We start from the raw sequence: 55,380 nt of genomic DNA on the forward strand, positions 1-55,380 counted from the left end.
CGCCTGCTCCATCGGCGCGCGTTGCTGCGCAGCAAGCACGACACCCCACGCCGCTGCGATCCCGATGGCCGGTGCGCCGCGTACGGCCAGATCCTTGATGGCCTGGATGACGGCCGAATAATCGCGGCAATCCAGCCACGTTTCTTCGGCGGGCAGCAGGCGCTGATCAAGCAAACGCAGATTGTCGCCACGCCACTGCACGGCGCGGATGGTGTCATGGGCGGAGGCAAGATTCGTCATTGTCTTAGTTTACCAGCAATGGCCACTCGCCCCTTTGGGCGAGTTGTCGCCAAAGGACCGTTTACGAGGCCTATGGCGTAACTCATGAGGCAAGGTGCTGCCATGCCTTCACGTCCACTCATCGATGAGTCGGGCACAAAAATTAAGCGCCGCGCTCGCGCAGCCACTGATGAATCGCCGGCGCCACTTCGCGCTGCGCACGCCCGGAAACGTAAATACCGATATGACCGCCCTTGAAGGCGACTTCCGTGTAATCGGTGGTGCCAACATGCTGCTGCAATGCACGCGATGCGTCGGGTGGCACCAGATGATCCTGCGTGGCAAAGATGTTGAGCACGGGCTGCGTGATCATCCCTAAATCCACGGGCTGTTTACCGATTTGCAAATCACCTTTGATCAAGCTGTTCTGTTGGAAAAACAGCTTGATGAATTCGCGGAACGCTTCGCCGGCCTGATCAGGCGAATCAAAAATCCAGCGCTCCATGCGCAGGAAATTTTTCAGCTCCTGCGGGTTGTCGAGAATGTCGACCAGGCTGACGTACTTCTGCTGATTCAGTCGCAAGGGCTTGAGCATCAAGTACACCCAGTTCATCAACGCTGCCGGCACATTGCCCAGCGTGTCGACGAACAGGTCGATGTCCATGTTCTGCACCCAGTGCGAGAGCATGTTGTCGCTCGTGCGGAAATCCACCGGTGTCACCATCGTGACGAGGTTCTTTACCTTTTCCGGATGCATGGCGGTGTAGCACAGCGAAAACGTGCCTCCCTGGCAAATGCCAAGCAGGTTGATCGCATCCAGACCATGGCGATGGCGGACCGCATCGACGGCGCGATCGAGGTAACCGTTGAGGTAGTCATCCAGCGTAAGCCAGCGATCAGCGCCGTCCGGATAACCCCAATCGATGAGGTACACATCCTCGCCCTGGTCGAGCAGGTTGCGCACCAATGAACGATCGTCCTGCAGATCGGTCATCCACACGGTATTGACCAGTGCGTAGACGATAAGCGTGGGCACCTTGGCGGTGGGCTTGTGGTGGCCCTTCATGTGCCAAACGGTGAGTTTGTCCTCGCTATGAATCGCTTCGCGAGGTGTGTTGGCATAGTCCTGCTCGCCCAGGCCGCGCAGATTCTGCAAACCTGCAGCGAGCTTGCGCTGGAACGTAGCGATCTCGTTGAAGGCCTGCTGCGGTTCGATGTGCAATGGATTTTGCATGTTGATTCCTTACTTCCGCTTGCCGGCAGCAGAACGTGTCGCTTTTGTGCGCCGGGATGGCGTGCCTGGCTTTCCGTTTCCATTTCCGCTACCGGAAGCCTGTTCGATCGGGCGCACCTTCGTTTCGCCCTTGCTCGCCGCCAGCTCACGTTTCAACGCGGCAATTTCGACCTGCAAGGTATGCACCAGGGATGCCTCTGGAGTGGACTGCGCTTGCTCGCGCGTTTTCAATTCGCGCCGCACTTGCTGCAGGCGCTTGCCAAGGCTGTCCACTTCGCTGCGAGTGGGAATGCCCAGTTCGCGACACACTTGCTCGGTCTGCTGCTGCTGCAGTTTGCGGACGTCCATCTGCGCATTGACCATCGCGCCGAACACGTCGCGGAATTCCTGCGAAAGCGCCATTTCGGCGTAGGCTTCTTCCATGGCGTCAACCCACAGATCGTACAGCCCCTTGAGGGATTCAACCTGCTTACCGGGCTCGCCATGCTGTGCCAGCGTTTCTTGCAGCTTGGTAATGCCTTGTGCATTCACTTTCTGCAGCAGGCCCTGATAGCGTGCGTTGATCTGGGCATATTTTTGCATAGCCGCAGCCAGCGCCTGTTGATCGAGCTGTACCTCGCGCGTGATACCGAAAGCGGCCATCTGAGGTGAGAGGCCCGGCATACCGGCCATGCCCGGCACACCCATCGTGCCCGCTTGCTGCATGGCCTGCAGCCACGCCTGCCACTGATGATCCAGGCCGAAGGCCGAAGCGCTGTCGATACCGGCAATGGTTTGTGCAAAGGGTTGGTTGAAGGCCGACAGAAACGCTTGCATGGCCGCGGGTTGCTGCCACGGGTTCGTCGGTTGCTGGCCGAGTCCTGCGCTTGCGGCCTGCTGCAGCCAGTTGCCGTAAGCCTTCAGGCTGGCCATGCTGCGGGCGAGGAAATCGCCTTGCTGCGGCATTGCTGTGGCCCCCACGCCAAATGGGTTTGATGGGCCGGATTGCTGCTGCAGATAACGCATCCAGGCGTCCCAGGATTGTTGTGCAAAGGCCTGGTAGTCCTTCAGAAACTCGTTCGCCTGGTCGGCCATGCCTGCATCCTCGAGGTGGGGCGCGGATCGTATCAAATACGGGCTTGCGAAAACGAAAACGCCCGGCTGGGAAGCGCGGGCGTTTTCATGGCTCAGCTTGTCAGAAAAGCGCTCACACGTTTGCGCCTTCGTCTTCGGTAACTGCCTTCATGGACAGGCGAATACGGCCCTGCTTGTCCACTTCCAGCACTTTCACCTTGACGATATCGCCTTCCTTGAGCTTGTCGGAGACTTTCTCCACGCGCTCGTTGGAAATCTGCGACACGTGCACCAGGCCGTCTTTGCCGGGCAGGATCGTCACGAACGCACCGAAATCCATCAGCTTGGCAACCTTGCCTTCGTAGATGCGGCCCGGTTCCACGTCCGACACGATCTGCTCGATACGCTTGCGCGCTTCTTCCGCGGCCAGGCGGTTGACCGAAGCGATCACCACGGTGCCGTCGTCGCTGATGTCGATGGTGGTACCGGTTTCTTCGGTAATGGAACGGATGGTGGCGCCGCCCTTGCCGATGACTTCGCGGATCTTGTCCGGATGGATCTTGATGGTGAGCAGACGCGGCGCGTATTCGCTCATCTCCGCACGCGGCGTGTTGATCACCTTGGCCATTTCGCCCAGGATGTGCAGACGGCCACGCTTGGCCTGCTCCAGCGCCACCTTCATGATTTCTTCGGTGATGCCGTCGATCTTGATGTCCATTTGCAGCGCGGACACGCCATCGGCGCTACCGGCCACTTTGAAATCCATGTCGCCGAGGTGGTCTTCATCGCCGAGGATGTCGGACAGCACAACGAAATCGCTGCCCTCCTTCACCAGACCCATGGCAATACCCGCTACCGGCGCTTTCAGCGGCACGCCGGCATCCATCAGTGCGAGCGAGGAGCCGCACACCGAAGCCATCGACGAGGAGCCGTTCGATTCGGTGATTTCCGACACGACGCGCAGCACGTACGGAAACTCTTCCAGCGACGGCTTCACCGCCTGAACGCCACGCTTGGCGAGGCGGCCATGGCCGATTTCGCGGCGCTTGGGCGCACCGAAGCGACCGGCTTCGCCCACCGAGAACGGCGGGAAGTTGTAGTGGAACAGGAATGGATCCTTCGACTCGCCTTCCGGTGCATCGATGATCTGCGCATCACGCGCGGTACCTAGCGTGGCCACGACCAGCGCCTGCGTTTCGCCGCGGGTGAACAGCGCCGAGCCGTGAGTGCGCGGCAATACGCCGACGCGCACGGAGATCGGACGGATATCGTCCAGCTTGCGGCCGTCGATGCGCACCTTGGTCTTCAGCACGCCGTCGCGCATGGTGCGGTATTCGATCTCGGCGAACGCATTGCTGACGTCCAGGTCGGTCCAGCCGTGCGAAGCGGCGGTTTCAGCGATACCGGCCTTGATGTCACTCTTCAGCGCGGCGATGGCATCGCGACGCTCCAGCTTGTCGCGGATCGCAAAGGCCTTTTCCAGGCGGTCACCCAGGATGCTGCCGATGTCATTGAACAGCGCATCGTTGCGTGCCGGTGCTTCCCACTGGAACGGCTTACGGCCCGCTTCATTCGCGAGCGCGCTGATGGCGTTGACCACCACCTGCAATTGCTTATGGCCGAACACCACGGCACCCAGCATCACTTCTTCGCTGAGTAGCTTGGCTTCCGATTCCACCATCAGCACGGCGTTGGCGGTACCCGCCACGACCAGCTCAAGATCGGAGGTCTTCAGTTCGGTGGCGGTGGGATTCAGCAGGTACTGACCGTTGGCATAGCCCACGCGCGCAGCGCCGATCGGGCCCTTGAACGGGATGCCAGCCAGGGTCAGCGCGGCGGACGCGCCGATCATCGCCGGGATATCACCGTCGACTTCCGGATTGAGCGAGATCACCTGGGCGATGATCTGCACTTCGTTCTTGAACTCTTCCGGGAACAGCGGACGCACCGGGCGGTCGATCAGGCGCGAGGTGAGCGTTTCCTTTTCGGTCGGACGGCCTTCGCGCTTGAAGAAGCCACCGGGAATGCGGCCGGCGGAGTAGAACTTCTCGACGTAGTCGACGGTAAGCGGGAAGAAATCCTGCCCGTCTTTCGCCTTGGATGCGGCCACCGCGGTGACCAGCACAACGGTGCCGCCCATGCTGACCATGACTGCACCCGAAGCCTGGCGGGCGATTTCGCCCGTCTCCAGTGTGACTTCGTGATTACCGTACTGGAATGACTTGGTTACTTTCGCCACTTTGGATGTCCTAGTCTGATCAGCGACGGAGGCCAAGGCGCTCGATGAGGCTCTGATAGCGAGCCAGATCGCGGTCCTTGAGATAGCCGAGCAGACGCTTGCGCTGGTTGACCAGCTTCAGCAGACCACGACGCGAGTGATGATCTTGCTTATGCGTCTTGAAATGATCGGTAAGGTGCTCGATGCGAGCGGAAAGCAGGGCGACCTGAACTTCCGTGGAGCCGGTGTCGTTCGGCGCGCGGCCAAAGTCAGCAATGATCTTGCTGGACTGTTCTACAGAGAGGGACATGGTGTCTTCCTTAAAAAAACAGGTGCGGAACTTGCGCAACGTCACCGCCTGATGACGTTGCGCAAGCTCCGGCAGGTTGAGTGAAAGTACTGAATCAAGCGGGCTATTGTACCGAGGGCTGGTGTATTGCAACAAGACCTTAAAAACACGAGCTTTTTTGCATCTGCCAGTTCAGCCATGGACGTCATCACGAGCTCGGCCGTTTACTCCGGGCTTTTCTCAGGCAGTGGAGGAAGATTGAACCCGCGCAAAATGCGGACCCGGCCCTGCGCATCGCAATCGACCAAGGCCAGCAGGCGCCCATCGTTGGCGAAAGCCGCCGAGCACTCGCGCGCCTGAGAGCTAGGCCAGTCAATCTGACGCCCCTGTGAGACGGCTTGGCTGGCGGCGGTATCCAGGTGCAGCGAAGGGAGGTCCGTCAGGCCGGCCCAGAGGGGCAATACCAGCTTGTCGACGGTCTCCTCCCCCTGCTCGGCCGCAGCGCGCAGCGCTTCCAGGGTGACCATGATCGGCTCGCGGAACGGCTCGACCCATAGCCGGCGCAAGGCAGTGAGATGAGCCCCACAGCCCAGTTTTTCGCCCAGATCGACCGCCAGGCTACGGATATAGGTGCCCGAACCGCACTCCACACACAACGTGAGCGTGTCGTGGGTACGAGACATCAACTCCAATCGATGTACTTCCACCTCGCGCGGCGGGGCTTGCACGGCCTCCCCACGGCGAGCCTTGAGGTAAAGCGGCTCACCATCTTGCTTGAGGGCCGAATAGATCGGCGGCACCTGGACGATACGCCCCCTGAGCGGCGCCAATGCGGCCTCGATCGCGTCCTCACCCAGGGTAGGAACGGGGCGCTGGTGGACGACTTCCCCTTCCAGATCCGCCGTGGTCGTGGTGGCCCCCAGACGGCATTCGGCAAGGTAGGCCTTGCGTGAGCCGAGCAAACTGCCGGCGATCTTGGTGGCTTCACCGAAGCAAACCGGCAGAAGCCCGGTCGCCAAAGGATCGAGCGCACCCGTATGCCCTCCCTTGGCCGCGCGCAGGATGGCCATGGCCATCTGCAAGGCCTTGTTCGAGCTCATGCCCAGCGGTTTGTCGAGGAGCAGGATGCCGTTCAGCTCTCGGGCATCAGGACGGTGGCGACGGCGGCTCATGCGGAAAGACCGGAGTTGGCTATCGATCCGTAGCGATTCAGTTTTCGCTATCGTCCGAATCCTGCGGTGGCGACTGTCGCAACAACTCCTCGATCCGCTCGCCCTTATCGACCGAATCGTCGTATTTGAAGCGCAGCTCAGGCACGCGACGCAGGCGCATCGTGCGCGACAGGGAGCGACGGAACTCCACGGCCAGTTCGTTGAGGCCTTTCACCACATCCTTGGATTGCTGCGGCAACAACGCCGTGACCCAAACGGTGGCCCAATCCAGATCGCGCGTGACTTCCACGTCCGACACGCTGCACGAGGGCAGACCGTGATCGCGCACGGCGGCGTGCACGAGTATGGCCAGCTCACGGCGGAGCTCAGCGCCTACACGGTCGGTGCGTTTGAAGTCGCGGGATGGCATGGATTAATAAATGAAGGAGAGGGAGAAATGGTTGCGCAAAGCGCGTTGCTTGTTCGTCATTCCGACGCTGACCGGAATGACGGTGAGGGGTAGCTAGCTTGAGGCTAGATGTGCCCTCACCCATGCCCTCTCCCCGCAGGGCAGAGGGCATGTATGGCTTACAGCGTGCGGGCGACTTCGATACGCTCGAAGCATTCGATCTGATCACCCACTTTAACGTCGTTGTACTGCTTCACAGCGATGCCGCATTCCATGCCGCCGCGCACTTCATCGACCAGATCCTTGAAGCGGCGCAGCGATTCCAGCTCGCCCTGGAAGATCACAGTGTTGTTGCGCAGCACGCGGATCGGCTTGCTGCGCTTGACCATGCCTTCCGTCACCATGCAACCGGCCACCGCGCCGAACTTGGAGCTGCGGAACACATCGCGTACCTGGGCAATGCCGATGATTTCCTCGCGCACTTCCACGCCGAGCAAACCGGAGGCCGCCTGCTTCACCTGGTCGATCACGTCATAGATGATCGAGAAGTATCGAACGTCGAGGCCGGCGGTGTCGATCACCTTGCGTGCAGATGCATCCGCGCGCACGTTGAAGCCGATGATCAACGCCTTTGATGCCGCTGCCAGCGTAGCGTCGGATTCGGTGATGCCGCCGACGCCAGCCGCAATCACGTTGACCTTCACATTTTCGTTGCCGATCTGGCTGAGCGAGTCGCGCAAGGCCTGCACGGAACCCTGTACGTCGGCCTTGACCAGGATGTTAAGCGTCTGCTGCTCGGTTGCCTGCCCCATCTGCGCCATGATGTCTTCCAGGCGGTTGGCCTTGCTGACCATGCGCGTCTCGCGCCGCTTGAGCTGGCGTTCCGCCGCCACTTCACGCGCCAGGCGCTCGTCGGCCACGGCCACGAAATCATCGCCGGCCTCCGGTACACCAGACAGGCCAAGCACCTGCACCGGAATCGAAGGGCCTGCTTCCTGAACGGTTTTGCCGGTCTCGTCGATCAGCGCGCGCATGCGGCCGTATTCGATGCCGCACACCACGAAATCGCCGCGCTTGAGCGTACCCTGCTGCACCAGCACAGTCGCCACCGGACCGCGGCCGCGATCGAGGCTCGACTCGATGACCACGCCCGAGGCCGGACCATCCTCGACCGCCGTCAGTTCCATGACTTCCGCCTGCACCGAAATGGCGTCGAGCAGAGCGTCCACGCCCATGCCGGTCTTGGCCGACACCGGTATGAACGGGGTATCGCCGCCCCACTCTTCCGGGATCACCTCAAGATTGCCGAGACCTTGCTTGACGTGATCCGGATTGGCGTCGGACTTGTCCATTTTGTTAATCGCGACGATCAGCGGCACCTTCGCTGCGCGCGCATGCTGCACAGCCTCCTGCGTCTGCGGCATGACACCGTCGTCCGCAGCGACCACCAGCACCACGATGTCGGTGGACTGCGCACCACGTGCGCGCATCGCCGTAAACGCGGCGTGGCCAGGCGTGTCGAGGAAGGTGATCACACCCTTGGGCGTGGTCACGTGATAGGCACCGATATGCTGGGTAATACCACCGGCTTCGCCCGCAGCCACCTTGGTACGGCGGATATAGTCGAGCAGTGAGGTCTTGCCGTGGTCGACGTGGCCCATGATGGTGACCACGGGCGGACGCGTCGTGCGCTCACCTTCCAGCTCCACGCTCTGCGTGTGCGCTGCCAGTGCTGCTTCGGCCCCCTGTTCGCTGGCTTCGACGGCTTTGTGACCGAGTTCTTCTACCACCAGCATGGCGGTATCGCGGTCGATCGTTTGGTTGATGGTGGCCATCACGCCCATCTTGAAGAGCGCCTTGACCACTTCGGAACCCTTCACCGCCATTTTCTGTGCGAGCTCGGCGACCACATTGGCGTCGCTCACGACCACTTCGCGCACAACCGGCGCGGTGGGCTTGGAGAAACCATGCGTTCCAGTAGACGGCGCGCTGGCACCGCGCGTCGCTTCGCGAGAGGTCGTCCTGCCAGGCTTACCGCGCTTGCTGGAACGACGGGCACGGTCGGCCTCGGACAAATGCAGCTCACCGGCAGCAAACCGCTTGCCACCGACGGTGTCATCGCGATCACGGAAACCGGTGGCGCCATGCTTCACCTTACCGCGGTCGGCGCCGCTGCTAGGCGCGGGTGCCGGAGCGGGAGCCGGAGCTGGCGCAGGCGCGGCGACAGCGACGGGCTTCTTATCGCGCTTACGCGGTTCATGGATGCGCGGCAGGATCATGCCCAGCGAGCTGGGGTCGATACGTTGCGCAACGGACGGTGATTCGGCGACCTTTTCTTCCCCCGGCTCGACCGGCTTGGGTGCGCGCACGGGCTCCTCTTCGACGGCCGTGGTCTGCTGCTCCACCTGCGCGGCTTGCGCTTCGGAAGCCGCTTGTGCGGCGGCTTCCTGGCGTGCGCGCTCGGCTACTTCAGCCTCGCGGCGCGCCGCCTCTTCTTCGGCGCGCTGCCGCGCTTCTTCCTGGCGACGGTGTTCAGCCTCGGCGCGGTCGGTTTCCTCCTGCTCGCGCTGGTGCTGGGATTCTTGCAGGCGACGCAGCGCTTCTTCGCGCTCGGGCTCGGCGCTTGCTTCCTCGGCAATCACGCTGCGCTTGACGTAGGTGCGCTTGGCGCGCACTTCCACATTTACCGTCTTGGCGCTGGACGCGCCCCGTCCGCCCGGGGTGGCGACTTTGAGCTCGCTGATCTTGCGCCGCTTCAAGGTGATCTGCCGCGGCGAGGAATCCTCCGCCTCAACGGTAGCATCTGCCTTGCCGTGCGTACGGCGCAAAAAGCCCAGCAGTTTCACCTTCTCGGTGCTGCTGATGACCTGCTCGGGGTCTGAGAATTTCATGCCTGCTTCCCCGAGCTGCGTCAGCAGCCGGTCGACGGGCATGCCCAGAACCTGAGCGAGTTGTTTGATTGTGACGTCCGACATCGTGATTCTTTCTCCGCCGTTCCCGCGCTTATCGTCCGTACAAAACTGTTTGTGTTCTTGCACGGCCACCTCCGTCCCTGGTGGAGACCTCAACGGTCTCCCGGCGCGCCCATCCAGGGCGCTGCCGCCCGCGGTTAGCCGCCCTTCTCCAGCCGAGCAATCATCGGCGCACGCGCCGCCATGATGAGTGCCGCAGCACGATCTTCATCCATGCCTTCGATGTCGATCATGTCATCGACCGCGAGGTCGCCAAGATCGTCCACCGTGACGACGCCGCGCTCGGCGAGCGCGTAGGCCGTCGATTCGTCCATGCCATGCAGTTCGAGCAGCTCCTGCGAGGGCTGGTGCTCGTCCAGTGTTTCTTCCACGGCCAACGCTTCGGTAAGCAAGGAATCGCGGGCGCGAGCGCGCAGTTCTTCGACGATGTCTTCGTCGAAGCCCTCGATGGCCAGCAGTTCCGCGCTCGGCACATACGCGATTTCCTCGACGCTGGAGAAGCCTTCCTGCACCAGGATGTTGGCGATTTCCTGATCCACTTCCAGCTTGTCCATGAAGAGCTGACGGGCCGATTCCTGCTCGGCCTCGCTCTTGGCGGCGACCTGGTCCTGGGTCATCACGTTGAGCTGCCAGCCGGTGAGCTTGCTGGCCAGGCGCACATTCTGGCCACCGCGGCCGATGGCCTGCGAGAGCTTGTCCTCGGCCACCGCGATATCCATGGAGTGTTTGTCTTCATCCATGATAATGGACTGCACTTCGGCCGGCGCCATGGCGTTGATCACGTACTGTGCCTGGTTCTCGTGCCACAGGATGATATCCACGCGCTCGCCGTTGAGCTCGTTCGACACAGCCTGCACGCGCGAACCACGCATGCCGATGCAAGCACCGATGGGGTCGGTGCGGGTGTCGTGCGCCACCACGGCGATCTTGGCGCGATCACCCGGATCGCGCGCGCAACCCTTGATCTCAACCAGGCCCTGGCCCACTTCCGGCACTTCGAGCTTGAACAGCTCGATCATGAATTCCGGCGCAGCACGCGACACGAACAACTGCGGGCCGCGTGCTTCGGACTTCACTTCGAACAGATAGCCGCGAACGCGGTCACCGACGCGGTGCGATTCACGCGGAATGGTCTTATCGCGCGGAATGAACGCTTCGGCATTGCCGCCCAGATCGAGGTAGACATTGCCGCGCTCGACACGCTTGACGATACCAGTGACCAGCTCGCCAACGCGATCCTTGAACGCGTCCACTACTTGCTGGCGCTCGGCTTCGCGCACGCGCTGCACGATCACCTGCTTGGCAGCCTGTGCTGCAATGCGGCCGAATTCGGCGTTTTCAATCTGCTGCTCGATGAACTCGCCCACCTGCGCACCGGCGCGTTCGTCCTCGGCATCCATGAGACGCAACTGACGGAACGGCGACTCCATCTCGCCATCATCGGCGATGATTTCCCAGCGACGGAATGTTTCGTAGTCGCCCGTGTTGCGATCGATGGTGACGCGGATATCCGGATCCTCATCCGGATAACGCTTTTTCGCGGCAGACGCCAATGCAGCTTCCATCGCCAGGAAGATCACATCGCGCGACACACCTTTTTCGTTAGCAACCGCATCAACGACCAGCAAAAGTTCTTTGCTCATTGCAACCACTCCGTGAACGCTGTCCAGCGCTCCATCGATTGATTATTTCGACTCTTTTTTCTTGCCCGGCTTGCGACCACCGGGCTTGGGCTGCGGCACGTAACCGAGCGCTGCCCAATCCGGCACGATGCGCGCGCTTTCCACCGCATCGTGCTCGAATTGAAATACCTTTCCTTCGGCGTCCAGGCCGATCTGGCTGCCTTCCACCGAAACAACTTTGCCGCGCAGCCTGCGGCGCCCTTCCAGCGGTACCTTCAACAGCACCTTTACTTCCTGTCCGACGAACTTCGCAAACTGCTCGGCCGTAAACAGCGGCCGATCGATACCCGGTGAAGACACTTCCAGTACGTAATGACCTGGGATCGGGTCCTCCACGTCGAGCAGTGCGGAAAGCTCACGACTGGCCGCTTCGCAATCGTCGAGATTGACCTCGCGCCCTGCGGTGTCCAGATACACGCGCAACGTACCCTGCCCCTGCGAAGGGGTGAATTCCACACCGATACATTCCAGCTGAAGATCCGCCAAAACCTCGGTAAAGCGTCGTGCTAGCGCTTGTGTGTCCACTCTCGTCGATACCGTTGCCGGAAACAAAAAATGGGCGCGAACGGCCCATTCCCTTACCTTGCCGATGTCTCACTCTGTCAGGCCTTTCCCTGCGCCTATCGGCCCATTATGACCGACGAAGCACCTGTGCATCCTTACGCCCAACAAAAAAGCCTCACGAGGAGGCTTTCTTGTCCAAGAAAGATCTGGTAGCGGGGGTAGGATTCGAACCTACGACCTTCGGGTTATGAGCCCGACGAGCTGCCAGACTGCTCCACCCCGCATCAGAGTCCGAGAAGTCTAGCGACTTGGCCGAATTCTTGCAAGCCTTACGTCGCGATCTTTCTCATTTCCGCGAGCGCGGAACACGCTCCTCAACCTACGAACGCCTGTTTGCACCAACCCAGCAAGGGGCCCCAGTACAAGCCCAGCGCAAGCAATGCCAACGCATTGAGCGATAAAGCCACGCGCAGCGTGAAATCAGGCTGAAGGCGCACCTCGGTGCCCGCTTCGGGCTTGTCGAAGTACATCACTTTGACCACGCGCAGGTAGTAGTAGAGGCCAATGATGGCGAACACCGCACCGACGATCGCCAGCCACATCATGCCGGCATGGATCGCAGCTTGCAGCACCAGCAGCTTTGCGAAGAAGCCGAACATCGGCGGCACGCCTGCCAGCGAGAACAGCGAAAGCATCATCAGGAACGCCATCCACGGCGAACGTTGATTGAGGCCCTTGAAATCATCGATGTTCTCGCATTCGAAGCCGGCACGGCTCAGCGCCAGAATCACGCCGAATGCGGCCGTGGACATCAGTGCATAGCTCACCGCGTAGAACATGGCTGCGGAATACCCTTCGGGCCTCGCGTTGACCAAGCCCAGCAGCAGGTAGCCCATGTGCGAGATCGTCGAATAGGCAAGCAGACGCTTGAGGTTCGTCTGCACGATGGCCACCACGTTGCCGATCGCCAGAGAAACAACGGCCAGTACAGCAAGCATGATCTGCCAGTGTTGCGCGAAATCGCCCATACCGGTGGCAAGCAGGCGGAACGCCATGCCGAACGCAGCAAGCTTGGAGGCCGAGCCGATGAATGCGGTGACTGAGGTGGGCGCGCCCTGGTAGACGTCCGGAATCCACATGTGGAACGGCGCGACACCAAGCTTGAACGCGACGCCGATCACCATGAACACCAGGCCAAACACCAACAGATGCGGCATGGTGCTGTGCGTGATGGCCTGGTGCAGTTGTACCAGGTCCAGCGTGTTAGTCGCGCCGTAGACCATCGACATGCCATACAGCAGCAAGCCCGAGGAAAGCGCACCCAACACGAAATACTTGATGGCGGCCTCGGAGGACAGGCCCGAATCGCGGTTCAGCGCCACCAATGCGTACGACGACAGCGTCAGCAGTTCCAGGCCCAGGTAGATCATCACCAGGTTGCCGGCCGAGACGAGCAGCATCACGCCGATCACGGCGAACAGCATCAGCGTGTAGAACTCACCCACGAACAGCTTGCGGTCGACCATATACGGGCGGCCGTAGATGAATACCAGGATAGTCGACAACAAGGTAAACACCTTGAGGATCGCACTCATTCCGTCGCGGATGAACATGCCATGGAATGCGGTCACCTCGCCTTCTGGCATGTAGCGAAGCACCAGATAGCCGGTCACCACCAGCACACCGATGGAAAGCCAATGCAGATAAACGCGCTCCGCCGGCTTCATGAAAGCATCGGCCAGCAGGAGTACGCACGCCGCCGCTACCAGAAAGAATTCCGGCAGCATGATGAGAATGTCGTTGATAGTCGGCATGGTCGTTCCCGATCAGACCTTATGGATGGCGAGCATTTGCACGATCTGGTTCACCGAGTTGTCCATCAGGTGGATCAGCGGTTCGGGCCACACGCCCAGAACCAGCACAGCCGCCGCGAACGCGCCCAGCACGAACCACTCGCGCCCGTTGATGTCTTTCATTTCTGCCACGTGGGGATTGGTTACTTCACCCCACAGCACGCGCTTGACCAGCCACAGCGTGTAAGCCGCGCCAATGATCAGGGTGAAGGCGGCGAACAATGCAATCCATGGATTGGCGCTGAAGCTGGACAGGATGACCATGAATTCGCCCACGAATCCGCTGGTACCCGGCAGGCCGCAGTTGGCCATGGCGAAGAACACATAGAAGAATCCGAACCATGGCATCACGTTGACCACACCGCCGTAATCCTTGATCAGGCGGGTGTGCATGCGGTCATACAGCACACCGATGCACGAGAACATCGCACCGGAGACGAAACCGTGCGAAATCATCTGCACCATCGCACCTTGCACGCCCAGGCGCGCGGCATCGGTATTGCCGTGATCGCGCACCAACATGAAGGCGATGAACACGCCCAACGTCACGAAACCCATGTGCGCAACGGAGGAGTAAGCCACCAGCTTCTTCATGTCCTCCTGCACCAGCGCGACATAGCCGATGTACACCACGGCAATCAGGCTGAGCGCAATCACCACCCACGCGAAATGTTCGGACGCATCGGGCGTGATAGGCAAGCTGAAACGAAGGAAGCCGTATCCACCAATCTTCAGCATCACCGCCGCCAGCACCACCGAACCACCGGTAGGCGCTTCCACGTGCGCATCCGGCAACCATGTGTGCACCGGCACCATTGGTACCTTCACGGCGAAGGCGATCAGGAAGGCGAAGAATAACCAGCTCTGCTCGGTCATCGACAGCGGCAGGGCCGCCAGCGCGTGCAAATCCCACGTGCCCGCCTTCAGGTACAGGTAGATCAAGCCCACCAGCATGAAGATGGAGCCGAAGAACGTGTAGATGAAGAACTTCAAGGTCGCATATACGCGACGCGGGCCACCCCAGATGCCGATGATGATGAACATCGGAATCAGCATCGCCTCGAAGAACACGTAGAACAGCAAGGCGTCAGTGGCGCAGAACACGCCGATCATCAAACCTTCGAGCACCAGCATGGCAGCCATGTACTGATGGGGTTTGTCCTGGATCACTTCCCAAGCACCCACGATCACAAGGATGCCCACGAAAGTGGTCAGGAGGATCAGCGCGACGGAAATGCCATCGACACCGAGGCTGTAATGAACATTGAGCGACTCGATCCACAGATGGCTTTCAACAAGCTGCATCCCCGACACACCGGGGTTGTACTGCGGAATGAGAAACAGGCTGATGGCAAACGTGAGGATGGCCATCAGCAAGGCAAGCCAGCGGGCCGTGTTCGGACGGCCGGAACCGGCCAGGAGAACAGGCACCGCGCCTACGATGGGCAGCCAGATCAGCAGGCTGAGCAGATGATTGAACATGGAGCTCGCTTCCCTTATTGCCCGATCAACCAATACCCGCCCAAGAGCAGGATCAGTCCGAGGATCATCGCAAACGCATAGTGATACAGATAACCGGATTGGACGCGACGCATGCCCGCGGCGATGCGCTGCACCAGACTTGCCGAACCGTCGATCAGCACGCCGTCGATGACGGCAGCATCACCACCCTTCCAGAACATGCGTCCCAGCTTCACGCCACCGCGCGCAAAGATCGCGAAGTAGATCTCATCGACCCAGAATTTGCGATCGAGGATGGTCCATATCGGTTTGAATGCCGTCTTGATCTTGCCGGCCATCGCCGGGTTGAACAGATAGATGTACGTGGTGATAAGGAAGGCGATCACCACCAGAATAAACGGTGGCTGCGTCAATCCTTGCAGGCCGGCGGAAGCCCAGCCGTTGAATTCCTTCGCCATCTCGCCCAGCACATTGTTGGCTTCGTTGACGTGAATGGCACCGCCAAACCAGCCGCTATACAGCAACGGCTTCGCGGTGACCGCGCCAACCAGCAGCGACGGAATGGCCAAGAGGATCAGCGGCAGCGTCACCACCCACGGCGATTCCTTCGGCGCATGTTCCAGCACACCCGGCTCGTGGCCACCGTGGTCGCCATGCTTGGCCGGATCGTCCGTCATGGCGTGCGCGTGCAGACCAGCAACGTCGGCATGCACGGGGTGATGGTGCGCGTGCGTGTCCTTGGCATGGCCATGCCCGTGTGCATCGTGATGATGATGCTCGACGCGGAAGCGCTCCTTGCCATGGAAGGTCATGTACATCTGGCGAAACGTGTAGGTAGCCGTCACGAATGCGCCAGCCAGCACGCAGAAGTACGCGTAGCCTGCACCCCAGCGATGGGAGTCATGCACCGCCTCGATGATCGCATCCTTCGAGTAGAAACCCGAGAAGAACGGCACACCACACAACGCCAGCGCACCGACCCACATCGTGATCCAGGTGATCGGCATGTATTTACGCAGGCCACCCATGTAACGCATGTCCTGCTCGTGGTGCATAGCGATGATCACCGAGCCCGCACCCAAGAACAGCAGCGCCTTGAAGAACGCGTGCGTCATCAGGTGGAACACCGCGCCAGCGTAGGCGGAGACACCCAGCGCGACCGTCATGTAGCCAAGCTGCGACAAGGTGGAATACGCCACCACGCGCTTGATGTCGTTCTGCACGATGCCGATCAGGCCGGTGAACAGCGCACCGGTCGCACCGATCACCAACACGACGCTCAGCGCGGTCTCCGACAGCTCATAGAACGGCGACATGCGCGCCACCATGAAGATGCCGGCGGTCACCATCGTCGCGGCGTGGATCAGCGCGGAGATCGGGGTCGGACCTTCCATCGAGTCAGGCAGCCACACATGCAGCGGCACCTGCGCGGACTTGCCCATCGCACCGATGAACAGCAGGATGCAGATCACCGTCGCCGCATCCCAGTGAATGTTCTGGGTGAGCGTGAGGGTCTTGCCCACCAGCGTAGGCGCGGAGGCAAACGCAGTGGCGTAATCCAGCGTGCCGAGGAAATACAGGACCGCCGCGATACCCAACAGGAAGCCGAAGTCGCCCACGCGGTTGACGACAAACGCCTTGAGGCTGGCGAAGATCGCCGTCGGACGCTTGAACCAGAAACCGATCAACAGATACGACACCAGACCCACTGCTTCCCAGCCGAAGAACAGCTGCAGGAAGTTGTTGCTCATGACGAGCATCAACATCGAGAAGGTGAACAGCGAAATGTAGCTGAAGAAGCGCTGGTAGCCCGGGTCATCCGCCATGTAGCCGATGGTGTACACATGCACCAGCAGCGACACGAAGGTCACCACCACCATCATCATCGCGGTGAGGCGATCGATGAGGAAGCCTACGCTGCCGGTGTATTTACCGATTTCGAACCAGGTATAAATGTTGTGGTTGTAGACCGGCGCGCCAGCGAAAGCGATCTGATAGAGCACATAGAACGACAGGCCAAAGGAGATCAGCAGGCCCAGAATAGTGATGCTGTGCGCACCCACTCGGCCAATCTGCTTGCCGAAGAAACCAGCGAGCACGCAACCGACGAGCGGCGCGAGTGCAATGGTCAACAGGATGGAGGAGGAAAGTTCCATGATGCTCAACCCTTCATGCTGTCGATTTCGGCAACGTTGACCGTGCTGCGGTTACGGAACAGCAAGACCAGGATCGCCAGGCCGATGGCGGATTCCGCCGCAGCCACTGTGAGAATGAAGAACACGAAGACCTGCCCTGCCACGTCATGACCGAAGCGCGAGAAGGCGATGAAATTGATATTGACGGCAAGCAGCATCAGCTCGATCGCCATCAGCAACACGATCACGTTCTTACGGTTGATGAACAGGCCCGCCACCGAAATACAGAACAGGATCGCGCCCAACACGATGTAATGCGAAAGCGTAATCATGGCTTGGACTCCTGGGCCGGCGACGGCTGGCTATCGGTCGGGCGCTCCGCTGCCATCTTGATGATGCGCACGCGATCGGACGCCTTGACGGCAACCTGTTCGCTCGGATGCTGCTTGCGCGCCCCAACGCGATGACGCAGCGTCAACGCAACCGCGGCGATCACACCTACCGTAAGAATCAACGCGGCGACCTCGAACGGTAGTAGGTATTGCGTGTAAAGCGCCATGCCAAGCCATGCAGTGTTGGACATGCCTGCGGCAGTCGCCGGGTTATCGCCCATGGTCTGCGCATGCATGAAGCGCACGCCGATCAGGCCAAGCATTTCCACCAACATCACAGCCGCCACAACCAGGCCGACGGGCAGGAATTTGACGAAGCCCTCACGCAGCTTTTCCTGGTCGATATCCAGCATCATCACCACGAACAGGAACAGCACCATCACTGCACCGACGTAAACCACGATCAGCGCTATGGCAAGGAATTCTGCCTCGGCCAGCATCCAGATGCAGGCCGTGCTGAAGAAGGTGAGCACCAGCGCCAGCACGGCATGCACCGAGTTGCGCAGCGTGATCACCGAAAGCGCCGCCACCACGGTAACTGCGGCGAAGGCATAGAAGCAGATGAGTTGGAACAAGGACGTGTCGATCATGGTATGTCCTTAGCGGTAAGCCGCGTCTTGAGCGCGAGCCGCCGCGATTTCCGCCTCGAAGCGATCGCCGATGGCCAGAAGCTGTGGCTTGGTCACCACGTTCTCGCCACGGTGCTCAAAGTGGTACTCATGAATGTGCGTTTCGACGATCGAGTCCACCGGGCAGCTCTCTTCGCAGAAACCGCAGTAGATACACTTGAAGAGGTCAATGTCGTAACGCGTGGTGCGGCGCTGGCCATCGCCAGGGCGCGGCGCGGAATCGATCGTGATCGCCAGCGCCGGGCACACCGCTTCGCACAGCTTGCACGCGATGCAACGCTCTTCACCGTTGGCGTAACGGCGCAACGCATGCAGACCACGGAAACGGTTGGACTTGGGGATGTGCTCCATCGGGTAGCGCATCGTGTATTTCGGCAAAAACATGTACCGAAGCGTGAGCGCCATGCCTTTCAGCAGCTCGATGAGCAGCAGGCTCTTGAAATAGTTGGTAACGCGGGACATGTGTTTTCCTTAGCCTCCCGTGCCGACGTGAACCCAGCCGTAGTACTTCATGCAGCCGGCCACGAGCACCCAGACGATGCCGATGGGGATGAACACTTTCCAGCCCAGGCGCATGATCTGGTCGTAGCGATAGCGCGGGAAAGTGGCACGGAACCACAGAAACAAGGTGGCGAATACAAACACTTTGATGGCCAGCCACACGGGGTTGGCGTCGCCCAATACGGGCACGCTGGCTGGGAACGGGCTCAGCCAACCGCCGCAGAACAGGATCGAGGCCAGGAAGCTGACCAGGATCATGTTGGCGTATTCGGCCAGGAAGAACAGTGCGAACGCCGAACCCGAATACTCCACGTGGAAACCAGCCACGATTTCCGACTCACCTTCCGCGACGTCGAATGGGGCACGGTTGGTTTCAGCCACGCCGGATATGAAGTAGACGATGAATACCGGCAGCAGCGGCAGCCAGAACCAGTCGAGCAAACCCTTGCTACCCGCCTGCGCGTGCACGATGTCGGTGAGATTCAAACTACCCGACAGCACCAGTACGCACACCAGGCACAAGCCCATCGCCAGTTCGTACGAAATCACCTGCGCTGCCGAACGCATGGCACCCAGTAGTGCGTAACGCGAGTTCGAAGACCAGCCCGCGAGAATGATGCCGTATACGCCCAGCGAGGTCATCGCCAACAGATACAAGAGGCCAGCGTTGGCATTGGACAACACCGCCTTGTCACTGAATGGGATGACCGCCCAGGCAGCAAGCGCTGGTACCAGTGCAATCAGCGGGGCAAGGTAATACAGGGACTTATTAGCACTGGTGGGAAGAATGACTTCCTTCAGAAGCAACTTCACCACGTCCGCGAAGGCCTGCAGCAAACCGAAGGGTCCCACCTTGTTGGGCCCCATGCGCACGTGCATCCAACCGATGACCTTGCGTTCCCACCACACGTACAGAGCCACCGCGATAACCAGCGGCAGCACGACGCAAAGCGTGTACAGAAGCGGCAGCAGGAGTTGGTTGATAAGTTGATCGGCCATGAGTTACGCCTTGCTCAAGGTGATGGCCGCGCCATACGGCGGCAGCGTCGCGGTCTGATCGTGAGCGGCCTCGATCCATGCAGCGCCATCGGGCACCGTGTCATCGATGAGTAGCGGCAGCACGCCGTTGACGAGCTTGACGTTGTCGCCAGCTGCCAGACCCTGACGCTGCGCTTCATCGGCATTCAAGCGCACGGCGAATGCACGATTGAGCGGATGAGCCTGCAGCGAACTGGCACGTCGGACAACGGCGTCGCTGCGGTAGATCGGCCACGTGGCGAGGCGGCTCAGGCCCTGTACTGGCTTGCGTTCGGCCAGCCCCTGGGACGTTGATGCCTTGCGCTCGACCAAGCTTTCGCGCAAACCGGCGATATCGTCGAATTCGAAGCCCGGCAGCTTCATCAGCCCACCGAGTGCACGCAGCACCTTCCAGCCCGCGCGTGCATCCGCCGGCGCTTTGGCGCCCGCTTCCACGCGCTGCACAAGGCCATCCACGTTCACGAGCGTGCCCGCGATTTCCGGCAACAGACCGATCGGCAGGATCACGTCCGCGACGTCGCGCAATGCCGCATTGGCGAAAGCGCTGAATGCGACGATGTGCTGAGCACCATTCAAAGCATTGGTAACTGCCGCGCCATCGGCGAAGTCGTGCGGGAACTCCAGGCCATACAGCAGATAGCCCTTGCGCGGTTGCGCCAGCATGGCTTGCGTGTGGAGGCCGCCATTGCCCGGCAGCACACCCACCTTCGTGAGGCCCAGGCCATTGGCACCGACCGGCAATTCGTTGTAAGCCGCACCCGTGGCTTCGGCGATAAAACGCGCGACTGCGCGCAGCCACGACGCTTGCGGATGCGTGACTGCGGCATCGCCGAGGATGATCACGGACTGGCCAGACTTCAGTGATGCAACCGCTTCGCGCGCCTTGTCGGTAACCTGCAGCGGCGCCAGCGATTCATGGGAAATGAAACCCGGCTGCGCTGCGCCTGCCTCGATCGCAACCTTCGCCAATACCAGCAGCGAATCGACCAGATAGTGCGGAGGCACCACGGCTTCGCCGGCCAGGCTGTAATTGAAGTTGAATTCCGCCGGATTGACGGCGTAGACCTTCGCGCCCTTCTTCACCGCCTGATGGATGCGATGGTTGAGCAACGGCATTTCATAGCGCAGGTCCGAACCGACCAGCAGCGCCGCCTTCACCTTGTCCACGTCAGCGGCCGGCATGGCGAAGGTCTGCGCCACGGCGTTGTCGGCAAAATCCAGCTGGCGCAGGCGATGATCGATGTGCGCACTGCCCAGACTTTGTGCGAGGCGAACCAGCAGATCGCCCTCCTCGCTCGTGGTGGACGGGTGCACCAGCACGCCCAGATCGCTGCCCGGCACGCTCTTCAGCGCTTCAGCCGCAACGGTGAGCGCGTCGTCCCACGTGGTTTTCTGCCACTGACCATTGCGCTTCACTTCAGGCGCATGCACGCGGTCAGCCGCATAGAGGCCTTCGTGGCTATAACGATCGCGATCGGATAGCCAGCATTCGTTGATAGCTTCGTTGTCGCGCGGCACCGTGCGCAACACTTCGCCGCGACGCGTATGCAGCCACAGGTTGGAACCGAGCGCATCGTGATAGGCGATGGACGGCTTGGCGATCAATTCCCAGGCGCGTGCCTTGAACTGGAACGGCTTATTGGTCAGCGCACCGACCGGGCAAACGTCGATGACGTTGCCGGAAAGCTCGGTCTCCAGCGCTTTGCCGATGTAGGTGCCGATCTGCAGATTCTCGCCACGGCTCATGCCGCCGAGTTCATACGTACCGGCGATTTCGCTGGTGAAGCGCACGCAACGCGTACACTGGATGCAGCGGGTCATCTCGGTAGCGACCAGCGAACCGAGGTTTTCGTCAGCGATGGTGCGCTTGCGCTCGGTGTAGCGCGACACGCTGCGCCCGTAGCCGAGCGCGATGTCCTGCAGCTCGCACTCGCCGCCCTGATCACAAATCGGGCAGTCGAGCGGATGGTTGATCAACAGGAATTCCATCACGTCGCGCTGGAATTTCAGCGCCTTGTCGGAACGCGTGGTGACTTTCATGCCTTCGGCCACGGGCGTAGCGCACGCCGGCTGGGGTTTGGGCATGGGACGACCGCCCATTTCCACATCCACCAGGCACATGCGGCAGTTGGCGGCGATGGGAAGCTTGCGGTGATAGCAGAAGCGTGGAATCGCAACGCCGATGTTGTCGGCGGCTTCGATGATCATCGCGCCCTTGCGGATCTGCGTAGGCTTGCCATCAATCTCGACATTGACCAGATCAGGTGCGGTATTGGCTGGCTGCGCACTCATGCAGCAACTCCACGAGTTTCGGCGAGACGGTCTTCGGTCATCGACCGGCCGTGCTGAACGTAGTATTCGAATTCATTCCAGAAGTGATGCAGGAACCCCTGCACCGGCCATGCGGCAGCTTCGCCGAACGCGCAAATGGTGTGGCCTTCGATCTGACCGGCCACGGCTTTCAGGCGATGCAGATCGTCCTGCGTGCCCTTGCCTTCGACGATGCGCGTGAGCACGCGATACATCCAGCCGGTACCTTCACGGCACGGCGTGCACTGGCCGCAGGATTCCTTGAAGTAGAAACGCGCGATGCGATGACAAGCCTTCACCATGCAGGTGGTGTCGTCCATCACGATCACTGCCCCCGAACCCAGACCCGAACCGGCCTTTTGCAGGCTGTCGTAATCCATGGTGCATTCCATCATGGTGTCCGCGGGGAGCACCTTCATGGATGAGCCGCCAGGAATCACCGCCTTCAGCGTGTTGCCGTTGCGAACACCCCCGGCCATCTCGAGCAGATCCTTGAACGACGTGCCTAGACGAATCTCGAAGTTACCCGGCTTGTTGACGTGACCGGATACCGAGAAGATCTTCGGGCCACCGTTGTTCGGCTTGCCGAGATTGAGGAACCACTCCGCGCCATTGCGCAGGATCGCAGGCACCGACGCATACGTTTCGGTGTTGTTGATCGTGGTGGGCTTGCCATACAGACCAAAATTGGCCGGAAATGGCGGCTTGAAGCGCGGCTGGCCCTTCTTGCCTTCCAGCGATTCCATCAGCGCCGTTTCTTCACCGCAGATGTAGGCACCGGCGCCGAGTGCGCCATAGATGTCCACATCGATACCGGTGCCCTGAATGTTCTTGCCTAGCAGACCGGCTGCGTAGGCTTCCTTCAGTGCCTCTTCGAAATGCTCGAAGGGCTCGTGATGGAATTCGCCGCGCAGGTAGTTGTACGCCGCGCTCGAACCGGTGGCGTAGCAGGCGATAGCCATTCCTTCGATCACCGAGTGAGGGTTGTAGCGCAGGATGTCGCGGTCTTTCGCTGTACCGGGCTCCGATTCATCGGAATTGCACAGAATGTACTTCTGCATGCTGCCCTTGGGCATGAAGGACCACTTCAAACCGGTAGGAAAGCCCGCGCCGCCACGGCCACGCAGGTTGCTGTTCTTGACGATCTCGACGATAGAAGCAGGATCGGGCTTCTCAGCGAGGATTTTTCTCCACGCCTTGTAACCATCCACCTGCTGGTAGTTGTCCATCGACCACGGCTTATCGAAATGCAGCGTGGTGTAGACGACCTGGTGCTCCTGGGGTGCGGGTCCGACTGCCATTGCCCTGCCCTTACTTGAGACCATCGAGGATCTCATCGATCTTTTCGATCGTGAGGCGCTCGTGGTAGTGACCATTGACCGTCATCGCCGGTGCGTAGACGCACGCGGCAATGCATTCTTCTTCGCTCTTCAGATACACGCGGCCATCCGCCGTACTTTCGCCGAGCTTGATGCCGAGTTTCTTCTCGCAATGACGCACGAGGTCTTCAGCGCCATTGAGCCAGCAGGAGATGTTGGTGCAGATCGCAACGTTGTTGCGGCCCACGGGCGTGGTTTCCAGCATCGAGTAGAAACTGGCGACCTCGTAGGCCCACACTGCAGGCACGTCGATGTACTTGGCGACCGCGGTGATCAGCTCATCGGTGAGATAACCGTCGTTCTGCTCTTGCGCGGCGAACAGCGCCTGGATCAGCGCGGAGCGCTTGCGATCCGGCGGGAATTTGGTGAGCCAATGATCGATATGGTGGCGCGTGTGCTCGTTGAGCACGATGCGCGGATCGACGTTCTTGACCTGCGCGTAATTTCCGGTGGCTTTCATGTGTACTTATCCTCCGGGCTCAGCGGTCGACTTCGCCGAACACGAGGTCATAGGTGCCAATGACCGCTACCGCGTCGGCCAGCATGTGGCCTCGCACGAGGGCGTCCATCGACGAAAGATGCGCGAAGCCAGGCGCGCGCAGATGCACGCGGAACGGCTTGTTTGCACCGTCAGAGATCAGGTAACAACCGAATTCGCCTTTCGGCGCTTCGACCGCGGCGTAGGTTTCGCCCGCCGGCACACCGTAGCCTTCGGTGAACAGCTTGAAGTGGTGGATCAGCGCTTCCATGTCTTCCTTCATGGCTTCGCGCTTGGGCGGCGCGACCTTGAAGTTTTCCACCATCACCGGACCGGGGTTGGCGCGCAGCCAATCGGCGCACTGCTTGATGATGCGGTTGGACTGGCGCATTTCTTCGACGCGCACCAGGTACCGGTCGTAGCAGTCGCCCTTGACACCTACCGGGATATCGAAATCCATGTCGGCATATTTTGCATATGGCTGTTTCTTGCGCAGATCCCAGGCAATGCCCGAGCCGCGCAGCATCACGCCCGTCATGCCCCACTGCTGCGCCATTTCCGGTGATACCACACCGATGCCGACGGTACGCTGCTTCCATATGCGGTTGTCGGTAAGCAGCTCTTCGTATTCGTCGACCTTCTTGGAGAAGTCCGCGGTGAAGGCGTCGAGGAAGTCGAGCATGGAGCCTTCGCGCCAGCTATTGAGGCGCTTGAGATCCTTGCCCTTGTGCCAGGGTGATTCGCGGTACTGCGACATCTTCCCTGGCAGATCGCGATAGACCCCGCCAGGGCGATAGTACGTGGCGTGCATGCGCGCGCCGGAGACCGCTTCGTAGCAGTCCATCAGCTCTTCGCGCTCGCGGAAGGCGTACAGGAATACCGCCATCGCGCCCAGATCGAGTGCGTTCGAACCTATCCACATCAGGTGGTTCAGGATGCGGGTGATCTCATCGAACATGGTGCGGATGTACTGCGCGCGAACCGGCGCTTCGATACCCAGCAGGGTTTCGATGGCGCGCACATAAGCGTGCTCGTTGCACATCATCGACACGTAGTCGAGACGATCCATGTAACCGATCGACTGGTTGAACGGCTTGGACTCGGCCAGCTTCTCGGTACCGCGGTGCAGCAGGCCGATGTGCGGATCGGCACGGACGACGGTTTCGCCGTCCATTTCCAGCACCAGGCGCAGCACGCCGTGCGCAGCAGGATGCTGCGGGCCGAAGTTCATCGTGTAATTGCGAATTTCTTGGCTCGACATGCTCAGTTCTCCCGCCAATGGTCGGCGGCTTCTGCCTTGGCCTGAATCAGGTCGGCGTCATCGCGGATCACGCGCGGCACCAGCACGCGCGGCTCGATCGAGACGGGTTCGTAGATCACGCGCTTCTGCTCGGGGTCGTAGCGCACTTCCACGTTGCCGATGAGCGGGAAATCCTTGCGGAACGGATGCCCGACGAAACCATAGTCGGTAAGGATGCGGCGCAGATCCGGGTGGCCATCGTAGATGATGCCGTACAGATCGAACGACTCGCGCTCGAACCAGTTCACGCCCGGCCAGATACCGATAAGAGACGGCACCACGGGGAGATCGTTGTCATCGCAGAACACGCGTACGCGTAGACGCTGGTTGAGATCGATCGACAGCAGATGGAATACCGAGGCGTAGCGCTTGGGTATGGCCACATCGCGCGGGCGATCTTGCCAGGCAAAGCGGCCAACCGCCTCGCCTTCGACGCCGCGCGAGAAACCATTGCCGGACACGTCGACAGTATCCCATTCGGTTTGACCGTAGCCGAGGTAGTCGACGCCGCACAGATCGACCAGTTCACTGAAGCGGAAACCCGCTTCGTCGCGCAACGCGGTGGCGACGACCAGCAGGTTGGACGCTTCGACGACCGCCGTCACAGCGCCGTGGGTGACCGAGAGTGTGAGGTTGTCGCCGAATCGCGCGACAAGCCGCTCGGCCAGCGAGTTGGTTTGCATTTCGCTCATGACTGAGTGCGCCTTTTAGGAACGCGCAATGGTGCTGGTACGACGAATTTTCTTCTGCAATTGCAGAATGCCGTGGATCAACGCTTCGGCCGTAGGCGGGCAGCCCGGCACGTAGATATCCACCGGCACGATGCGGTCGCAGCCACGTACAACGGAATACGAGTAGTGGTAATAGCCGCCGCCGTTGGCGCAGCTACCCATGGAAATCACCCATTTCGGATCGGGCATCTGGTCGTAGACCTTGCGCAGCGCGGGCGCCATCTTGTTGACCAGTGTGCCGGCGACGATCATCACGTCGGACTGGCGCGGACTGGGACGGAACACCACGCCGTAGCGGTCCAGATCCAGGCGCGCAGCGCCGGCGTGCATCATTTCCACAGCGCAGCAGGCCAGGCCGAAGGTCATCGGCCACATGGAACCGGTGCGCGCCCAGTTCATCAGGGCATCGACGGAAGTTGTTGCGAAACCGCGTTGGATGACCGGGTTGTCGCCGGCCGGACGCAGGATATCGTCCACCAGGTTCAACGGTTGCGGGTTATGCATCACCCGATCGAGGGTGGAGATCACTCCCATTCCAGCGCTCCCTTCTTCCAGACGTAGGCAAAACCGACCACCAGCAACAACAGAAACAGCGCCATTTCGATCAGCGCCACGATGCCGATGTGCTGGAACACCACCGCCCACGGAAAGAGGAAGGCAATTTCCAGATCGAAAATGATGAAGAGGATGGCAAGCAGGTAGTAGCGCACGTCAAATTGCATGCGCGCATCCTCGAAGGCCTCGAAGCCGCATTCGTACGGCGAGAGTTTCTCCGACTCCGGACGGCGCGGGCCGGCCAGCAGGCCGACGATCAGGAGGACGACACCCAAGCCTGTGGCAACGCCAAGGAAAAGGAGAACGGGCCAATATTCGGCAAGCACGGTTTAACTTACCTCCGCACCACATGAGTGCATCAGCGACCGTCGGGGCAAACGGTCCGGGAGTTCGATTCAGCGGGCTGTCCCGACCTCTGAAATACAGCTGCGGGGGCTCGACGATCCACGGGGCGGGCCCGGGAATCGCGATATTGTATCAGTGCGCATGGGTGCGACGACAAGCCTTGTGTGGCGCAGCATGGGATATTTCTTGCAATAAAATGTTGCGAACGCCGGCTGGTTCAATAACTCGACGCGAACACGCTGCCACGCCCTTCCCTGACAAAATTCCGGCAGCCACAGCTAAAACGGCTACATAGTCTGCGTGGCGCGTTCGGAGCCGAGCGCGCCCGCGAGCAGGGTTTCGATGCGGCCGCGCGCCGCTTCCCCATCAGAGGAATCGTTGAATTGCACGCCGATACCGGCCGTGCGATTGCCCTGCGCACCGATCGGTGTGATCCAGACGACCTTGCCGGCGACGGAGAGACGCTCGCTCTCGTCGATCAGGCTGATCAGCAGTACCACCTCGTCACCGAGCGAGTAGCGCTGCGCGGTCGGCGCAAAGAGGCCGCCATGTTTCAGGAACGGCATGTAGGAGTTGTACAAGGACGCCGTGTCCTTGAATTTCAGCGAGATGATGCCCTGACGGGCGGCGACCGGGTTCATGCTTGCTCCCCTTGTGGAAGTACATCCTAACCACGCGGCCGATGGCGTGCAAAGACGTCCTGCTCACAAAAAGCCAGCATGAATAGGCTTGAGCGGTCATATTTCGCACCAGCCCCAATGATCGAAAATCCACGGCGAGGGCCAATCCAGGTGAAGCTTTGCGAAGATCGGTCCTGCGCCCGACCTGTGCAGCCGAAAGGTTCCGTCCGGGTCGCGAGAAAGCGGCGCCTGTCCCCAGGCCCAGTCCTGGACGCCTGCCGGGGTTGCCACCAGCAGACGCAGCCACTGCCGCAACAAGGCAGTTGGGCGCCAGGGCAGTCGCCCATCCCCTTCCCCACCACCGGTTTGCATATAACGCTCGGGACTGAGTCCCAGGCGGCGCATACGTCTGCCACTCAAGGCCATCTGGGTGCGGTATGCCTCCAGCGCTTCCAATTTGCGCCGGGACTGGTCGGGCGTAGCGTCGACAGCTAGCGGATATCCTTGCGTATCGGCACCGCCGTGTACGGGATATGCCAGCAGTGCAGTCGAAGGATTCGTACCAGCCAGCGCGAGACGGCACAGCACGTTGGCGGCACCATGATCAGGATGACTGTCCCGCAAAGCGGGACCGCAAACGAGGCTGGGCTGGAATGCTTCGATGACGGCGCATATCGCGGCGATCGAATCAGAGAAGTTGTCACGCAGGCGGGTCGTCACTTCCATGTCATGCCAGCCCAGCGGCTGCAGCGCTGTCGCTGGCAGGCCCAATCGCTCCAGTGCTTGCATCACCTCGGCGCGCCGCCTGGCCCCCCAGCGCGTGCGCGCTGTCAGATCGATCTGCAAACGGCGTTCCAGAAATCGCTGCGGCCAGGGATTGTTGTCGCCGTCCGTCATCAAGAGAATGCGGACATCGCCTCCCGCGGCCAGCACTTGCTGCAGCAACAACCCGCAGCCCAGCGTCTCATCGTCCGGATGGGGGGCCACCACCAGCAGACGGGTTTGCGCAGAAACCGGCCATGGCTGCATAAGGATGCTCACCTGAAATGCATGATTCAGCTCATCCCTAGCGCCAGCGCCCTAGCAGCTCCAGCAGCAACAGGTCGCCGCGCAGCGGACCACGCAACGCCTCGCGCGTGCGGTTGGCGGCCTCGTACCACGCCATCAAGGCTTCCCCATCGAGCGTGCTGGAGAGCGGGGCTGACTGCGCCGTAGCGCGAGCACGCATTTCATCGGCCACCGCTTGCGCCGCAAACCACAGGCGCTGTTCGGGAGCGTCGTCCAACCAGCGTTTGCTCATCGCCATGGCATCGCCGCGGCCGGATGCAAGTGCGGTGAGGTCTTTGCGCACGTCCTGCCGTTGCGCAAGTGAACCTTCTTCAGCCCAAATGCGCGCGAGCCCAGGATTGCCACTGGCCGCCGCCAAGGCCATCTCGGCATCTTGCACACCGACCTGCTGCAACCACGCCACGGACGGTTCGTATCTGGGCAATTGAAAATCGATGCACTGGCAACGGCTGCGAATCGTGGCAGGCATACGCCACGGCGCGTCGGCCAGCAGAATCAGCATGGTTTGCGAGGCAGGTTCTTCCAAGGTTTTCAGCAACGCATTGGCGGCAGCGGTATTCATCGCGTCAGCCGGATCGATGCTGGCAATCTGCCAGCCGCCGAACTGGCTGGCGGTGGCCAGGCGCGCGGAAAGCTCGCGAATCTGATCGACCACGATGTCCTGGCGCTGCACGCCATCTTTGCGAAGGCCATAGCTCAGCGCGACGTAATCCGGATGCGTACCCGCGTCAAACAACAAGCAACTGCGACATGCACCGCAGGCATCGCCCTCCTGCGGATGCTGGCAGAGCAAGCCGCGTACGAAGCGCCTTAGAAACTCGCGCTTGCCCAAGCCACGTGGGCCGCACAATAACAGCGCATGCGGCAAAGCATCTCGCTGTCGACGCGCTTGCAGCCGCGCCCAATGCTCAGCGTGCCAGGACGGAGTGCTCATGGGGCCACCTTAAACAAGTGTCCCGTCGCCGCGATGGCCATCGCCAGCACGGTATCGGGTGGCAGGCTGGCGTCGATCACGCGAAAGCGTTGCGGCTGTGCTTGCGCGCGTTCACGATAAGCATTGCGTACTCGCTCGAAGAACGTGTCCGCCTCCACCTCAATGCGATCGGCCGCGCCACGACCGGCGGCACGCGCACGACCGGTCGACACCGGCAGATCGAGCAGCAACGTGAGATCCGGCGTCACGTCCGCACACACCCAGCGCTCCAGCTCGGCAATACGTTCGACCGGCTGACCGCGTCCACCGCCCTGATAGGCATAGCTTGCATCTACGTAGCGATCGCATAGCACCCACTGACCGGCATCCAGTGCGGGAAGAATGCGTTCGCGTACCAGTTGCGCCCGCGAAGCGAACATCAGCAGCATTTCGCTTTCCGCGCTGATCGCAAGATGCGCAGGATCCAGCACGATCGAGCGTATTGCCTCGCCCAGCGGCGTACCGCCGGGCTCTCGCACCTGCACTAACGACACACCTTGCTCCAGCAAGTGCGTGTGCAAGCCGGCGAGCAAGGTGCTCTTGCCCGCGCCTTCACCGCCTTCAAGCGTGATGAAACGTCCGCGTCGACTCATTTGCAGTGCTTCAGTTGATAACAGGCGACGTTGCGATTTTGTTCTTCAAGCGTGGCGGCGAACACATGTGTGCCATCGCCGCGTGCTACGAAGTACAACGCATCGCCCGGCGCCGGGTGCAAGGCCGCCTCGATCGCAGGCTTACCGGGCATCGCAATCGGCGTGGGCGGCAAGCCTGGGCGCGTATAGGTGTTGTAAGGCGTGTCGGTGGTGAGATCGCTCTTGTGGATCGTGCCAGCATAGTTGGAGCCCATACCGTAGATCACGGTGGGATCGGTCTGCAGCAGCATGTTCTTTTGCAGGCGCCGCACGAATACGCCGGCGACACGCGGACGGTCGTCGGCGCGACCTGTTTCCTTCTCGATGATGGAGGCGAGGATCAGTGCCTGGTAAGGCGATGCCAGCGGCAAATCGGGATCACGCTGCGCCCACAGCGTCGCCAGGGTCTTGTCCATGGCCTCGTGCGCGCGACGCAGAACATCCAGGTCGCTATCACCCTTTACGTACGCGTAGCTCTCAGGCAGAAAGCGCCCCTCCGGGTTTTCGCCGGGTGCGCCGATCTTTTGCATGATGGCTGCGTCATCCATGCCGACGGTGTCGTGCTTGAGTTTGTCGGCCTTGGCGAGCGCTTGCAGCACGTCGCGGAATGTCCATCCATCGACGATGGTGACATCGCGCTGCATGACCTTGCCCTGCGCCATGTCCGTAAGCAGCACTTGCGGCGTAATGCCCGGCGTAACGGCGTATTCGCCCGCGTGCAGACGCCCTGCCACGTGCATCTTTTCGGCGAGCAAACGCCAATAAAGTGGCGAAGAAGTGGTTAAATTTTGCGCGCGTAGCTGATGCACGATGTCCTTGAAACTGGTGCCGCGTTCAATATCAATGCTTTCACCGACAGCACTCACGCGCAGCGGCGTAATCGCGAAGCGACTGAAATCGTGCCAGAACCACGCAGCGCACCCGATGATCGCCAACGCCACGATCACCAGAACAAAACGCCATGACGCGCGCCCCCGTTGTATAACGCTATGACTCATGCTCGCTCCATCAACGCTTGCCAGTGCCGCTGCATGGCACGGACGGCAGGACCCGGAGCGTACACGGTATCGCCCACGGCCTGAACAGGCAGGATGCCGCGAATACTGGAACTGAGAAAGAGCTCGGACGCGCGCCGGCACGCCTCGAGCGGCAGGTCGCGAACCTGGCAGTGTTCAAACGCATCGAGCATAGCCGCGCGTGCGACACCGGCCACCCCGCAGCGGGCCACCGATGGGGTAACCAGCACGCCATCGACGACAGCGAAAAGATTAGCGGCCGTGGCCGAAATGACGTTGCCATGGGTATCGCACACCAGGCCCTCGGCGATAGCAGGATCGTTCCATTCGGCCCGTGCCAGCACCTGCTCCAGGCGATTGAGGTGCTTGATACCCGCCAGCAAGGGTTGGTCGGCTAGCGCGGTCCGGCACAGATGCAGGCGGACGCCGTGAATGTACGAAGCATCGGGAACTTGCGGCATAGGAAACGCCGCCACGATGCGCGTGGTCTCGGTTACCGCCGGTAGCGCGTAACCTCGCTCTCCACAGCCCCGTGTCAGGGTGATGCGAACCACGCATTGCCTGAGTTCGCCGGTCGCCTGACAGGCCTCGCGCCAAAGCAATGCAGCATCCGGGGCGGGCATGCGCAAGCGCTCACAACCGATCGCAAGGCGCTGCATGTGACGCGTCCACAACGGCGCCTTATCGCTCTCGAAACGAATGGTCTCGAACAAGCCATCCCCGTAGCTCAGCCCGCGATCAAGCGCCAATACGCTATCGCCAGGCTGGCCGTTGACCAGCATCATCAGCCGGTCTCGCCGAGTGCGCGCAGCATGCCGCGCGCTTTGGCACGCGTTTCATCGAGCTCTTTCAGCGCGTCGGAATCAGCCACGATGCCCGCACCCGCACGCAAAGTCACTTCATGGCCGTGCAGGGTCAATGTGCGAATAAGAATGTTCAGGTCGAGATCGCCGTTGCGATCGAGGTAACCCAGTGCGCCGGTATAGGCACCGCGTGGCGCGTCTTCCAGCGCGGCGATGATCTCCATACAACGTACCTTGGGGCAACCGGTGATGGTGCCGCCGGGGAATGTCGCCGCGATCACCTGGCCCGGCGTGACGCCTTCGCGCAATCGACCCCGCACGTTGGACACGATGTGATGCACGTGTGCGTAGCTCTCCACCACCATCAGCTCGTTGACCTCCACCGTGCCCGGTTTGCAGACGCGACCCAGATCGTTGCGCTCAAGATCGATCAGCATCACGTGCTCGGCACGTTCCTTCGGATGCGCGGTGAGTTCGCGGATGCGCGCCAGTTCGTCATCACCCGCCAGGCGTGGTCGCGTGCCGGCGATAGGTCGCGTCTGCGCCATGCCGCGGCGCACTTGAACCAGGCGCTCCGGCGAGGAACTGATCACTGCCCACGCGTTTTGCTGCAGCAATCCGGCGAAAGGCGCGGGGTTGGCGCGACGAAGCGCGGCATAAAGGCTTGCCGCCGATGGCGCCTCAATGAAACGCGCATGCCATGCACGCGAGAGATTGGCCTGAAACAAATCACCCGCCTGCAGATGCTCGTGAATGCGTGCCACGCCGTCCAGAAAACGCGCTGGCGCGTCTTCTTCGATGCCTGCCGGCGGCGCCAGCTGAGCTATCTCTGACACGGTAGCAAGGTCGGTCTCCATCTCATCGAGCAGCGCTGCTTGCCCGCTTTCTGCGACCAGGATCGTTCGATCATGGACATGATCGACAATGATCGCTGCCGGACAACGCACCGCCAGCGCCACCGGCATGATGTCCGAGCGATGCAAGCGAAGCGTCGGCTCGATTTCCGCCGCAAGCTCATAGGCAAGCAAGATGACCCAGCCGCCATGAAACGGCAGCCCGTCATCGAGGCTGTGCGGCAAACGTTCCGCACGCCATGCCGTATCGAGTGCGTCGAGAAAGCGTCCATCCTGCACACGCCCGTCCGGTGCATGAACACGTCCATCAGACGTCAGTGTCAGCGTGGATTGCGGGAAGGCAAAGAGGATGTCGTAACGCGCATGTGCGCTGCCACGCGTCACGCTCTCCAGCAACGCCGGATAGCGTTCCGCAAATGCAGCGGCCGGCGCAAGGAGATCACGCCGGCCGTCGATGCTGCGAACGATACAGCTCACTAGATGCGGCGGAAAGCAAGCGTGCCGTTGGTGCCACCGAAACCGAACGAGTTGGAGATGGCGATATCGATCTTCGCATCGCGCGCCGTGTTCGGTACGAAATCCAGATCGCAACCCTCACCCGGTTCGTCCAGGTTGATCGTGGGCGGGAGCACCTGATCTCGCATGGCTAGAATGGTGAAGATTGCTTCCACGCCACCGGCCGCGCCAAGCAGATGGCCCGTGGTGGACTTGGTCGAGCTCATCGCCAGCTTGTATGCGTGATCGCCGAACACGCTCTTGGCTGCCATGACTTCGCCCAGATCGCCCAGCGGCGTGGAGGTGCCGTGCGCGTTGACGTATTGCACTTCGGCGGGATTGATGCCGCCATCGCGCAGCGCAGCGACCATGCAGCGCGCCGCGCCCTCGCCGCCCTCGCTGGGTGCAGTGATGTGGTAAGCGTCACCGCTCATGCCAAAGCCGACCAGTTCGGCATAGATCTTCGCGCCGCGTGCCTTGGCGTGTTCGTATTCCTCCAGCACCAGCACACCGGCACCGTCGGACAGCACGAAGCCGTCGCGGCCCTTGTCCCACGGGCGACTGGCCTTGGTTGGCTCGTTGTTGCGGGTGGACATGGCCTTGGCCGAGCAGAAACCCGCCATGGCGGTGCCGGTGGTGGCGAATTCGGCGCCACCGGCCACCATCACTTCCGCGTCGCCATACTGGATCATGCGCGCGGCCAGACCGATGTTGTGCGCACCGGTGGTGCATGCGGTGACACAGGCGATATTCGGCCCCTTAAGGCCAAACATGATCGACAGGTTGCCCGAGACCATGTTGATGATCGAACTGGGCACGAAGAAGGGGGACACGCGGCGCGGCCCCTTCTCGTGCAGCTCGATCGACGTATCTTCGATGGTGTTGAGGCCGCCGATGCCGGCACCTATCGCCACGCCGATGTGCGGCGCGTTCGCTTCCGTTATCTCCAACCCGGAGTCCCGCAGGGCTTGCGTGCCCGCGGCAATGCCGTAGTGGATGAACGGGTCCATCTTCTTGATGTCTTTCGGCGGGATCCATTGCGCAGGATCGAAATCGCGTACCTGGCCCGCGATGCGCGTGGCATACGTGGAGGCGTCAAAGTGCGTGACCTGGCCGATGCCGCTGACGCCTTTGAGGATGTTGTTCCAGGCGGTGGCGATGTCGTTACCAACCGGCGAAATAAGGCCCATGCCGGTTACTACCACACGTCGTTTGCTCATGGATCGAGTTCCTAGCTGGTTCGTGAAAGCGCAGCCATGCGGCCCGCTTTCCTTACATCGCGATGCGTCGCGCCGTTCCTGCACACCATACGGGATCGGACGTTACACATTGCGGAAACGAAAACTGCGCCCATGTGGCGCAGCTTCCGATAACGCTACGTGAGTGCACGGCACGCCAGTGCCCGCACCATCACGCGGATCACCCCTTGGCGTGGGCCTTGATGTAGTCGACGGCCTGTTGAACGGTGGTGATCTTTTCGGCTTCTTCGTCGGGAATTTCGGTTTCGAATTCCTCTTCGAGTGCCATCACCAGCTCGACCGTATCCAGCGAATCGGCGCCCAGATCGTCCACGAACGAAGAGTTCGGATTGACCTCATCTTCCTTTACGCCAAGTTGCTCGACGACGATTTTCTTGACGCGCTCTTCGATGGTGCTCATGTTGCTTCTGCCTCCCAAGGGGAAATGTGTCTGTCTACCGGCCTTTTCACCGGTAAAGTCTGCGGCATTGTAGTGGCTAAGCCGCGAAGCCGCCAATTATGCCAGGAATCGTGGCCGCAGGCTCCATGCCTCGCGAAAGCGGCAATTGTCGCCCAAAACGGGCGCCGTGACGACTTTTGATTTCAACCGCTCCAGCCGGCCCGCAAGTTTCAAACGGGATACCCTGCTGCCCCACTGGAGCTTGTGTCTGCCAAGTCCTTTTCAAGCCTGCTTTTTACGCCCGGCTCAAGGCATGTACATGCCGCCGTTCACGTGCAGCGTTTCACCGGTGATATAGGCGGCTGCCGGCGACGCCAGGAAGCCCACGGCCTTGGCGATTTCAACTGCCTCGCCAAGTCGTCCCAGCGCGATCTGTCCCAGCAGGGCCTGCTTGGACGCCTCGGGCAGGCTGCGGGTCATGTCGGTATCGATAAAGCCCGGTGCCACCACGTTGACGGTGATGCCGCGTGAACCGATCTCGCGCGCCAGTGACTTGGAGAACGCAATGATGCCGGCCTTCGCTGCTGCGTAATTGGCCTGTCCGGGATTGCCGGTGACGCCAACCACTGAGGCGATGGAAATGATGCGGCCCTTGCGAGCCTTCATCATGCCGCGCATCACACCCTTGGAAAGGCGATATACCGAGGTGAGATTGGTGTCGAGAATGGCTTGCCAGTCTTCATCGCGCATGCGCAACAAGAGCTGGTCACGTGTGATGCCGGCATTGTTGACCAGGATCGTCACCCCGCCATGCTGCTTGGCGATGTCGTCGATCAACGCGTCCACGGACGCCGCATCGGTCACGTTCAGTACACGCCCATGACCACCGTGCGGGGCAAGCCGCGCCTCGATCGCTGCAGCGCCCGTCTCGCTGGTTGCGGTACCGATAACGGTGGCGCCCATGGCCGCCAGCTCGTCGGCAATCGCGGCCCCGATGCCGCGACTGGCGCCGGTAACCAGGGCGATTTCACCTTGCAATGTGCTCATGCTTCAAAACCCTATTTTCTGAGCGAAGACGTTTGTTTCAAACCCACTCGGCACGCACGGCATCGAGTTCGGCCGGCGTACCGATGGCACGCGCCTCGACACTCTTGTCGATACGCTTGATCAAGCTCGCCAGCACCTTGCCGGGGCCGCATTCGGCAAAACGCGTGGCGCCATGGGTCACCAGCGTCTGCACGCATTCGGTCCAGCGCACAGGCAGATAAAGCTGCCGCTGCAGCGCACCGCGAATGTCTTCCGGTGAACCATAAGCACGCGCCTCGGCGTTCTGCACCACCGGAATCGTCGGCAATTGCCAGGTAATGGACGCCATGCGCTCGCCCAGCCTGTCGGCGGCATCACGCATGAGCGCTGTATGCGACGGTACGGACACGGCCAGCTTTATGGCTTTCTTGACACCTTGTTCGGCAAGCTTGGCCAAAGCGCGATCCACCGCTTCAGCGTGACCCGCAATCACAAGCTGGCCAGGTGAATTGTAGTTGGCCGGCGCCACCACCTGCCCTTGCGCAACCTCGGCGCATACGGCTGCGATCTGTGCGTCGTCCCCGCCGAGAATGGCGGCCATCGCACCAATACCGGCAGGCACCGCGACCTGCATCAGACGTCCGCGTTCGGCAACCAGCGCCGCGGCATCGTGCAGTGATAAAGCGCCCGCACAAACCAGTGCGCTGTATTCGCCCAGGCTGTGTCCGGACAATTGCGCGGGACGCACACCGCCCACTTTCTGCCACACGCGCCACACGGCCACGCTCGCGGCAAGCAAAGCCGGCTGCGTGTTCTCAGTGCAGTTGAGTTGCTCATCAGGCCCTTGCTGGCTGAGCGCCCACAGGTCGATGCCGGCCCCTTGTGAAGCTTCGTCGAAGGCGGTTTTCACTTCGCCGTGAATCGTTGCCAGTTCGGCAAGCATGCCGACGGATTGCGAGCCCTGACCGGGAAAAACGAAGGCGAGCGATGCGGACGATTGAGTCATGGACACGCGCAATCCATCTGGAAAAACGAAATGGTGCCATTAATGCGCGGCGTACGCAGCCGTATTTGGCGACCAGGGCGAAATCGCAGCTTGACTGCCCACCGCCTCTTCACACAGGAATTGTATTTCGCGCAGTTGAAACGATGCGCGCTTTTGCGATCAGTAGCGTAGCAGTGCCGATGCCCAGGTAAAGCCGCCGCCGAAAGCTTCCAGCAGCAGGTTCTGCCCGCGCTTCACCTTGCCCGAGCGCACCGCGAAATCCAGCGCAAGCGGCACGGATCCGGCGGACGTATTGGCGTGCTTGTCGACGGTGACGATCACCTGTTCCATCGGCATGTTCAAGCGCTTGGCGGTGGCTTCGATGATGCGCAGGTTGGCCTGATGCGGAATCAGCCAATCCAGTTGCGAGGCTTCCATACCTGCGGCCTTGAGTGTTTCCTCGACCAGCGAGTCGAGCGTTTTCACCGCCACCTTGAACACTTCGCGACCGGCCATGCGAATGCGCACGCCATGGTTGGGTTCGTCGTCTTTGAAACCCACTGACACACCGACCGGATTCCATAGCAGCTCTTTGTAGCCGCCATCGGCATGCAGGCAAGTGGCGTAAATGCCCGGCTCGCTGGATGCTTCCAGCACGACCGCACCGGCACCGTCGCCGAACAGAACGCAGGTTTCGCGCTCTTCCCAACGGACCATGCGGGTGAGCGTTTCCGCACCGATCACCAGCACTTTTTTCGACTGGCCGCTGCGAATGAATTTATCCGCCACGCCCAGTGCATACACGAAACCCGAACATGCGGCGTTCACGTCAAACGCGGCACAACCGTTTGCGCCCAAGCGATGCTGCACGAGACATGCAGTGGAAGGAAAAATGATGTCGGGCGTGGTGGTGCCCAGCACGATCAGATCCAGTTCCGAGGCCTTCACGCCCGCGGCATCGAGCGCACGCTGCGCAGCCAGCGTGGAGAGATCGCCCGTCGTCTCTCCTTCGGCAGCGACGTGGCGCTGACGGATGCCGGTGCGTTCACGAATCCATTCATCGCTGGTATCGACGAACTTTTCGAGATCGGCATTGGTGAGAACGCGCTCCGGCAAGGCGCTGCCGGTGCCGACGATGCGGGCGTAGATCTGAGTCATTGAATGTCCATCTGCGGGCACAGGTGCCTGATTGCATCCGCCCGAAGGCCGGGTGGCCCAAACACCAAGACCGCAACGTTACGTTGCCGTGAGGGCGCGTTCAAGTAGATTTCTGCTCGTCATTTCCACGAAAGCGGACAGAGGCGCACAAATGCGCCCGCCTTGAGGAGCGCAAAGACAGGAAAACACCGTGCAGAAAGAGCCTGCGCAGGAACGCAAAGCGGCGCGTTTCCGCGCCGCTTTGCGAACAGAACCCGAGGGTTCTGAGAACTTAATCTTCTTCCGCCACCACAGTGTTGGTGTCGATCACCTTCTTGCCACGGTAGTAGCCATCGGCCGTCACATGGTGACGACGATGCACTTCACCGCTGGTCGGATCGGTGCCCAACTGCACGGTGCTCAGCTTGTCGTGCGAGCGACGCATGCCGCGGGTGGACGGGGTCTTGCGGCTCTTTTGAACGGCCATGATGGTCTCTCCAGCTAAATCATTTCTTCTTGAGTTCGCGCAACACCGCGAACGGGTTGTCGGGACGCTCTTCGGCGGGAATTTCTTCCGCCGGCGGGCGTTTAACGTCTTCGGGCAGCGCGCCATCCGGATTAACCGGCACCAGCGGCAGCGCCAACAGCAATTCATCCTCGATCACATCGACCGGGTTCAGCTTGTCATCCTCGGCCACCAGCAACGGCTCGCATCCGGCTGGAAGGGCAGCTTCATCGCGTTCGAGACGGATCAGACCCAGGCGACTTTCCACCTTGACGGGCATGATGAACGGCTCGAGCGTGCGCTGACAAACCACCCACAACGGCGCCTGGACACGTACGTCGACATAAGCCGTGCCGAACTCGTCCCGACCGAAGTCGAGCTGGTAATCGGCTGAACCTGCATCATCCGCCAGTGCTTCGCAGAGGCGAGGCATTGCGGCGATGGGCAGGGAACCCTGGAACGAACGCCGCGCCGAAACCATGCGCCAAGCGTCCACGGACTCTGGCAGTGTCGCGGACATAACCGGGAAATAGTAAGTTTCCCGGGACGTTAAGTCAACCGCGTCGGCGTCCCGCGCGCCAGCGCAAACCTTATCGCACCTGTCTTCTGGCAGCTTTGCCTGGATCGGGACGATGCGGCAGACTGCAAGCATCTCACGCCTGGGCCGACTAACCCTTGGATACCTCCCTTACCCTCGGCCTGGTCATCTTGATCATCCTGCTGGGCATCGCGCTGGCGGGTGTCTATGTCCTGCGCAGGCTCAACCGCCGCAACGCCAGTCTCCGGCGCCTGCTGGAACTGACCGACCGCGTGGAGGACGACCTGAAATCCTGTCGGACGCGACTCAAGCAGGCGCACGCGGTCATGTCGATCAACCCCGACCTGCCCGCCGCTGGCGAACAGGAAGCCTCCCAAGCGGTGGACGCCGGGTTGCGCGCGGTGCTGCAGCAGCGCATCTGGATCCGTGACCATGCCCCCACCGCCAGCCAGGGCGAGCTTGACGCGGCGATCCGTGCCATGGGCCAGACCCGCGACCGGCTGCTCGCCCTGCTGCAGGCGCTGGGCGAGGCCCAGAATGAACTGGATACCGCCATGCGCGAGCACATCCGCCAGGATTCCCATTCATGAGGGCACAGCGGCGGCTGGTGCTCGGCTCGACCTCCCACTATAGAGCCGAACTACTCAAGCGGCTGGGCCTGGACTTCGAACTCAAGGCACCCGGGACCGCCGAAACCGAACAGCCCGGCGAGCAACCGGCCGCGAGGGCCATGCGGCTGGCCCTCGCCAAGGCCACCGATGCCGGTAGAGATCTCGATGATGCCCTGGTGATCGGCTCAGACCAGGTCGCCGAGCTCGATGGCATGCTGCTGGAGAAGCCGCTTTCCGTCGAACGGGCTCACGCCCAACTCAGCGCCTGTTCCGCCCGCACGGTCTCTTTCCACACGGCGTTATGCGTCCTTGATAAGGGCAGCGGCAAGCATTACTCATACATGGATCTGACACGGGTGCACTTTCGTTCTCTCGGAGACGACGAAATAAGCCGCTACATCACGCGCGAACAACCGCTCGATTGCGCCGGCAGTTTCAAATGCGAAGGGCTTGGGATCAGCTTGTTTCATCGCATCGAAAACAACGATCCCACCGCACTCATCGGCCTGCCGTTGATCGCATTGGCGCAATTGCTGCGCGATGCGGGGCTTAGCGTTCCTTAGCATCGCGCGCAGGATCGACAAGCGCACGCCAGGCGACGCAATCATCACGCTCGCCTACCCCCACCGATATCGCCGATGCAATGTTTCCCTGATAAAACGAAACGTTCTTGCGCCCATCGAAGAGACTCAAGTGTTGCACGGGCTTGAGGTTTTCCACGCGCACGCACAGCGATTTCAACCATGCCGAACGCTCGCGCTCGCGCAATGCGTAGTTGTCTACAACCAGCAGCACGTTCGCGCCAGGATGCATGCGACGCAGCGCCGTTTCATCCATACCCCACTGTGCAACTTGCGGCGCACGGCCGTATTTCACATTGAGCGGATTGTCGAGCGTGTAGATCTCGCGCACACCGTCGAATTGAAAATCGAGTTCGGCGGCCATCATGAAATTGTCCGCCACCAATACAGCAGGCTGAGCTGCAAGTTGCGTTTTGGCGATCTCGGCACTTTCGTGCCAACCCATGAATGCGGTGGGCACTGCGCGCGCCGCACCAAGCCATCGGGCTGTAGCGGGATACGCGGCCATACCTAAATAAACCAGCCCGACGCATTGCGCCAGCAACGCCAATAGCGCTCCGCAGACGGCAACGATACGCCAGCCACGAACATGTCCGACATCACGCAGCAGCAAAGGCAACGCAGCGAGCAACGGCAAATAGCCCGGCAATGGCCAATGCACGCGAAAGCGCTCATCGTCAGCGAACAGGCCGGCGGCGAAATAAACCACGATAAAAGTGAGCGACACGATGGCGATCACGTCCCATGGACCACCTTCATGGCGACGACGCCAACAACGCCAGGCCGCCCATAACAGACAGACATACAACAAGGGCGTACAGGTCACCGCCTGCTCCAAGGGCTGCACCAGGGCGTCGGCATGAAAGCGCCAGGGATTGCGCTGGATCAATTGAAAGGCCAGACCCGCGCCATGCTGCTGCCAGTTGGAAATCGCCAATGGCAGTAAACCCAAGGCAGCCATCGCCATCGCGATCCAGAAGCCCGGACGGTGCCATTGGTTGCGACCGCGCGCCGTCAATAGCAGCAACAACAGGCCAGCCAGCATGAACATCGCGGCGCGGTAATGCGTCATCCAGCAAAACGCGAGCGCCACGCCGAGCACAAGCCAGTCGCGTAGACGGTTGTCGTCCAGCGCACGCAACAACCCCAGCGTCGCCACCATACCGGCCACGGTGAGCGGCACGTCGGGCATCGCTATGACGCCCAGGCTGCCGGCCAGGGGCAGGCAAAGACAAAGCACGCCGGCCTGCCAGCCGACACGTGCATCCCATGCGCGCCGGCCGAAGCTCACCATCAGCCATGGCAACGCGCTCCCCAGCAACAGAAATGGCCAGCGCATGCCCAGCAAGCCGTGTCCGGCGATGCGCTCGCCCAACCTGATCAGCCATGCGGTGAGTGGCGGCAAATCGCTGTAGCCCCAGGCGAGATGGCGGCTTTCCTGCCAGTAAAACGCCTCGTCTCCTAAGGGCTGCAGGGTCGCGGCGAGCAGCAACTTCACCAGAAACAGACATAGAAACAGTGTGACGAACGCCGCTCGCCAGCGCGCGACGCTCGCGACTACACTGGCGTCGCCTCTCCCATCTGTCCTCGGCTTCCAAAAATCCATGTCAGCCATCACCCCGCTTCGTGATGAAAACCTGCAAAGGCGCCTTCATACCGCCATCGCTCAAGTTAATAAGGTGCTGCTCGGCAAGGCACGTCAGGTCAAGCTGGCATTTACCTGCCTGATCGCAGGCGGTCATCTGCTGCTGGAAGACGTACCCGGCGTCGGCAAGACCACGCTCGCGCATGCACTGGCGGCAAGCTTTGCGCTGGAGTTCCAACGCGTGCAGTTCACCAGCGACCTGCTGCCGTCGGACATTATCGGCGTCAGCATGTACGAGCGCGAGACGGGCCTGTTCCGCTTCCACCAGGGACCGGTCTTCGCTGGCCTGCTGCTGGCCGATGAAATCAACCGCGCAACGCCCAAAACGCAAAGCGCCTTGCTGGAAGCGATGGCTGAGCGGCAAGTGACGGTTGATGGCCAGACACATGCGCTGCCTGATCCATTCTTTGTCGTCGCCACGCAGAATCCGATGGATCTGGCAGGCACGTTTCCCCTGCCCGACTCGCAGCTCGATCGGTTCATGCTGCGCGTATCGCTGGATTACCCCGATGCCAGCGCCGAGCGCGAACTGCTCACCGGCAGCGACCGTCGCGATCTGCTCACGCAGCTTACACCGCAACTGGATGCGCCCAGCCTTGCCACCTTGCACCGGCAGGCCAAAACCATCACGGCGAGCCCCGCACTCCTGGATTACCTGCAAGCCTTGCTGGCGGCCAGTCGCCGTCACCCCGACATTCGCGTTGGTCTCTCGCCGCGCGCAGGCCTTTCGTTGCTGGCCGCCGCCCGCGCGTGGGCGATGCTGAGCGATCGCGGCCACGTGCTTCCCGAAGATATTCAGGCGCTGTTTGTGCCACTTGCGGCGCATCGTCTGGTGGCTGCGCGGGGTGCCAGCGGAGAAACGCTGGCGCGCACTTTGCTGAGCGACGTTGCGGTTGATTGAGGAAGACCTTTGATGCGCGCGCCATTCCAGCGCCTGCAGCAATGGGCCGAACGACGCCTGCCAGCGTTGACACGGCACCGGCGCGCCGAAGAACTGCCGATCCAATTGCATCGGCGTCGCATTTATATCGTGCCCACCGGATTCGGCATGGCGTTTACGCTGTTGCTGCTGGTGATGCTCGCTGGCAGCCTCAATTACGCCAACAACGCAGCACTATTGTTGACCTGCCTGCTCGGTGCGGCCACATCGATCAGCATGCTGATTGCTTTTCGCACCTTGAACGGTCTGCGCATCCGCGGCGTGCGTGCGGGGCATGCCACGGCGGGCCATCCGATTGATGTGACATTCGATGTTGAAGCCTCGCGTCTTCGCCAAGCCGTTCGGCTCGATCTTGCCGACGCCACCCAGGCATTCGATGTGGATGGGCGCGCCGACATCACCATCAACCTTCCCACCGAACATCGCGGCTGGCTGTCATTGCCGCGTTTACGCATCTGGACCACGTGGCCGATGGGGCTGTTTCGCGCCTGGAGCTGGATTCATCCGCAGTATGCGGTACTGGTGTGGCCGCGCGCGGAATTGTCCGGGCCGAGCCCGATGCTGCCGCTAGAGGACAACCGCAAACAACGCCTGCACGTGGGCGAAGATCTGGCCTCACTGCGCGATTACCGCAGCGGCGATTCCATGCGCCACATCGCATGGAAGGCCAGCGCACGGCACGAAACCTTGCTGGTGAAGGATTACGAACAACCCCAAGCGCACCACGAATGGCGATTCGATTGGCGCGATCTGCGCGGCCTGGACAATGAAGCACGCATTTCACGACTGGCCCGCTGGCTGGACGAAGCGCAAGCCCAAGGACGGCAGTGGAGCCTGTGGCTACCTGGTGAAGTCATCGGTATCGGCGGCGGCCCCTCTCATTACGCGCGCTGCATGAGCGCACTGGCTGTGTTGCCATGATCGGACCGCGCAACGCCGCGCAGCCTGTACCCGCACACGTCAGCGAACGCACATTCGATTTGCTGTGCCTCGCCGCAGCGTTTGTGCTGATCGTACACACAGGGCATTTTTCCATCTGGCTGAGCAGCGCGCTGTTTATGGCACTCGCCTTGCGCTGGTGGCAGCGCAGATACCGGCCAGGTCGCGTACCGGCATGGTTGAAGCTGCCCATGCTGTTGATCCTGGTCGGCGTGGTCGTGCTCGATTACGGCAACATCTTCGGACGCGAACCAGGTTCAGCGCTCGCCTCGGGCTTGCTAGTACTTAAGCTCAGCGAAACCGAAACACCGCGCGATACGCGCGTCGCCGCGGCATTCGCCTGCTTCCTGCTGATGGCGGCACTGTTGTTCGGCCAAGGCATGATCGCCACGTTCGTAGTGGCACTCGGGCTCTTGCCGGCGCTGACCACGTGGCGTTCGCTGGAGCCTACACAGGCCACTCCCTCATTGCCCCGCCAGCTCTTACCTGCCCTGGGGTTGCTGCTTGTTTCGCTGCCGCTGACGCTTACGGCCTTCATGCTGGTGCCGCGCCTGAGCTCCCCGCTGTGGGGCTCGCCTAACTCTGCAGCTGCACACACCGGGCTGAGCGATCATATGTCGCCCGGTGATTTTGACACGCTGCTCACCGATGATAGCCCCGCCATGCGGGTCACCTTCGACGGCCCCCCACCACCGCGAGGCCAGCGCTACTTTCGTGCGTTCGTGCTGTGGGATTACGACGGCACAAACTGGACGCGCATCGACACGCCCACCGACGTGCCGATCCCTGTCGAGGCGGCTCAAACCGTCAACTATCAGATCAGTCTTGAACCGACGCATCAGCGCGTACTTCCGACACTCGATGTCCCACTGCGCGCGCCGCCGCAAGCCCAAGCCCATGCCGATGGCGAGGTCTTTGCGGACAAGCCGGTCGATGACGTACGGGACTACGCACTCACCTCTGCGCTGCGCTACCGGCTCCAAGCCCATCTGGATCCCGCCACGCGGCTGCGCGCCCTGCACTTGCCCGATGGTTTCGATCCACGGGCGCATGCACTTGCCGAACAGTGGCGCCAGCGCTATGGCCGCAATGACGCGGCCATCATCGAGGCTGCGCTGGCGATGTTCCACAACGGCGGCTTCCGTTACACGCTGCTTCCGGCACCGCTTGGCCACGATGCCATCGACGACTTTTTGTTCAATACGCGCGAAGGATTTTGCGAACACTACGCCTCGGCCTTCACGGTACTGATGCGTGCCGCCGGCATTCCCGCACGCGTGGTCGCCGGCTACCAGGGCGGGTTCTGGAACAACATGGGGAACTATCTGCTGGTGCGTAATTCTGACGCACACGCCTGGAGCGAGGTTTGGTTGCCCGGCCCTGGCTGGGTGCGCATCGACCCCACCGCCGCGGTACGGCCGCAACGCATCTCGCAGGGGGCGGCTGGCGCTGCCGGCAATCAGCTCCCCTGGTACGAGTCGGGCCTGCTGCAATCGATGCGAAACCAGTGGGACATCGTCAACCGATGGTGGAACCAAGGCGTTATCGGTTTCGACGCAATTCGCCAACACGGCCTGTTGACTCCGTTCGGCATCCCCGACGTGGATACCGAGATGCTGCTGAAGTTGCTGATCATAAGCATGGCGGTGTTCGGATCAGCGGGGTTGGTGTGGGCGTTATGGCGTCGACCAGAAAGCGACCTTGCCCTTGCGGCCATGCGCGCGCTGGAACGCAAGCTTGCGCATGCAGGGGTTGTGCGGAAACACAGCGAAGGACCGCAGCATTTTCTTCGCCGCGCCATCCATGCACTGCCGGGTCAACGTGTGGAACTGGATCATTTGATGAGGTGCTATATCGAACTGCGCTATGCCACTGTCGAACCATCCACTGAATTACTGCGCGCTTTCAGGCTAGCGGTCCGGAATTTCCAGCCGCACCGCATGGTCTAATTAGTGCGCAACGATGTAGCATGCATTCGCCCCATGATGGAGAAAGACACCATGTCTCCCCTTTACCGAATTCTCAGCCTCGCTGCGGTCTCTGCCCTGTTGGCCGCGTGCGCCACGGTACCGCAGCCGCTGCAGGGCAACTTTGCCAACGTCACCACGGCAAGCGCGCAGCAAGGCGGCGCCGGCGGCACGCAAGTGCGCTGGGGTGGCAGCATCATCAGCACTGAACCGGGCCAGCAGTCGACCTGTTTCTATGTGCTGGGCCGGCCGCTCGACAATCAAGCCCGTCCGGTGCTCGATAACAACAATACCCAGGGCCGCTTCGTTGCATGCCGCGCCGGTTTCTATGATCCGGAAGTGTTCAAACCGGGTCGCGAAATCACCGTTACCGGCACGCTGCAGGGCGTCGTCACCCGCAAGGTGGGCGACTACGACTATGCCTATCCGCGCGTAGACGCCAATGTGGTCTACCTGTGGCCGAAGCGCCAGATGATGACGGGTTATCCATATGGCCCGGGCTGGTACGACCCCTTCTGGGGTCCTTACTGGGGTCCGGGTTGGGGCTGGGGGCCGTACTGGGGCGGCTGGGGTGGTGGCTTTTATGCGCCGCCGGTGATTGTGGTTCGCCGCCGCTGATCATCCACCTCTCGCTCTATAAAAAACGCCGGCACATGCCGGCGTTTTTTCGTGTGTCGCGTGGACGTGAATCAGCCCGGCGGCCAATGCATACGGCGACCAGCCAGCAGGTGCACATGTAAATGGAACACCGTCTGCCCACCGTGCTCGTTGCAGTTGATGACGGTGCGATAGCCTTCTTTGTCGAAACCTTCGCGCTTAGCGTAATCGGCTGCCGCCAGCACGAGCTTGCCGATCAGTTCGGCATCGGCCGGCGTGGCATCGTTCAAGGTAGCGATAGCGCGCTTGGGCACGAACAACACATGCACGGGCGCCTGCGGGTTGAGGTCCCTGAAGGCCAGCACGTCGTCGTTCTCATAGACGATGTCGGCCGGAATCTCCCGACGAACGATCTTGCCGAAGATGGTGTCACCCATGTGCGTTTCTCCTTGGGATGCGTTGAGCCATTCTAGACCAGGGCATTCTTGGGGTGGCTTCATCTCGCCCAAACGTCATTCCGGCGAGGCAAGTCGAGCGCCGCGGCTAGAAAAAAAGCCTCACCGCAGTCAATCGACGGCTTGCCGGCTGCCGAACGCATGCGCCAGGGTGCCGCGATCCACGTATTCCAATTCGCCCCCCAGCGGCACGCCATGCGCAAGCCGCGTCGGGCGAATACCCGCAGCACGCGCAAGCTGCGCCAGATAATGCGCGGTAGCTTCACCTTCCACCGTGGGATTGGTGGCAAGGATCAACTCCTCCACCTCGCCTTCAGCGAGTCGCTCACTCAACAGACCAAGCCCTAATTCCTCCGGCCCCAGGCCATCGAGCGGCGACAAGCGGCCCATCAGCACGAAGTAGTGTCCGCGGTAGCCCGTGGCCTGATCGATAGCGGCCAGATCGGTGGGCGATTCCACCACGCACAACACGTGTGGATCACGGCTGCTGCTCGCGCAGATCGCGCACACGGGTGTTTCGCTGAAAGTGCGGCAGCGTGTGCAATGGCCAATCTTCTGCATGGCCTGCTGCAGCACATTGGCGAGTTTGAGCCCACGTTCGCGCTCGCGTTCCAGCAGATGGAACGCCATGCGTTGCGCACTCTTGCCGCCCACACCCGGAAGGCAGCGAAGCGCTTCGATGAGTTCGTTGAGGAGAGGCGAGCTGCTCATATGCATTTACTCCCTCTGCGCGGGTGAGAGGGAAACCCCATCAAAACGGCATCTTGAAACCAGCCGGCAAATTCATACCCGCCGTAACGCCACCGAGCTTGTCCTTGCTGGCTTCGGCCACCTTGTTCACGGCATCGTTGATCGCTGCGGCAACAAGGTCTTCGGCCATCTCCGGATCGTCGGCAAAGAGCTTGCGATCGATCTGCACGCGGCGCACTTCATGCGCGCCAGTCATCAGCACGCTGACCAGGCCGCCACCGGATGTACCGGTAACTTCCAGCTTCGCGATTTCTTCTTGCGCGCGCTTCATGTCTTCCTGCATGCGCTGCGCCTGCTGCATCAATTGGCCGAGTTGCCCTCTCATAACACGTACTCCAAATCAGGATTCAATAGGTTTGATGGATTGCGGCACCACGCGCGCGCCGAATTCGCGCTTGAGCGCCTGCACCAGCGGATCGCCTTCGATGGATGCCTCGGCGGCCGATTGCGCCACGCTGCGCGCTTCCGCTGCGCGCGCTGCCGGGGTGTGGGCGGCGCCCTGGCTATCTTCGACGAAGCGCAGGCGAATGGGCTCGCCCAATGCTTCGCTGAGCCGGTCGGCAATCTGGCTCACGATGGGCTCCACCGCCAGGTGCATATGCGTGGGTTGCAAGGCAAGCACCAGCGTATGGCCTTCCCTCCCGCGCAGCGCGGAGTTCTGCGCAAGCTGACCGAGCGGCCCGCGCAAATCCGCACGCTGGATCAGCACTTCCCAATCAGGCAAGCCGCCTGTCTGAGCAACCCGCTGCACCGGCGCGGCAGCTGGGATGGTTTCTCGCGCTGGCGTCGTCGGTGGCGCTGCATAGGGGGCCGGCGCAGGACGCGCGCTCTGCGCGGGCGCGGCGGCGGGTGTCGATGGCGCGACAGGCGGGCGCGGGGATGGCGCCGCTGGACGCTGTCCACCTGAAGAAGCAACCGTTGGCGTTGCATCGTCGGATGGACGAAACGCCAACATGCGCAACAAGGCCATTTCGAAGCCGGTGCGCGTATCGGGCGCAAGCGCTAAATCACGGCGCCCGGTGGTGGCGATCTGGTAATAAAGCTGCACGTCCTCAGCCGCCATGCGTTCAGCCAGACCGATCAATGCCGGCTCATCGCCGTCATGGCTGTCTGGGCGATAACCCGGCACGAGCTGAATAAGCTGGATGCGATGCAAGGCGCCAGCGAGATCGTCCAGCACGCTACCGAAATCCGGCGAGAACGATGCGATGCGCGCGCATTCGGCCATCAGCGCCGAGCCGTCGCCCGCCGCCAGCGCATCGAGCAGGCCAAGCACCTGTCCGCGCTCCACGCTGCCCAACATCGCGCGCACATCAGGCGCTTTCAGCGTGCCGCCACCGTAGGCGATGGCCTGATCCAGCAACGACAAACCATCACGCAGCGAACCATCGGCCGCACGCGCCAATTCGGCAATAGCCTGATCGTCGTATTCGATGTGCTCGGCGCCCAGGATGTGACGCATCTGCCCGGCGATCTGATCCGGCAACAACCGCTTGAGATTGAAGCGCAGGCAGCGCGACAGCACCGTTACGGGCAATTTTTGCGGGTCGGTGGTGGCCAGCAGGAATTTCACATGCGGCGGTGGCTCCTCCAGCGTCTTCAGCAACGCGTTGAAAGCAGGCTTGGAGAGCATGTGGACTTCGTCCACCAGATAAACCTTGAAGCGACCTCGCGCGGGCGCGTACTGGGCGTTCTCGATCACCTCGCGCACGTCATCCACGCCGGTGTTGCTGGCGGCATCGATTTCCAGGAGATCAACGAAGCGACCGGCGTCGACCGCCGTGCATACGGCGCATTCGCCGCAGGGATCGGCCGATTCGCCGCGCTCACAATTCAATGACTTGGCAAAGATGCGCGCGATGGTGGTCTTACCGACGCCGCGCGTGCCGGTAAAGAGGTACGCGTGGTGCATCCGCCCGCTATCCAGGGCGTTGGTGAGCGCACGGACGACATGCTCCTGACCGACGAGTTCGGCGAACTTGCGGGGGCGCCATTTGCGCGCGAGTACCTGATAGGACATGCGTGAACGCTGTGTGGGCCTAAAGAGCGATTGTGCCAAGTCCATGAGGGCAAGTCATGCGCGGGACCGTCTCAAAAAGGCGGCGGCCCCGCCAGCCACACCCCGGCACCCGAATCATTCGCTACCGTTGCTTCCTTCCGGACCTGGCGGGATTTGCGAACTATCGTCGCGGGGGGACCGACGGGGCCACCATAGGGTGGGCATCGAAGCCCTGAAACTGGTGCTTTATTGGCCAGTTTCAATAAAAACTGGCGGAGAGGGCGGGATTCGAACCCGCGATACGGGGATAAGCCGTATACACACTTTCCAGGCGTGCTCCTTCAACCACTCGGACACCTCTCCGCACGCGGTAAAACCACTTTGCCGGTTGGACGCCGGCAAAGAAGCGGAAGGATAACGTCTGGCCGGATGGCAGACAAGAGCGCGCCTCCCGTTCACGTTACCAGTTAAGCCGATTCGCACCAAATCATCCATGCGATCCGAAGACCGTCATCCCGGCGAACGCCGGACGTAGCACGAAGAACGTCCGAAGGATGGCCCCCGGAGGGGTGATTGTCACCACCAAGGATCACCCCACGTCATCCCGCAGCGGCAAAGGATCGGCCAACACCAGCCGATCCCCCGCCCTCGCAATGCGATAACCCAGCGCCGTCAATGCGTCCCCATCCGCTCGACTGCCGTAGTGATACAACACCAGCCGCGCCCGCAAACTTTCATCGTATTCGCGCTCAACATCGTCAATGCCCGTGTGCGAAGGGTTGCCTACCCATCCGCAATCGTGCGCGATCAACGCCTGCCCGCTCGCGTAATGCATCAGGACTTCGGGAATGGGTCGTGTATCGCCGGTAAACACGAAGCTTCCGTGCAAAGCCACGCCAAACGATGTGCCAGGACGATGATGCCGCGTAGCGAATACATCGAACCAGCAGCCCTCCAACCAGAACCCGCGCGAACACGGCACCAGGCGGAAAGCTTCCCAATAATTCACGCCCCCTTCGGCGAGCGCGCCCGGGTAATCGGCCACCCGCGTCTGCAGCCATGGCACCAATGCCGCATGCGCAAATACGCGCGTTTTTCCGCGCAGTGCTTCATCGAACCACGTGCGGGTGAATAGTCGCTCCAAACCGCCGATGTGATCCATGTGCGTATGGGTGATGTACAGATTGCGCGGCAGTTCGCCGTATGCCGCAACATAGCGGTCGAGGGTGTCGGGGCCACAATCAATCAATAACAGTGGTTTGCCATCGCGCTCCAGCACAGCGGACGACGAACCCAACTCCACCGCATGCGCGGCACCGGTACCTAGAAAATGCAAATGCCAGCTCATGCGCCCAGTGTCCGTTCGTAGCCATGCATCAGAGGTGTCCAAATCTGCTGTTCGAATACCGCCTCGCCCTGTGCCGCCGCGCCCAACTTGAACAACGATCGTCGCAGTCGCTGCAGATTGGCCATGCGCCAGGCCTGTGCGGAGGCGCGCATACGCCCGCGATCGAAATCCACCAGATAAAGCCCTGAAGGTGCGATCAGCACATTGTGCGCATTGAGATCGGCATGCCAGATACCCGCGCGATGAAAACGCGCCACCAGCGCCCCAACCTCCTGCGCCAGTTCGCCATCCAGTCGCCCCTCAGCCAGGCTTTCGGCCAGTGTATGCACGTCCGCGATGCGCTGCGTAATGAGGTCTGCCCGGTAATAAGGCCCTGCGCGCCGATACCGTGCAGCCACCGCACATGGCACAGGCAAGTGCAGTCGTTGCATCGCCTGCAGCAAGCGGAATTCCCGGAAACTGCGCGTGCGATCCGCCCCCGTCCACAGATAGTGATCGCCCATCAGCTTGGCCACCATGCCGCCCCGGCGATAGTGGCGCAGCACGCACTCGCCCTGGGGCGTATAAATGACCGACACCCCACCGCGACCGCCGGACTGCCTACTCAGCGCGCCCTGCTCCTGCCAATAACCTGCGTCGAACCAGCGGGTGTCGACTTGTGGCGACACGGTGGCGTCGAACAGAATCGCACCTTCGGCGTCCTGGCGCAGTTGCTCGTGCATCGGTGCTTCGGCAGCCCTATCGTTCATAGCCCAAGCGATTCTACATGTCCGCTCCCGCTTCCATCTGCCTGCTCCGCACCTCGGCCATCGGCGACGTCACCCACGTCGCGCCCCTGGTCCACACACTGCAGCGCGCGTGGCCGCAAACCGAGCTGACCTGGATCGTCGGCAAACTGGAACGCAAGCTGGTGGGCGACCTGCCCGGCGTGGAATTCATCACCTTCGACAAGGCCGCCGGCTGGGCCGGCATGCAAGAAGTCCACAAGGCATTGAAAGGTCGACGATTCGATGCGCTGCTGCATATGCAAGTGGCATTGCGCTCGAACTTGCTGAGCTTAGGCATCAAAGCCGAACGTCGCGTTGGTTACGACCGTGCGCGCTCCAAAGACCTGCACAGCCTGGTGATCAACGAGCGTATTCCAGCCCGCACCGGTGAACACGTATTACAAGCAATCGGCAGTTTCTGCGAACCCTTAGGCCTGAAACAAACCGACGTGCGCTGGGACATCCCCATCCCCGAAGAAGCCCATGCATGGGCGGCCCGGCAATGGCCGGATGAGAAGCCCGTGCTACTGGTCAGCCCCACCTCCAGCCATGGCCTGCGCAATTGGCGCCCCGAACGCTACGCCGCTGTCATGGATCACGCCGCCACGCGCGGATGGCGCGTCGTACTCATCGGCGGACCCTCCTCCGCCGAACGCAGCATGGCCGATGCCATCCTCGCTCATTGCCAACACGCGCCACTCGACCTCACCGGCAAAGACACGCTCAAGAAACTGATGGCCATGTTCTGCCGCGCGCAGTTGCTGCTTACGCCCGACTCCGGTCCCATGCACATGGCCAATACGGTCGGATTGAAAGTGCTGGGCTTGCACGCAGCCAGCAATCCTGCACGATCTGGTCCCTACTCCGATCGCCAATGGTGTGTCGACAAATACGACGACGCCGCGCGCAAATATCTCGGTAAACCAGCTAGCGAGATTCCATGGGGAACCAAGATCGAGAAACCCGGCGTCATGGACCTGATAAAAATAGATGATGTGGTCGAGAGACTGGAGGCTGCCTTCTAGTACTTTAACTAAGAATTTGCCGCCGAAATTGATATTTTTCATTTTCCATTTCCGGGATTAGTTACACCTGGTGTTCCAGGAAGGCGAAAGAGGGGAAACGCCTGCCCTAAGTCTCCGGAGGTACCAGACGCTGGTACCGGCGTCTTTGCGATGACTCCTAACCCGACCCCGGTTTCGAAGCGTTACCCGTAACGACGGGACGCCTGCCGGCGAGGCTCGTGATCTGGTCCATCACGAGCTGCGTTTCGTAGAAGGCATCGCCCGGGCGCTTCAGGGTGGCCGCTGAAAAATAAGTCATTCTTTAGAACGCCCTCGATGTATTCGAACACGTGCGCCTTGGCTTGTTCGCGCGTCGTAAAGTGCTCGCCGTGAATAGCTTCGACCTTCAAGCTGTGGTTCCAGCTCTCCATGGCAGCGTTGTCGTAACAGTCGCCTTTCTTACTCATGCTGCATCGAAGGCCGTGATCGCGGAGCAAGCGTCGGTAGTCCTGCGAACAGTACTGGCTACCGCGATCGGAATGGACAATGACGCGCTTCGGACGGTGACGAGCAAGGACGGCCATGCTCAGTGCGTTGCATACCAACGTGGCTGTCATGCGCTCGGACATCGACCATCCGATCACGTGACGTGAATACAGATCCAGCACGACAGCCAAATACAGCCAGCCCTCGTCGGTGGCGATGTACGTGATATCGCTCACCCACGCTTGGTTGGGTCGATCCGCGTGGAAGTTCTGTTGCAACAGGTTCGGCGCCACCGGCAAGCTGTGGTTGGAATTCGTTGTCGCCTTGTACCTGCGCGCCGCCTTGGCCCGCAGACTCTGGCGACGCATGCTCTTGGCAACCTGATGACGGCCTGTGCGATGACCTTGTTCTCTGAGCCGCCGTACAACGCGTGGCGAACCGGCCCGCCCTTTCTCAGCCGCATACGCCTCACGCACCAGGCTGTCCAACCGCGCCTGCTTGAGTGCCCGTGGCGACGCAGGACGCTCGCGCCACGCGTAATACCCGGACGGCGACACGCTGAGCACGCGGCACATCATTCGCACCGGATAGCTATCTTCATGGGCACGGATCATCGCGTACTTCACTTGGGCATCTTCGCGAAGTACGCTGCCGCCTTTTTTAGGAAGGCGATCTCTTCTTCCAGGCGCGTCACCTCACGTTTGAGCCGCGCATTCTCGGCCTGTTGCAGCCGCTGCTCTTCGCTGGTTTGGCCTCGCTGCTGGGCTTTGGTGCGCCAGGCATACAGCTGGCTCGCGGGTAACGCATCCCTCTTGCGCGCAGAAATTTCCATCACGGACAACCTCCTTGATATCCACTCTCACCCATTCTTTGGCAGCCGAACTTTACTCTCTTTTCAGCATTCATCGCGTCGATTAAGTAACGATAACCACCAATTTCAATGAAAAGTTTCGTATACGGATTCTGCTGATCATAAATTGGCTGCAGTAGATTTTGCTCGTTAACAAGCTGACTCAAGCTCCAAGCATTTAGATAGAACGATGAATTCTGGCGGTTTTGATAAATATTAGCGAAGTTGCTATATCCATTCTTCATGATCACGCTACCAGCCTGGTTACGCCACTCTATCAAGCCGCCTCCGCTTAAGAAATTGCCGGCGCCAAACATTATGCCCATCAAGTCTTTCGTGGACGTCTCAGCTGCCGCCCCAAACCATGGCGCACCCGTTTGCTGATACATCGCACCAAAGAAGTCGGCGCGCGCATCAATCGTGTTGATGGCGCCGTAGGCTGTCGAGTTGCCCATGACGATACTCAACACGTTGCCACGAGATTGGTTGATATCTTCCGATAGCAACCAAGATTTGATGTATGTGGGCAGCGCATAATTGCTTTGTGCCGAGTTCGCATAGCTCAATGCATCTCGCACACCATCTTGACAGGAGGCGCTAGTCGGCGCGGCCGCGCAGGTTTGCTTTAACGCCTCATCATTCAGATTGGAGAGCGCCATATATTTATCGACGACTTGCTGACATTCATCCTGACTATTACACGATTTCACGGCTTGATTGAACGCATCAATCTGCTGATGTGTGAGGTAGTTATGCGTCGTCCCATCCAATGCCGTCGCCGCACCCGTACCGCCGCCCACCGCCGCACCCACGGCGGTGCTAGCGAGTTTCAGCATCGTGGCAAATTCCGGCGAATCCTTGGAATAGCCTTGGCTCTCTAGATAGTCGGCCATCTGCTGGATGACCAGCTGATTAGCCACCGCCCCGGCGGCACCTTGCAGCACAGTGCCACCACCAAGTGCCGCAATGCCCACGCCCACAACACCGTGCAGGATGGTGCGTTCCGGACTGCCTTCGGCCCAACCCATCTGGCTGGCTAGATCACCTGCCGCCGTCATACCAACTTGTCCCGCCACCTGCCCCATCTCCAACCGCGTTTGCACTTTCTGCAGATCGAAGATCGGCGCGAGCGCCTGGCTATCGAGCGCGGGGTTTCGGTCCAGGCCGCTGAGGCTCTGGGTGGGGTTATCGCGCACAATGATCGTGCCTTGCGCGATGCCGGCGTTGGTGTCGCCGCTGCTGTTGCCTTTCTGCGGGATGCCTAAGCTCGGCGCGCCGCTGAAGCCGCTACCGCCGTAACCGCCCCCCCCCCC

At 61.1% G+C, this 55,380-nt stretch carries 55 protein-coding genes, 2 tRNA genes and 1 other RNA gene (1 of these 58 running past the window's edge); 7 read left to right on the plus strand and 51 right to left on the minus strand.

Translation table 11 applies throughout. The annotated features are described in order from the left end of the window. From mtnA to DWU98_RS14035, 39 genes are all read right to left on the minus strand, one after another. Nucleotides 1-240, minus strand: the beginning of a protein-coding gene (mtnA, locus tag DWU98_RS13845; protein ID WP_115496148.1) for an S-methyl-5-thioribose-1-phosphate isomerase. Its footprint begins 780 nt before the window's first position; only the first 240 of its 1,020 coding nucleotides appear in the window; its start codon is at nt 238-240; its stop codon lies off the left edge, out of view. Between the two features lie 142 nt (nt 241-382). Beyond that, nucleotides 383-1,453 (minus strand): class III poly(R)-hydroxyalkanoic acid synthase subunit PhaC, encoded by a 1,071-nt coding sequence (gene phaC / locus DWU98_RS13850; RefSeq protein WP_115496149.1) that lies wholly within the window; start codon nt 1,451-1,453, stop codon nt 383-385. Between the two features lie 9 nt (nt 1,454-1,462). Continuing rightward, complete coding sequence (locus DWU98_RS13855; protein ID WP_115496150.1) at nt 1,463-2,527, minus strand: poly(R)-hydroxyalkanoic acid synthase subunit PhaE; 1,065 nt, start codon at nt 2,525-2,527, stop codon at nt 1,463-1,465. A gap of 112 nt (nt 2,528-2,639) precedes the next feature. After that, nucleotides 2,640-4,745, minus strand: a complete 2,106-nt coding sequence (pnp, locus tag DWU98_RS13860; protein WP_115496151.1) for a polyribonucleotide nucleotidyltransferase — start codon at nt 4,743-4,745, stop codon at nt 2,640-2,642. Nucleotides 4,746-4,764: 19 nt separating this feature from the next. Next, nucleotides 4,765-5,034: a 30S ribosomal protein S15 gene (gene rpsO / locus DWU98_RS13865; protein ID WP_115496249.1), complete on the minus strand. Its 270-nt coding sequence runs from the start codon at nt 5,032-5,034 to the stop codon at nt 4,765-4,767. 203 nt (nt 5,035-5,237) lie between these two features. Next, on the minus strand, nt 5,238-6,185 hold the full coding sequence (gene truB, locus DWU98_RS13870; RefSeq protein ID WP_115496152.1) for a tRNA pseudouridine(55) synthase TruB: 948 nt from the start codon (nt 6,183-6,185) through the stop codon (nt 5,238-5,240). Nucleotides 6,186-6,222: 37 nt separating this feature from the next. Next, on the minus strand, nt 6,223-6,594 hold the full coding sequence (gene rbfA / locus DWU98_RS13875) for a 30S ribosome-binding factor RbfA (RefSeq protein WP_115496153.1): 372 nt from the start codon (nt 6,592-6,594) through the stop codon (nt 6,223-6,225). A gap of 158 nt (nt 6,595-6,752) precedes the next feature. Next, nucleotides 6,753-9,548 (minus strand): translation initiation factor IF-2, encoded by a 2,796-nt coding sequence (infB, locus tag DWU98_RS13880; RefSeq protein WP_115496154.1) that lies wholly within the window; start codon nt 9,546-9,548, stop codon nt 6,753-6,755. 134 nt (nt 9,549-9,682) lie between these two features. Next, complete coding sequence (nusA, locus tag DWU98_RS13885) at nt 9,683-11,188, minus strand: transcription termination factor NusA (protein ID WP_115496155.1); 1,506 nt, start codon at nt 11,186-11,188, stop codon at nt 9,683-9,685. Between the two features lie 42 nt (nt 11,189-11,230). After that, entirely contained in the window at nt 11,231-11,752 is a 522-nt protein-coding gene (locus DWU98_RS13890; protein WP_115496156.1) for a ribosome maturation factor RimP, read from the minus strand. 186 nt (nt 11,753-11,938) lie between these two features. After that, nucleotides 11,939-12,015 (minus strand) — tRNA-Met (locus DWU98_RS13895). Between the two features lie 90 nt (nt 12,016-12,105). After that, entirely contained in the window at nt 12,106-13,545 is a 1,440-nt protein-coding gene (gene nuoN / locus DWU98_RS13900; RefSeq protein ID WP_115496157.1) for an NADH-quinone oxidoreductase subunit NuoN, read from the minus strand. A gap of 12 nt (nt 13,546-13,557) precedes the next feature. Beyond that, a complete protein-coding gene (locus tag DWU98_RS13905) occupies nt 13,558-15,066 on the minus strand; it encodes an NADH-quinone oxidoreductase subunit M (protein WP_115496158.1) in 1,509 nt (502 codons plus the stop codon). A 14-nt stretch (nt 15,067-15,080) separates the two neighbouring features. Beyond that, on the minus strand, nt 15,081-17,201 hold the full coding sequence (gene nuoL / locus DWU98_RS13910) for an NADH-quinone oxidoreductase subunit L (RefSeq protein ID WP_115496159.1): 2,121 nt from the start codon (nt 17,199-17,201) through the stop codon (nt 15,081-15,083). Nucleotides 17,202-17,206: 5 nt separating this feature from the next. Continuing rightward, nucleotides 17,207-17,512, minus strand: coding sequence for an NADH-quinone oxidoreductase subunit NuoK (gene nuoK / locus DWU98_RS13915; RefSeq protein ID WP_115496160.1), 306 nt, complete (start codon nt 17,510-17,512; stop codon nt 17,207-17,209). Then, nucleotides 17,509-18,162 carry an NADH-quinone oxidoreductase subunit J gene (locus DWU98_RS13920; RefSeq protein ID WP_196239515.1) on the minus strand — a complete coding sequence of 218 codons (654 nt, stop codon included), beginning with the start codon at nt 18,160-18,162 and terminating at the stop codon, nt 17,509-17,511. Before DWU98_RS13920 ends, nuoK begins: the two co-directional genes overlap by 4 nt. 9 nt (nt 18,163-18,171) lie before the next feature. Further along, nucleotides 18,172-18,663, minus strand: coding sequence for an NADH-quinone oxidoreductase subunit NuoI (nuoI, locus tag DWU98_RS13925; RefSeq protein ID WP_115496161.1), 492 nt, complete (start codon nt 18,661-18,663; stop codon nt 18,172-18,174). Nucleotides 18,664-18,672: 9 nt separating this feature from the next. Further along, on the minus strand, nt 18,673-19,701 hold the full coding sequence (gene nuoH / locus DWU98_RS13930) for an NADH-quinone oxidoreductase subunit NuoH (RefSeq protein WP_115496162.1): 1,029 nt from the start codon (nt 19,699-19,701) through the stop codon (nt 18,673-18,675). Between the two features lie 3 nt (nt 19,702-19,704). Next, nucleotides 19,705-22,032 carry an NADH-quinone oxidoreductase subunit NuoG gene (gene nuoG / locus DWU98_RS13935; RefSeq protein WP_115496163.1) on the minus strand — a complete coding sequence of 776 codons (2,328 nt, stop codon included), beginning with the start codon at nt 22,030-22,032 and terminating at the stop codon, nt 19,705-19,707. Further along, a complete protein-coding gene (gene nuoF, locus DWU98_RS13940) occupies nt 22,029-23,351 on the minus strand; it encodes an NADH-quinone oxidoreductase subunit NuoF (protein WP_115496164.1) in 1,323 nt (440 codons plus the stop codon). Before nuoF ends, nuoG begins: the two co-directional genes overlap by 4 nt. A gap of 10 nt (nt 23,352-23,361) precedes the next feature. Beyond that, nucleotides 23,362-23,889 (minus strand): NADH-quinone oxidoreductase subunit NuoE, encoded by a 528-nt coding sequence (gene nuoE, locus DWU98_RS13945; RefSeq protein ID WP_115496165.1) that lies wholly within the window; start codon nt 23,887-23,889, stop codon nt 23,362-23,364. A 19-nt stretch (nt 23,890-23,908) separates the two neighbouring features. Beyond that, on the minus strand, nt 23,909-25,168 hold the full coding sequence (locus tag DWU98_RS13950; protein WP_115496166.1) for an NADH-quinone oxidoreductase subunit D: 1,260 nt from the start codon (nt 25,166-25,168) through the stop codon (nt 23,909-23,911). Nucleotides 25,169-25,170: 2 nt separating this feature from the next. Beyond that, complete coding sequence (locus tag DWU98_RS13955) at nt 25,171-25,890, minus strand: NADH-quinone oxidoreductase subunit C (RefSeq protein ID WP_425480230.1); 720 nt, start codon at nt 25,888-25,890, stop codon at nt 25,171-25,173. Nucleotides 25,891-25,914: 24 nt separating this feature from the next. Beyond that, entirely contained in the window at nt 25,915-26,472 is a 558-nt protein-coding gene (locus DWU98_RS13960; RefSeq protein WP_115496168.1) for a NuoB/complex I 20 kDa subunit family protein, read from the minus strand. Next, nucleotides 26,463-26,819, minus strand: a complete 357-nt coding sequence (locus DWU98_RS13965) for an NADH-quinone oxidoreductase subunit A (RefSeq protein WP_115496169.1) — start codon at nt 26,817-26,819, stop codon at nt 26,463-26,465. Before DWU98_RS13965 ends, DWU98_RS13960 begins: the two co-directional genes overlap by 10 nt. A 306-nt stretch (nt 26,820-27,125) precedes the next feature. Then, nucleotides 27,126-27,479 carry a PilZ domain-containing protein gene (locus tag DWU98_RS13970; protein WP_115496170.1) on the minus strand — a complete coding sequence of 118 codons (354 nt, stop codon included), beginning with the start codon at nt 27,477-27,479 and terminating at the stop codon, nt 27,126-27,128. Between the two features lie 96 nt (nt 27,480-27,575). Next, nucleotides 27,576-28,499: a PIG-L deacetylase family protein gene (locus tag DWU98_RS13975; RefSeq protein WP_230474852.1), complete on the minus strand. Its 924-nt coding sequence runs from the start codon at nt 28,497-28,499 to the stop codon at nt 27,576-27,578. Nucleotides 28,500-28,524: 25 nt separating this feature from the next. Next, nucleotides 28,525-29,460, minus strand: a complete 936-nt coding sequence (holB, locus tag DWU98_RS13980; protein WP_115496172.1) for a DNA polymerase III subunit delta' — start codon at nt 29,458-29,460, stop codon at nt 28,525-28,527. After that, nucleotides 29,457-30,092 carry a dTMP kinase gene (tmk, locus tag DWU98_RS13985; RefSeq protein ID WP_115496173.1) on the minus strand — a complete coding sequence of 212 codons (636 nt, stop codon included), beginning with the start codon at nt 30,090-30,092 and terminating at the stop codon, nt 29,457-29,459. The genes holB and tmk overlap by 4 nt, the downstream gene beginning before the upstream one ends. Further along, nucleotides 30,089-31,129, minus strand: a complete 1,041-nt coding sequence (gene mltG / locus DWU98_RS13990) for an endolytic transglycosylase MltG (protein ID WP_115496174.1) — start codon at nt 31,127-31,129, stop codon at nt 30,089-30,091. The genes tmk and mltG overlap by 4 nt, the downstream gene beginning before the upstream one ends. Further along, the gene (gene pabC / locus DWU98_RS13995) at nt 31,126-31,932 is read right to left on the minus strand and encodes an aminodeoxychorismate lyase (protein WP_115496175.1); all 807 of its coding nucleotides are present in this window, start codon (nt 31,930-31,932) and stop codon (nt 31,126-31,128) included. The genes mltG and pabC overlap by 4 nt, the downstream gene beginning before the upstream one ends. Beyond that, the gene (locus DWU98_RS14000; protein ID WP_115496176.1) at nt 31,932-33,281 is read right to left on the minus strand and encodes an aminodeoxychorismate synthase component I; all 1,350 of its coding nucleotides are present in this window, start codon (nt 33,279-33,281) and stop codon (nt 31,932-31,934) included. Before DWU98_RS14000 ends, pabC begins: the two co-directional genes overlap by 1 nt. Then, nucleotides 33,281-34,519: a beta-ketoacyl-ACP synthase II gene (gene fabF / locus DWU98_RS14005; protein WP_115496177.1), complete on the minus strand. Its 1,239-nt coding sequence runs from the start codon at nt 34,517-34,519 to the stop codon at nt 33,281-33,283. The genes DWU98_RS14000 and fabF overlap by 1 nt, the downstream gene beginning before the upstream one ends. Before the next feature lie 199 nt (nt 34,520-34,718). Beyond that, nucleotides 34,719-34,958, minus strand: coding sequence for an acyl carrier protein (gene acpP / locus DWU98_RS14010; RefSeq protein ID WP_115496178.1), 240 nt, complete (start codon nt 34,956-34,958; stop codon nt 34,719-34,721). 285 nt (nt 34,959-35,243) lie between these two features. Then, nucleotides 35,244-35,984 carry a 3-oxoacyl-ACP reductase FabG gene (gene fabG, locus DWU98_RS14015; RefSeq protein WP_115496179.1) on the minus strand — a complete coding sequence of 247 codons (741 nt, stop codon included), beginning with the start codon at nt 35,982-35,984 and terminating at the stop codon, nt 35,244-35,246. Between the two features lie 37 nt (nt 35,985-36,021). Beyond that, nucleotides 36,022-36,969: an ACP S-malonyltransferase gene (gene fabD / locus DWU98_RS14020; RefSeq protein WP_115496180.1), complete on the minus strand. Its 948-nt coding sequence runs from the start codon at nt 36,967-36,969 to the stop codon at nt 36,022-36,024. A gap of 159 nt (nt 36,970-37,128) precedes the next feature. After that, entirely contained in the window at nt 37,129-38,106 is a 978-nt protein-coding gene (locus tag DWU98_RS14025) for a beta-ketoacyl-ACP synthase III (protein ID WP_115496181.1), read from the minus strand. Between the two features lie 271 nt (nt 38,107-38,377). Beyond that, the gene (gene rpmF / locus DWU98_RS14030; protein WP_115496182.1) at nt 38,378-38,572 is read right to left on the minus strand and encodes a 50S ribosomal protein L32; all 195 of its coding nucleotides are present in this window, start codon (nt 38,570-38,572) and stop codon (nt 38,378-38,380) included. Nucleotides 38,573-38,591: 19 nt separating this feature from the next. Further along, nucleotides 38,592-39,242: a YceD family protein gene (locus tag DWU98_RS14035; protein ID WP_329955404.1), complete on the minus strand. Its 651-nt coding sequence runs from the start codon at nt 39,240-39,242 to the stop codon at nt 38,592-38,594. Between the two features lie 23 nt (nt 39,243-39,265). On the opposite strand from DWU98_RS14035, the gene DWU98_RS14040 reads away from it, so the two are divergent. Together DWU98_RS14040 and DWU98_RS14045 are read left to right on the plus strand one after the other, a co-directional pair. Beyond that, on the plus strand, nt 39,266-39,718 hold the full coding sequence (locus DWU98_RS14040) for a hypothetical protein (RefSeq protein WP_115496184.1): 453 nt from the start codon (nt 39,266-39,268) through the stop codon (nt 39,716-39,718). Further along, nucleotides 39,715-40,302, plus strand: coding sequence for a Maf family protein (locus tag DWU98_RS14045; protein ID WP_115496185.1), 588 nt, complete (start codon nt 39,715-39,717; stop codon nt 40,300-40,302). The genes DWU98_RS14040 and DWU98_RS14045 overlap by 4 nt, the downstream gene beginning before the upstream one ends. On the opposite strand, the gene DWU98_RS14050 is transcribed toward DWU98_RS14045, so the two are convergent. Further along, nucleotides 40,289-41,926, minus strand: a complete 1,638-nt coding sequence (locus DWU98_RS14050) for an ArnT family glycosyltransferase (RefSeq protein WP_115496251.1) — start codon at nt 41,924-41,926, stop codon at nt 40,289-40,291. The two genes, DWU98_RS14045 and DWU98_RS14050, sit on opposite strands and share 14 nt — an antisense overlap. Between DWU98_RS14050 and DWU98_RS14055 the strand changes: the two genes are divergently transcribed. From DWU98_RS14055 to DWU98_RS14070, 4 genes are read left to right on the plus strand one after another with little or no spacing between them, the layout of a single operon-like run. After that, nucleotides 41,925-42,866 (plus strand): AAA family ATPase, encoded by a 942-nt coding sequence (locus DWU98_RS14055; protein ID WP_115496186.1) that lies wholly within the window; start codon nt 41,925-41,927, stop codon nt 42,864-42,866. The genes DWU98_RS14050 and DWU98_RS14055 overlap by 2 nt on opposite strands. A gap of 12 nt (nt 42,867-42,878) precedes the next feature. Beyond that, nucleotides 42,879-43,826 (plus strand): DUF58 domain-containing protein, encoded by a 948-nt coding sequence (locus tag DWU98_RS14060; RefSeq protein ID WP_115496187.1) that lies wholly within the window; start codon nt 42,879-42,881, stop codon nt 43,824-43,826. Then, nucleotides 43,823-45,793 (plus strand): transglutaminase TgpA family protein, encoded by a 1,971-nt coding sequence (locus DWU98_RS14065; RefSeq protein WP_115496188.1) that lies wholly within the window; start codon nt 43,823-43,825, stop codon nt 45,791-45,793. Before DWU98_RS14060 ends, DWU98_RS14065 begins: the two co-directional genes overlap by 4 nt. Before the next feature lie 51 nt (nt 45,794-45,844). Then, entirely contained in the window at nt 45,845-46,429 is a 585-nt protein-coding gene (locus DWU98_RS14070; RefSeq protein ID WP_115496252.1) for a Slp family lipoprotein, read from the plus strand. Nucleotides 46,430-46,500: 71 nt separating this feature from the next. Here DWU98_RS14070 and DWU98_RS14075 read toward each other — a convergent pair whose 3' ends face one another. The 8 genes from DWU98_RS14075 to DWU98_RS14110 form a co-directional block, all read right to left on the minus strand. Continuing rightward, nucleotides 46,501-46,845, minus strand: a complete 345-nt coding sequence (locus DWU98_RS14075; RefSeq protein WP_115496189.1) for a histidine triad nucleotide-binding protein — start codon at nt 46,843-46,845, stop codon at nt 46,501-46,503. Between the two features lie 129 nt (nt 46,846-46,974). After that, nucleotides 46,975-47,574 carry a recombination mediator RecR gene (gene recR, locus DWU98_RS14080; protein ID WP_115496190.1) on the minus strand — a complete coding sequence of 200 codons (600 nt, stop codon included), beginning with the start codon at nt 47,572-47,574 and terminating at the stop codon, nt 46,975-46,977. A 40-nt stretch (nt 47,575-47,614) separates the two neighbouring features. Continuing rightward, nucleotides 47,615-47,938: a YbaB/EbfC family nucleoid-associated protein gene (locus tag DWU98_RS14085; protein ID WP_115496191.1), complete on the minus strand. Its 324-nt coding sequence runs from the start codon at nt 47,936-47,938 to the stop codon at nt 47,615-47,617. A gap of 15 nt (nt 47,939-47,953) precedes the next feature. Further along, nucleotides 47,954-49,633, minus strand: a complete 1,680-nt coding sequence (gene dnaX, locus DWU98_RS14090) for a DNA polymerase III subunit gamma/tau (RefSeq protein ID WP_115496192.1) — start codon at nt 49,631-49,633, stop codon at nt 47,954-47,956. Nucleotides 49,634-49,719: 86 nt separating this feature from the next. After that, an RNA gene (ffs, locus tag DWU98_RS14095) (signal recognition particle sRNA small type) lies at nt 49,720-49,816 on the minus strand. Nucleotides 49,817-49,882: 66 nt separating this feature from the next. Then, nucleotides 49,883-49,975, minus strand: a tRNA-Ser gene (locus DWU98_RS14100). A 226-nt stretch (nt 49,976-50,201) separates the two neighbouring features. Next, entirely contained in the window at nt 50,202-50,960 is a 759-nt protein-coding gene (locus DWU98_RS14105; RefSeq protein ID WP_115496193.1) for an MBL fold metallo-hydrolase, read from the minus strand. Continuing rightward, nucleotides 50,957-51,709, minus strand: coding sequence for a 3-deoxy-D-manno-octulosonic acid kinase (locus DWU98_RS14110; RefSeq protein WP_230474853.1), 753 nt, complete (start codon nt 51,707-51,709; stop codon nt 50,957-50,959). The genes DWU98_RS14105 and DWU98_RS14110 overlap by 4 nt, the downstream gene beginning before the upstream one ends. Nucleotides 51,710-51,726: 17 nt before the next feature. Between DWU98_RS14110 and DWU98_RS14115 the strand changes: the two genes are divergently transcribed. Then, complete coding sequence (locus DWU98_RS14115; protein WP_115496194.1) at nt 51,727-52,752, plus strand: glycosyltransferase family 9 protein; 1,026 nt, start codon at nt 51,727-51,729, stop codon at nt 52,750-52,752. A 182-nt stretch (nt 52,753-52,934) separates the two neighbouring features. On the opposite strand, the gene DWU98_RS14120 is transcribed toward DWU98_RS14115, so the two are convergent. The 3 genes from DWU98_RS14120 to DWU98_RS14130 all read right to left on the minus strand — a co-directional run. Next, nucleotides 52,935-53,831 carry an IS3 family transposase gene (locus DWU98_RS14120; protein ID WP_147293326.1) on the minus strand — a complete coding sequence of 299 codons (897 nt, stop codon included), beginning with the start codon at nt 53,829-53,831 and terminating at the stop codon, nt 52,935-52,937. 8 nt (nt 53,832-53,839) lie between these two features. Further along, entirely contained in the window at nt 53,840-54,052 is a 213-nt protein-coding gene (locus DWU98_RS14125) for a hypothetical protein (protein WP_147293327.1), read from the minus strand. Beyond that, the coding region (locus tag DWU98_RS14130; protein WP_343126343.1) for a DUF6862 domain-containing protein at nt 54,049-55,380 on the minus strand (1,332 nt) is incomplete at its 5' end. The genes DWU98_RS14130 and DWU98_RS14125, both read right to left, overlap by 4 nt.

It is taken from the genome of Dyella monticola, assembly GCF_003363155.1.
GTDB classification, from domain to species: Bacteria; Pseudomonadota; Gammaproteobacteria; order Xanthomonadales; family Rhodanobacteraceae; genus Dyella_B; species Dyella_B monticola.

Coding starts and splice junctions, on each gene's coding strand:
- DWU98_RS14085 (WP_115496191.1), bottom strand. CDS start 47,938: ATGAGAGGGCAACTCGGCCAATTGATGCAGCAGGCGCAGCGCATGCAG.
- fabD (WP_115496180.1), bottom strand. CDS start 36,969: ATGACTCAATCGTCCGCATCGCTCGCCTTCGTTTTTCCCGGTCAGGGC.
- DWU98_RS14065 (WP_115496188.1), top strand. CDS start 43,823: ATGATCGGACCGCGCAACGCCGCGCAGCCTGTACCCGCACACGTCAGC.
- fabF (WP_115496177.1), bottom strand. CDS start 34,519: ATGAGCAAACGACGTGTGGTAGTAACCGGCATGGGCCTTATTTCGCCG.
- DWU98_RS13955 (WP_425480230.1), bottom strand. CDS start 25,890: ATGCAAACCAACTCGCTGGCCGAGCGGCTTGTCGCGCGATTCGGCGAC.
- acpP (WP_115496178.1), bottom strand. CDS start 34,958: ATGAGCACCATCGAAGAGCGCGTCAAGAAAATCGTCGTCGAGCAACTT.
- DWU98_RS14075 (WP_115496189.1), bottom strand. CDS start 46,845: ATGGGTGACACCATCTTCGGCAAGATCGTTCGTCGGGAGATTCCGGCC.
- rbfA (WP_115496153.1), bottom strand. CDS start 6,594: ATGCCATCCCGCGACTTCAAACGCACCGACCGTGTAGGCGCTGAGCTC.
- nuoF (WP_115496164.1), bottom strand. CDS start 23,351: ATGGCAGTCGGACCCGCACCCCAGGAGCACCAGGTCGTCTACACCACG.
- DWU98_RS13905 (WP_115496158.1), bottom strand. CDS start 15,066: ATGTTCAATCATCTGCTCAGCCTGCTGATCTGGCTGCCCATCGTAGGC.
- DWU98_RS14060 (WP_115496187.1), top strand. CDS start 42,879: ATGCGCGCGCCATTCCAGCGCCTGCAGCAATGGGCCGAACGACGCCTG.
- rpsO (WP_115496249.1), bottom strand. CDS start 5,034: ATGTCCCTCTCTGTAGAACAGTCCAGCAAGATCATTGCTGACTTTGGC.
- DWU98_RS14105 (WP_115496193.1), bottom strand. CDS start 50,960: ATGAGCTGGCATTTGCATTTTCTAGGTACCGGTGCCGCGCATGCGGTG.
- fabG (WP_115496179.1), bottom strand. CDS start 35,984: ATGAGCACATTGCAAGGTGAAATCGCCCTGGTTACCGGCGCCAGTCGC.
- infB (WP_115496154.1), bottom strand. CDS start 9,548: ATGTCGGACGTCACAATCAAACAACTCGCTCAGGTTCTGGGCATGCCC.
- nuoG (WP_115496163.1), bottom strand. CDS start 22,032: ATGAGTGCGCAGCCAGCCAATACCGCACCTGATCTGGTCAATGTCGAG.
- DWU98_RS13970 (WP_115496170.1), bottom strand. CDS start 27,479: ATGAACCCGGTCGCCGCCCGTCAGGGCATCATCTCGCTGAAATTCAAG.
- DWU98_RS14115 (WP_115496194.1), top strand. CDS start 51,727: ATGTCCGCTCCCGCTTCCATCTGCCTGCTCCGCACCTCGGCCATCGGC.
- nuoN (WP_115496157.1), bottom strand. CDS start 13,545: ATGCCGACTATCAACGACATTCTCATCATGCTGCCGGAATTCTTTCTG.
- nuoI (WP_115496161.1), bottom strand. CDS start 18,663: ATGTCCCGCGTTACCAACTATTTCAAGAGCCTGCTGCTCATCGAGCTG.
- DWU98_RS14050 (WP_115496251.1), bottom strand. CDS start 41,926: ATGGATTTTTGGAAGCCGAGGACAGATGGGAGAGGCGACGCCAGTGTA.
- recR (WP_115496190.1), bottom strand. CDS start 47,574: ATGAGCAGCTCGCCTCTCCTCAACGAACTCATCGAAGCGCTTCGCTGC.
- truB (WP_115496152.1), bottom strand. CDS start 6,185: ATGAGCCGCCGTCGCCACCGTCCTGATGCCCGAGAGCTGAACGGCATC.
- dnaX (WP_115496192.1), bottom strand. CDS start 49,633: ATGTCCTATCAGGTACTCGCGCGCAAATGGCGCCCCCGCAAGTTCGCC.
- holB (WP_115496172.1), bottom strand. CDS start 29,460: ATGAGCACTCCGTCCTGGCACGCTGAGCATTGGGCGCGGCTGCAAGCG.
- DWU98_RS13920 (WP_196239515.1), bottom strand. CDS start 18,162: ATGATCGACACGTCCTTGTTCCAACTCATCTGCTTCTATGCCTTCGCC.
- nuoK (WP_115496160.1), bottom strand. CDS start 17,512: ATGATTACGCTTTCGCATTACATCGTGTTGGGCGCGATCCTGTTCTGT.
- rpmF (WP_115496182.1), bottom strand. CDS start 38,572: ATGGCCGTTCAAAAGAGCCGCAAGACCCCGTCCACCCGCGGCATGCGT.
- mltG (WP_115496174.1), bottom strand. CDS start 31,129: ATGAGTCATAGCGTTATACAACGGGGGCGCGCGTCATGGCGTTTTGTT.
- pabC (WP_115496175.1), bottom strand. CDS start 31,932: ATGATGCTGGTCAACGGCCAGCCTGGCGATAGCGTATTGGCGCTTGAT.
- DWU98_RS14070 (WP_115496252.1), top strand. CDS start 45,845: ATGTCTCCCCTTTACCGAATTCTCAGCCTCGCTGCGGTCTCTGCCCTG.
- nuoL (WP_115496159.1), bottom strand. CDS start 17,201: ATGGAACTTTCCTCCTCCATCCTGTTGACCATTGCACTCGCGCCGCTC.
- DWU98_RS14045 (WP_115496185.1), top strand. CDS start 39,715: ATGAGGGCACAGCGGCGGCTGGTGCTCGGCTCGACCTCCCACTATAGA.
- DWU98_RS13960 (WP_115496168.1), bottom strand. CDS start 26,472: ATGGGAGTGATCTCCACCCTCGATCGGGTGATGCATAACCCGCAACCG.
- DWU98_RS14035 (WP_329955404.1), bottom strand. CDS start 39,242: ATGCTTGCAGTCTGCCGCATCGTCCCGATCCAGGCAAAGCTGCCAGAA.
- DWU98_RS14025 (WP_115496181.1), bottom strand. CDS start 38,106: ATGACTCAGATCTACGCCCGCATCGTCGGCACCGGCAGCGCCTTGCCG.
- nuoH (WP_115496162.1), bottom strand. CDS start 19,701: ATGGCCGATCAACTTATCAACCAACTCCTGCTGCCGCTTCTGTACACG.
- phaC (WP_115496149.1), bottom strand. CDS start 1,453: ATGCAAAATCCATTGCACATCGAACCGCAGCAGGCCTTCAACGAGATC.
- DWU98_RS13855 (WP_115496150.1), bottom strand. CDS start 2,527: ATGGCCGACCAGGCGAACGAGTTTCTGAAGGACTACCAGGCCTTTGCA.
- nuoE (WP_115496165.1), bottom strand. CDS start 23,889: ATGAAAGCCACCGGAAATTACGCGCAGGTCAAGAACGTCGATCCGCGC.
- DWU98_RS14110 (WP_230474853.1), bottom strand. CDS start 51,709: ATGAACGATAGGGCTGCCGAAGCACCGATGCACGAGCAACTGCGCCAG.
- DWU98_RS14120 (WP_147293326.1), bottom strand. CDS start 53,831: ATGATCCGTGCCCATGAAGATAGCTATCCGGTGCGAATGATGTGCCGC.
- DWU98_RS14055 (WP_115496186.1), top strand. CDS start 41,925: ATGTCAGCCATCACCCCGCTTCGTGATGAAAACCTGCAAAGGCGCCTT.
- tmk (WP_115496173.1), bottom strand. CDS start 30,092: ATGAGTCGACGCGGACGTTTCATCACGCTTGAAGGCGGTGAAGGCGCG.
- DWU98_RS13950 (WP_115496166.1), bottom strand. CDS start 25,168: ATGTCGAGCCAAGAAATTCGCAATTACACGATGAACTTCGGCCCGCAG.
- nusA (WP_115496155.1), bottom strand. CDS start 11,188: ATGAGCAAAGAACTTTTGCTGGTCGTTGATGCGGTTGCTAACGAAAAA.